This window comes from Collimonas sp. OK607, assembly GCF_900111995.1.
GTDB lineage: Bacteria > Pseudomonadota > Gammaproteobacteria > Burkholderiales > Burkholderiaceae_D > Collimonas.
The window spans coordinates 1-48496 of the sequence record NZ_FOKF01000035.1; the positions used below are offsets into that span (position 1 = coordinate 1).

Consider the following 48496-nt stretch of genomic DNA (forward strand, 5'->3'; position numbering starts at 1 on the left):
CCAATTTGGATTGGGACTATCTCAGAGTCAAACGCGTGATCCACTGCGTTTTTCCATTCTGCTATTGATCGGAGCACTCGCCATGTATGCGCTCTGGATCATCGGATTAACCGCGCAACATCAGGGGTTCAAGATCCAATACGGTAGCCGGCACAAAGCCGAACAGACCTTGTCCATCCTCTCACTCGCACTGTGGTGGATGCGCGAAGCACCCCGACAGATCCCAATCTCGCAAATTAACCAGGCAATTCATACCCTGCGCTCTATGGCTATTCATGTTGTTATTTGAGGGGAAGGGTCAGGGTCAGAGTAATTTACGACGATGAGACTGTCGTAAAAAAACTCTGACCCCATTTAACTACAGTATTGGTAATTTGACGACTGTAACGCGGTCTATGAAAAAATCGCCATCGACACACTTCCGATGCGGCACGCCGGCAACCTTGAATCCGGGGCCGCCCTCAGCCACCCAAATTTTAGCAACAGTATCGAAATCCTCCAGCTCCAGCCCGAGCAAGGGCGCCGACAGCACAAATTGCGCGCCTTCTTTTTGTCTTGCCAGAACTTCTTCAATCGTCTTTGCCATGATTTCAATCTGATATAGGGGAATTATTCGCTATCCGCGATCAGGCATCCCGCAGCAATTCCCGCGGCAACTCGTAGGTTTCCTTAATCGCCTGCAGCACGATATTCGAACGGATATCCTGCACGCCCGGTATTTTATATAATTTTTCCAACACAAAAGCAGAATAGTGCTTCAAGTTACGCGCCTTCACCCGCAACAGGTAATTTGCATCCCCCGTGATGATATAAGAACCAACCACCTCCGGATAATTCTGCAACGCCTGCATGAAATTCTCATGCCAACTCTCGACATCCCGCCGCATAGTCACCTGCACGAACACATCCAGCTCCAGCCCCAGCTTTTCCGGATTCAGCAAAGCGCTGTAGCGGCTGATAATGCCTTCCTCCTCCAGAATCCGCACACGGCGCAAACACGACGAAGGCGACAAAAACACCTGCTCCGCCAGATCCTGATTACTAATCCGGCCATTCTGCTGCAACAGCGTCAAAATGTTTAAATCGATAGTATCAAGCTGCATTGAAATTATCTTTCAATATTAAGTGTATATCCAACATATTATTCTAAATAATAAAAAAATCACCCACTAATTTCGTATAAAAATTCCAGCAAGGCCGCCTAAAATAATTCATCGAATCAGCACGGGAGAACGCCATCTACACCACCAAACCCATCTGGGACATCAGCCCCATCCTCTCCGCCAAGACCCCGGTATGGCCAGGCGACACCACCTATAGCGCCCAAACCACCTGGGAAATCAGCGACGGCTGCCCCGTGCATGTCAGCCGCATCACGCTCTCCACCCACACCGGAGCGCACTGCGACGCGCCCAGCCACTACGATCCGCAAGGCCTGCCTATCGACCATGTAGCTCTCGACGCCTATATCGGCCCCTGCCGCGTAATCCATTGCATTGGCGCCGCGCCAGTCACACCACAACACATCGAACATGCATTGGCAGACGTTCCGCCACGCGTCCTGTTACGCACCTATGCCAGCGCACCGCAAGAACAATGGGATCCGGCATTTGCCGCGGTAGCGCCCGAAACCATCGAGCTGCTGGCGCAACACGGCGTGCGCCTGGTAGGCATCGATACGCCTTCGCTCGATCCGCAAGAATCCAAAACCATGCTGGCGCACCACACCGTAAAACAGCACGGCATCGCCATACTGGAAGGCGTCGTGCTCGATGCAATCAGCGCCGGCGACTACGAATTGATTGCGCTGCCCTTGCGCCTGGCCGGCATGGATGCCAGTCCGGTGCGCGCCATCTTGCGCCCTCTTTGAGCTTCACGCGCTCAGCTATGACAACAACGATGACCACAACCATGACAAACAACATCAAGACCCGGGCAGAATGCCAAACCCTGGATGCCAACGACCCGCTGGCACCGCTACGGACCTTGTTCGATTTGCCGCCAGGCGTGATTTACCTGGATGGGAATTCGCTCGGCGCGCGCCCGCACGCTTCGCTCCAGCGTGCACAACAAGTGATCCAGGAAGAATGGGGCAACGGTCTTATCCGCAGCTGGAACAAAGCCGGCTGGTTCGATCTGCCAGGCCGGCTAGGCAACAAGCTGGCAAGCTTGATCGGCGCCGCTGAAAACGAAGTAATGGTGACCGACTCCACCTCCATCAATCTGTTCAAGGTACTGGCCGGCGCATTGCAAATGCAGGCCGCCAAACCCGATGCGGCAACGCGTAAAGTAATCGTCACCGAACGCGACAATTTCCCGACCGACATCTACATGGCGCAAGGCCTGACCGAATGGCTGGATCGCGGCTACCGCATCCACCTGATCGACACGCCGCAAGAACTCGCCACCGCCGTCAATGCAGAAACCGCGATCCTGATGCTGACCCATGTCAACTACCGCAGCGGCCATCTGCATGACATGAAGGCAGTCACCAAAGCTGCGCAGGAACACGGTGCGCTGGTGGTCTGGGATCTGGCACATTCCGCCGGCGCCGTGCCGATAGATTTACATGCGGCCAATGCCGACTTCGCAGTGGGTTGCACTTACAAGTACATGAACGGCGGCCCCGGCGCACCAGCCTTCGCCTGGATCGCGCCACGCCATCATGCGCAATTCCGGCAACCGCTAAGCGGCTGGTGGGGCCATCGCGCACCGTTCACCATGCAGCCGGCATTCGCACCCGGCGAAGGCATACGCCGCGCACTGTGCGGCACCCAGCCGATCGTATCGCTGGCGATGGTGGAATGCGGCCTGGATATCTTCGCACAAACAGACATGCAAGCCCTGCGCCGCAAATCGCTGGCGCTGACCGATCTGTTCATCGCACTGGTCGAAAGCCGCTGCGCCGGTCTCGACCTGACGCTGGTGACGCCGCGCCCGCATGCAGAACGCGGCAGTCATGTCAGCTTCGCCCATCAACACGGCTACGCCATCATGCGCGAACTGATCGCGCGCGGCGTCATCGGCGATTACCGTGAACCGCAGGTGATGCGCTTCGGCTTCACGCCGCTATACACCCGGTTCATCGACGTCTGGGATGCGGTCGATACTCTGCACCAGATCCTGGCCGACAAAGACTACGAAATCAACGCACAGCAAGAAGCGGTTACCTAATATTCAGGAGTCACAAAATGGAATGCCCTTTCAACCCCAAAGAGTCGTGGCATGGCGCGCAGATGAAATTCGGCGAGGCCGCCGGCGAAACCATGAGTTATGGCGACTACCTGGCCCTGGACCAGGTCTTGACGGCGCAACGGCCGCTCTCACCGAACCATAATGAAATGCTGTTCATCATCCAGCACCAGACCAGCGAACTGTGGATGAAACTGATGCTGCATGAATTGCATGCGGTGCACGCGCAGCTGCGCAGCAACGATTTATCGCCGGCGTTCAAGATGATGGCCCGCGTGGCGCGCATCATGGATCAGCTGGTGCACGCATGGGATGTGCTGGCGACCATGACACCGCCGGAGTACACCGCAATCCGCCCTTATCTCGGCCAGTCGTCCGGCTTCCAGTCGTTTCAGTATCGGGAAATCGAATTCCTGCTGGGGAACAAGAATGCCGCGCTGCTGCAGGTGCATCAGCATTCGCCAGAGTCGTATGCACGACTGCAGGATTCGCTGCAACAACCGTCGATTTACGATGAAGCCGTGATGTTGATGGCACGTGCCGGCTTGCCGGTCGACCAGGCGCGCCTGAACCGGGACTGGCAGCAACCCACCGTCGCTGACCATTCGGTGGAAACGGCATGGCTGGCGGTTTATACAGCGCCGGACACCCATTGGGAGCTATACGAACTGGCCGAGAAACTGGTCGATCTCGAAACGGCGTTCCGCTACTGGCGCTTCCGCCACCTGACCACGGTGGAGCGCATCATCGGATTCAAAAAGGGTACCGGCGGCACCGAGGGCGCCAGCTATCTGAAGATGATGCTGGACGTAGTGTTATTCCCCGAACTGTTTTCACTGCGGACTTCCCTCTGAGGCAAGCCGCACTCAAGCAGTTTTTCAAGCAGTCTGATTGCGCTTTGCGATCCGTGTTCGTACATCTTGTACATCGACCGGATCGCAACGCAGTTCCAGCAACTGGTTGACGGCAATCTCATCGGCCAGTGAAGTTGCTGTCACCTTGGCGCCGAAAAAATCTGCATCCAGGCTGAGTGCATTACAAATGCGCTTGCGGCCTTGCTCATCGGCTGGCAGCTGCAGCACCACCGTCAGATAATTTGTTGCGACGCCTTCGACTGCGTTCTGTTTAAAGATCATCGCCGGCACTGCCTGAGATGGCGCAGACGCAATTTCTACAGGAATGCTTGCATGCTGTTCCTCTGCAATTTCATCCACAGACACCAGCACAGTGCTATGCGGACCCGGCCACTTCTTGACGCCGCCAATCACGGCTGGCGTACCGCCGCTGACCTCATATTCGGTTTCGGAAATCTTCTCGTAATGAAAAGGCTCCCAAGCCGGGTCGCCGTGCTTACGCATCGCCACCGTCTCCAGCACCTGGCTGGCGGGAGCGCCGTTGCCTAGCATGCCGACATCGCTTAGTCCCGTATCGGCTGTTGTGTCATCCATCTTGCTTACCTCATTGATTTTCCGCTTACTTAAAACGGATTGCTAACCTTCACCACCGGCGCAACAGCCAGCACCTCAGGCAATGTTCTCGATTCAAGTTCTGCCACCACCTGGTTGATCAGCGCTTGCAGTGCCTTTGCCTGCTCCAGTCCACCCTGGTCCAGCGTCAGGTCGACATCGCCAAACAAGCTGACCCGGTCCAGCCGATTTTCAACGTTCAGCTTGCCGATAGAGAGAGTTGCGCTTTCATCGGCGAACGGAATAAATTTAGCCTTGTTAACCATGCGACCATCCTTTATGTATCAAATTTGTGACGAAATTGAGCAGTATTTTCAACGCATCATTGAATAACCTGGTCATCAGATCCGTCTCTATCTTTTTAACCTGGGCGGCCGGTTCCTCGGTTCTTTCAGCAAGGTTCCTGCCGCCGCGCTGTCCCGCTCCCGCTTTAGGTAATGGCATCGCTACGTCCTTGATGCGTTTCGGCACACCTGGCAGCAGATCGATGTGCAAGGTATTTTCCAGCTGCGTTACCGACAAAGCCTGATAGCTGGAAGTATCCTCGTTCTTGATGAAATAAGCGGCGGCCTGCTGTCTCTTGGGACTATAGACCACTTTATAGATATAAGTCGGCACCAGCACATTGCCGATCTTTTGCAGATCCTGGCCGAGGAAGGCCGGTCCGGTAATCACATACAGCTCACCTTCTTTCACCGCCAGCCGCCGTACCGCGCTTTCGATCTCGGCCCAGATATGGCGGTTGTTTTGCGGATTCTGCGGAATCATGTTGGCAAGACTAAAACTTTCATACTGCGAAGTACGGTTCGCCATGTCGCCGTTCGGGCTCATGTGACCGCGATCGAAACCGGAACGCGCGTAGTCTTTCAACTCGGCGCGGCCATTGATCAGCAACGCGGGTTCGGGATGAAAGGAATTTTCGCGCGACAGCGTGCGGGCAGCGTCGATGTTATTACGCGTCAGATGTTCGGCCGACCATAAAGGAGTACGCGTGATACCTGAGTGCATGACGGCAAAAGCCTGGTAGCACAACTCCTGCGTCTGGCGCGCCAGCTTGTCGTTAAGGATTTCAGGAGCGCGGCCGGCGGCGTAATGCGAGGGACAATCAGTGGCAAAAACCGGAGAATTGAGGAATACAAGGAATGACAGGGACAGCAGGATGTGACGGAACTTGTGCGGCATTGTTCACCAAAACTGTATAAATACACAGTATAAGGTTTATCCTAAATCACTCCAAGTACTATCCTAGAATTTTTGCCTGCGATTTCAATGCGGCGTGCGAAATTCGTTGGCAATCCATGCGCGTGCGCTGCTCTCGCTGAGCTTGAAAGTTGCCGCTACCCGCGCCTGAGCCAGTTGTTCGCCATCTTCATCGTGGGCGGTCAGCAAGGCGTAGGGAAAATCATCGTCGGGAATAATATCGAGCGTGACAGTGATCACTGCATCGGAGTCGGCATCGCTCGCCACGATGCTCTTGTGCAGCATCGCATGCAGTTGCTGCTCGTGCCTGCGCACGAATTCCGATGCGGTCTTGACCAGCGTGATGAAAGCCGAGGGATCCAGCGGTTTCGGATTTTTCTTGTCGCGCCCCATGGTCCAGGGCCCGATCAGCGCCGGTTCCGGTTCACCATCCTTGATCATCGCTACCGCCCAACCATCATCGTCGTCGTTCTTGATGATGCGTGCGGTCCAGCCGTCGTCGCGCCACAAGCGTGGTTCGTGGATTTTCTGAGCGTTGCCGGCATCGGCGGCGTCGTCAACGTATTCATCGGGGGCTGCTGCGGAATGATCTGTCATTACTGAATGCTTCACTGCAAATAGGGGTACAAAAAGGAAACCGTGAAAAACCCGGCAAGTGCGAATTGTATAGCAGAAAAGAATAACGCCAGGCGCAGTGGCTCACGAGCGCTGGAATTGCTTACGGTAGGCGGCGGGCGAAACCGAAAATGCTGCGGCGAAATGCTGCCGTAGTGAGACGGTGGATCCGAAGCCCACCGTTTCGGCAATACGGTCGACCGCCTGGTCGCTAGTCTCCAGCAATCGCTGGGCCGCAGCCAGTCGATGATTGAGCAACCATTGCGATACCGTGGCGCCGGTTTTCATCTTGAAGCGGCGGGTAAAATTGCGCCGGCTCATGGCCGCCCTGTCCGCCAGCACATCCAGGCTCAGGGGTTGTTCAAGGTTGGCTATGGCCCAGTCCAGGGTGACAGTAAGTTGGTCGCTGCCGCTGGCTTTGGGTAACGGCTGTTCGATATATTGCGCCTGGCCGCCATGCCGATGCGGCGCCACCACCATGCGGCGGGCTACGCGGTTCGCCACTTCAGCGCCATGATCGCGACGCAGTAAATGCAGGCAACAGTCAATCGCGGCGGCGGTGCCGGCCGAGGTCAGGATATCGCCGTCATCTGCGTACAAGACTTTTTGATCCAGTTTCACGCGCGGGTATTTTCTGGCAAAGTCATCGGCCCACACCCAATGGGTAGAGGCGATGCGGCCATCCAGCAAACCAGCCTCGGCCAATACAAAAGCGCCGAGACACAAGCCGACAATCCTGGCGCCACGCGCATGCGCCGTGCGCAAAGCTTGCAGCAAAGCCTCCGGCGGCCGCTCATCGGGATCGCGCCAGGCCGGCACGATTACGGTGTCGGCCTGGGTCAGCACCGACAAATCATGCTGCACATCGATGTTGAAGCCCGACATGGTGGGAATCAAGCCCGTCTTCTCCCCACAAATCAGCAAACGGTAGCGCGGCACGCCCAGCCGGGCCAGATCGTCGCTAAATACCATGCAGGGCACGGACAGATGGAACGGGCTGATGCCTTCGAAGGCGATCACCCCTATGGTGTGCGCGTTCTCTGGATTGACGGCAGCGACGGTGATTGTGGCAGTGGCTGTAGAAAACATGGCCCGATCCTATCACAAGTTGTCTATCGGGACGCTTTCGCCCTCTATGCCAAAGCCCGATACTTTGCCATGTCAAATCACTAACAAGGAGTTCCAGAATGAACCACCCGACCATCCGTACCATCGCCGGCGCTACCGCCCCGGGCAAAATAGACGCCAACAGTACAGCCTTGCTGGTAATCGATTTTCAAAACGAATACTTCAGCGGCAAAATGCCGATCCCCGACGGCATGCGCGCACTCGACAACGCCAGGCAGCTGGTTGCATTCGCCGACCAGGCAAAGCTGCCGGTTTTCCATATTCAACATGTCACGCCGGCTGGCACGCCGATTTTCGCCGAGGATGGCGATACCGTTAAATTCCACAGCGCGCTGCAACCGGAAGCGCATCACACGGTAGTACAAAAATCGTCCGTCAGCGTCTTCCCCACCACCGATATCGACGCCCGGTTGAAAGCAGCCAATATCAAGACACTGATCATTACCGGCTTGATGACCCACGCCTGCGTAGCCGGCGCCGCGCGAGACGCCGTGCCATGCGGCTATGAAGTCATCGTTGCGGACGACGCCTGCGCCACCCGCGACCTTGACATGGCTGACGGCAGCATCGTGCCACACGCCCAGTTGCATCATGCATCCCTGGCCACTATCGCCGACACCTTCGGCGATGTGATGACGACGACACAGATCCTGGAATTGCCGCTGGCCTAAGCATCTGGTCTGGAAAATCAATCTGAGACTCCCGGATTTCACCGCGTTTTTTTCACTATTGAAAGGTATCAAATGAAAGCTCAATTAAAGACTTTACTGCTCCTCACCGCAACCTTGTGTTCCACCCAGCTGTTAGCGAGCAACGCCGCCTCTGCAACGCCTGCGGCCAAATTGATTTCCCTGCCTGCGGCAGATCTGAAGTGGACTGAAATCCCCGACACCGGCGGCATCAAATTCGCCAATGCGCGCGGTAACCTGGCAGGTAAAGGGCCGTACGAGGCTTTTGTGATCTTCCCTGCCGGTAAAGACAACCCGTTCCACACCCACTCGCAAAACCTGCCAACCGTGGTGTTGAAAGGAACGTTCTATGCAGTCATCGACGGCAAACGCACTGAATATCCAGCAGGCTCTTTCTACGACCTGCCAGCAAAACTGCCTCACTACAGCGGTTGCGTCAAAGGTGAAGACTGCCTGCTGTTCCAATACCAGGCCGATCATTTCGATCTGGTTTCGCTAGATCAAAAGAAATAAACTATGATTTTTTGTTAAAACATCCTGCCTGTTTTGGGTGTGGGCGATGTTTATGGGTGGTTAAAGCGGAGCGTTGTAGTTGCTTCTGATTAGCTCCAGCTCTCCGTCGAATGCCTGCGCATGTACTCCGTAGTCCATTAAATAGGGTCAGAGTCGAATTGGGCGATAAAGCCTGTGCAATTCGACTCTGACCCTATTTAATTCTGATCCTGTTTAATTACTGTCTTGGTTGGTGCCTTTCTGACTTTACGCGAAATAATATGCGGGGAAATAAGTGGCATACTGTGCAAATCGAAGGGCTGGATGCGCTTAGCCGCAAGACATCGGAAATCACTGGAAGGTGGAATGAAAATGAAAAACTGGATTCGTCTCAATAAAGGATTCTTGCTATTTTTGTTTCTTTTCGGGATTTTCCGTACGGCAGTCGCCGACTGGAATCCGATCCCCTCGGGCTCCATGCGCCCCAACCTGCTGGAAGGCGACGTGGTATTCGTGAATCGCCTGGCATTCAATCTCAAAGTGCCTCTCACTAATATCGTCATCAGCCACCTCGGCGAACCGAAACGCGGCGATATCGTCACTTTCTTTTCACCTCTGGACGACACCCGGCTCATCAAACGCGTGATTGCATTACCTGGCGATACTGTCGAAATGCGCGATGAAAAAATGATTATCAACGGCCACGAAGCCAGCTATGCCATGCTCGGCACCGCCCCCGAACCGTTGGAACAAGGCGGCGCCCTGGTCGCCTTGCGCCTGAACGAAAAAATGGGAGCGGAACAACACCGTATCCAGCTGTTGCCGCAAGTCGGCGCCAACCGCAATTTCGGCCCGATCACGGTACCGCAGGATCACTATCTGATGCTGGGCGATAATCGCGACAACAGCGGCGATTACCGTCATTTCGGCTTCGTGCCGCGCGAGCTGCTGATCGGGCGCGCCGAACGCGTGCTGGTATCGGCCGATATCAAAGGCAATTGGATGCCAAGAACCGAACGCTTCGGCATGGAATTGCATTAGGAGCTGTTGACTTAACCTTTGATGCGCTTCGGCGCTGTGCGGCTGCCGATGTTATGCAGCCGCTTTTCAATCAACTCCGACATGCCCTGAGCAGCAATGGAAAGAGAACGCTCTTTCTTTTTCACGATCAGGATCGGCCGCACGATTTCATCCGCATCGACCGGCGCGTCGACCGGGATGCTCACCAGATTCATATGGCGGAACTGGAACAAGGTCAACTCCGGCACAATGCTGACACCCAAACCGGATTCAATCAAACCCGCTACGGTAGCCAGGTGCTCCACCTCCAAACCTGAATTCATCACCGGGATACCGCGCAGCAGCAGCTCGACGTGCTGACGCACGCTGGTGCTGCGCGCCAGGTGAATCAGTTCGCAACCGCTCAGGTCAGACAGACGGATACGACGCTTGCCAGCCAGCGCGTGATCCTGCCGGCACACCAGGTAAAAAGGATCGCTGCACAAGGTTTTGGTATCGAACTCGGTCAAACCCGAACCCGGTGCGGTCAGGGCGATATCGACCTTACCTTGACGCAGCATGGCGAGGCACTGGTCCGACAGAGCGTCGAACAATTGCACGGTAATTCCCGGATAAGCCCGCTTGTATTCGGCAATCACCGCCGGCAAGCCGTTCGCCGCCAGCGACGGCAAGGCCGCGATCGCCACCCTGCCTTTGCGGCGTGCAACGTAGTCGCTCATATCGGCAAAGGCAGCCTCGATATCGCTCACCAGCGAACGCGCCACTTCGGCAAACAATTCTCCCTCTGCGGTCAGAGTAACGTTACGCGTATCGCGCTCGAACAGTTTAGCGCCCACCGCCACTTCCAGTTTTTGAATCATGACGCTGAAAGCGGATTGCGACATGAAGCAACGTTCTGCTGCGTGAGTGAAGTGTTTGCATTCCCGCAGTGCGAGGAACGCATGCAGCGAGCGTGTAGAGATGTTGAGTTTCATCGATTAATCTCTTTTTACGATCAATCTATCGGAAAAAACCATTTTACAGCACAAACCTCAACTACCAGAATGCAGTTAAAAGAAGATTAAAAACAAGTATTCCAAAAAAATATCCAAAGGATAGGAGACAGACAATATGCTGGCATTACTCGGCTTCATCACCATCGCCACCCTGCTCGCGGCGATCCTGACAAAAAAAATGTCGCCATTGGTGGCCCTGATAGCGATTCCCATCATTGCCGCCCTGATAGGCGGATTTGGACTTGAAACATCGAAATTCATCGTATCAGGCATCACCAGCATTGCTCCGGTGGCCGGCATGTTTGTATTTGCGATCCTGTTTTTCGGGATTGTCACCGATGCCGGCATGCTGGACCCGATCATCTCCGGCATCCTGCGCATCGTCGGCAGCCGCCCTACCCGCATCGTTCCGGGTACGGCGTTGCTGGTCTTGCTAATCCACCTGGACGGTTCCGGCGCGGTTACCTTTCTGGTGACAATTCCCGCCATGCTGCCGCTATACCAGCGCCTCGGCATAGACAAACGCATCCTGGCCTGCGTCGCATCGCTCGCGGCAGGTGTGAATTTCCTGCCCTGGACCGGCCCCATGATCCGTGCCTCTGCCGCCTTGCATATTCCGGTCAGCGAAATTTTCACGCCCCTGATCCCGGTGCAGATCGTCGGCCTGGTGTTCGTTTTCTCGGTGGCTTACTACCTCGGTTTGAAAGAAGAGCGGCGCCTCGGCCTGACCAAGGGCGCCCCAACGGGATTCGTCCATACCCATGAATTGACGGACGCGGAAAAGAGTATCCGTCGTCCGAAAAATTTCTGGATCAATATCGTTCTGACCGTGTTTGTACTAGGGGTGATGATCAGTGGAAAAGTCGATCCGGTGGTGATGTTCATGATCGGCGTAGTGCTGGCTTTGATGATCAATTACCGCAACGCGGACATGCAGCGCAGCCGCATCGATGCGCATGCCAAGGCGGCCTTGCTGATGGCCAGCATCTTGTTCGCTGCCGGCGTATTCACCGGCATCATGACCAAATCCGGGATGCTGAGCGCGATGGCCAAGATGGCGGTCGGTCTGGTTCCGCCCTCGATGGCTTCGCATATTCCGGTGGCGCTCGGTCTGCTGTCGATGCCGCTCTCCATGCTGTTCGATCCCGACTCTTTCTACTTCGGCGTGCTGCCGGTGATCGCGGAAGTTGGTCACATGCTAGGGGTACAGCCGTTGCATGTAGCGCAGGCCGCGTTGCTGGGTCAGATGACTACCGGCTTCCCTGTCAGCCCACTGACGCCGGCAACCTTCCTGGTCGCCGGCCTGGCCGGTATTGATTTGGCTGATCACCAGAAATACACATTCAAATATCTGTTCGCGGCATCCGTCATCATGACGATTACCTGTGTCGTGATCGGCGTCTTTCCGCTGTAAGACGAAGACGAGAATCTGAGGAAATTATCATGAAACACATCAGAATCGGCGCCGGCGCCGGCTACTCCGGCGATCGCATCGAACCCGCCATCGAACTGGCGGAAAAAGGCGAGATCGACTATCTGGTCTTTGAATGCCTGGCTGAGCGCACCATCGCGATCGCCCAGCAAACCAGAATGAAAGATCCCTCTCTGGGCTTCGATCCGTTGCTGGCAGAACGGATGCACGCTGTGCTTGGCATCTGCAGCGAGAAAAAGATCAAGATCATAACCAATATGGGCGCGGCCAACCCGTTGGCTGCCGCTGCCATGGTCAGGCAGATTGCGTTATCGATGAATCTTCAGCTGAAAGTGGCAGCGATCGGCGGCGACGATGTGCTGGACACCCTGAAAGCAGGCGCCTACATCAGCGACCAGGATATACAGGTCAGCAACCTGGGTGACAAGCTGCTTTCGGCCAACGCCTACATCGGCGCCGCACCGCTGGTCGAGGCGCTGGAGCTAGGCGCCGACGTCATCATTACCGGTCGGGTCGCCGATCCGGCCTTGTTCCTGGCGCCGTTGATTCACGAATTCAACTGGGCCATGGATGACTGGCACAGGCTTGGACAAGGCACGCTGGTCGGTCATTTGCTTGAGTGCGCCGGCCAGATCAGCGGCGGTTACTTTGCCGATCCCGGTTATAAGGATGTGCAAGGATTGGCGCGACTGGGATTCCCGATCGGTGAGGTAACGGAAGACGGTACAGTCGTTATCACCAAAGTGGCGGGCTCCGGCGGCCAGGTGACAACCGCCACCTGCAAAGAACAGCTGCTATATGAAATACACGATCCCGCCAGCTATCTGACACCGGACGTGGTGGCCGATTTCTCTGCTGTGACGATGCGCGAAACCGGCCCTGACCGGGTGCGGGTGCAAGGCGCTACCGGCCGCGCCAGGCCGGATACCTTGAAAGTCTCGATAGGCTATATCGACAGCTACATCGGCGAAGGACAAATTTCCTATGCAGGGCCGGGAGCTCTGGTACGCGGCAAACTGGCGCAAGCCATCGTCGCAGAAAGATTGAAACTCAGCGCGGTAGCGTTCAATGAGTGCCGTTACGATCTGCTGGGCGTCGACGCCATCCACGGCGCCGTATTGTCGGCTCCCGCATTGCCGGCTCCCGCTAAGTCGGCTCAACCGTCCGAGCCTTACGAAGTTCGAGTGCGGGTAAGCGCCCGCTGCGACAATATGCGTGACGCGATCCGCATCGGCAACGAAGTTGAAACACTGTACACCTGCGGCCCTGCAGCCGGTGGCGGCGTCACCAAAACGGCCAAAGAAGTGGTGGCCGTGCAATCCTGCATGCTGCCGCGCCAGCACGTAACAACATCAGTTCATTTCGAGTGAGAGTGAGAGTGATAATGAAACTACGCGACCTTGCCCATTCCCGCGCCGGCGACAAAGGCGACATCTCGAATATCTCGGTGATTGCCTATCAGGAAAAAGATTATGCGCTGCTGGAAAAAAACCTGACCCCTGAGCTAGTCAAGGCGCATTTTGCCGGCATCGTGCACGGTGACGTGGTGCGCTATGCGCTGCCGAATCTGGGCGCCTTGAATTTCGTCATGCAGCGCGCCCTGGGCGGTGGCGTCACGCGATCCCTGGCTCTTGACGCCCACGGAAAATGCCTGAGTTCAGCGATATTGAATTTGGAAATTCCTGACGAAATAAATAACTAGTCAACCCAATTTCAGCATTCGCCATAGCCTGACTATCGTTGTCATTGCTGTCACTTTACCGAATTCGAACGCAAGAACCAGAGTGTCCGGAGTCCGGATATGCCCTATGTTTCAATTGTGCGGCATCCGCTGCTCGCAAACTGACGGACACTCGCCATGAATTTTATCGAACTGCTCCTGCTCGCCGCAATCTGGGGCGCATCCTTTCTATTCCTGCGCATTGCTGCGCCTGAGTTCGGCCCAATCGCGCTGATCGCACTACGTGTCGGCATTGCCGCGCTGGTGCTGTTACCGGTACTACGCACCGCCGCCGCTCGCAGCGAGTTCCGCAGCAAGGCATGGCCTTTATTTGTGGTTGGCATCAGCAATTCTGCAATTCCGTTCGGCCTGTTTGCCTACTCGACGCTATACGTCAATGCCGGCCTCGACTCGATTTTGAATGCAACGACGCCGATCTGGACTGCATTGATCGCCGCGGCATGGTTCCAGTCAGCTCTGGGCCGCCAGCAAATATGCGGTCTATTGTCAGGTCTTGCCGGTGTCGTGGTGCTGGTGTGGGATACCTTGGGCGCCGGGGTCTCCGGCGTACCGCTGGCGATCGCCGCCGCGCTCCTGGCCGCAGGATTTTACGGATTCGCGGTCAATTATTCGAAGCGACATCTGGCCGGCGTCAAGCCACTGGTGGTCGCCTTTGGCAGCCAGTTCTTCGCTTCTATCGTACTGCTGCCACCGGCGCTGCTGTACTGGCCGCAGCACGCTATCGCGCCGTCCATCTGGGCTTGCGTTGCGGCGCTAGGCGTCATCTGCACCGGCTTTGCCTACATCCTCTATTTTCGATTGATCGAACGAGTTGGCGCCGCTTATGCCGCATCCGTGACTTTCCTGATTCCGGTTTTCGGGTTGGCCTGGGGCGCTGTCTTCCTGAATGAAAAAATTACGCCCGCCATGTTGGCCGGATGCGCCATCACCCTGCTGGGGACTGCGCTTGCCAGTGGAAAATTCAACGGCTTTTGGCTGGGGAAACGAAAATCGACGTAAATCAAGGCGTATCGAGATCGATTTAAAAAATAGTAATTAGCGATAAATGATCAATAAGCAGACATTTATTATTGTTTTACGATAATTTTATAGTAAAATGCGACCATCCTATCGAAAAGGAGGCGTCGTGCAGCAAAACATCATCACTTTAGCCCGTCGCTTCCTGGCTGCGCTGTTTTCCTGGCTTGCGATTGTCATTCTGGGGCTCTATCTCTTTAGCAAACTGATGCCCCACCTTGGCATCAGTGCGTCGCTCGACATGGCATTCCGTAGCAACTTGGCCGATCAGGCTGTGGCGCGTCTTGGCAATACCTTTCGCATTTCCATCCATCTCAATGACAAACAATAGGGTCATCCCAAAGGACACCTCATGAAGCAAGATCATATTGCGCAAACCAGCCAGCGTATGGCCAGCATCACCATGCTGCTGTTGGCGGGCATATTGGCCTTCAATATCGGCAGTTGGCTGTTCCCTGATGCGCTATGCGAAATCTCGAGCTTCGCCAACGCCGGGACTAAACTCGGCATCCATCCATCCAGTCTGCCGTTATGGCAATTACTGGGCGCCATGGTGCTAACCAACATTCCATTGCTGGCGCTTGGATACGGTTTATTCCAGTTGCGCGCGCTGTTTCAGCGCTACGCCCAAGGCGAATATTTTTCGCCTGCAGCTGCTATCCATCTGGGCCGGGTCGGTCACGGCATAGCGTGGTGGGTATTGCTGGATTTTCTGTGCGGACCGTTATCGTCGGCATGGCTGACAATAACGCGGCCGGTTGGCCATCGCCTGCTCAACATCGACCTTGACTACAATATGATAGTCGCCCTCTTCATGGCGGCCTGCATTACCGTGATCGCCCGCATCCTGCAACGTGCCAGCGAGGTCGATGCAGAAAATCGGCAGTTTGTATGAGGGTGAAATGAGCATCGTCATTACGCTGGATATCATGCTGGCAAAACGCAAGGCGAAATCGAAAGATCTGGCCGCGGCTATAGGCATTACCGAGCAGAATCTGTCACTGTTAAAACAAGGCAAGGTAAAAGGAGTACGCCTGGAAACCCTGGAGGCGATTTGCCGATATCTGGACTGTCAGCCGGGTGACCTGTTGACCTATCAGCCGGATAGTGGATCTGCCGAAATAGAATCGGATCCGACACCCTGAACGGCGCTGATAAAAATGTCTGACAAGACCGGTTGGCCTGCTGCCGTACATCCGCGTGCGATGAGCATGGGCATAATGCTCTCCTTGTTGCTCCATGTCGGCCTAATGCAATTGTTTTGGCGTCATCAAGCGGTCGATATCAGACCAGCCAGCAGCTCGCAGGCAGAGATAACTCTGTTGCTGTTGCCGGCAGCAATGCCGGCAGCACGAATAATTACGCCACCCGCCATCCAGCGCAACTCTCATCCCGTTAAATCCCCTGCTCGTGCAAATACAATAGCGCGAACCTTACCCTCAACGCTGCCGGAACACGGCACGAACGACGCCGCAATCACTGCCCAGGCAGCGGACCAGCAGCCTCGCGTGGATCTTGACGCAGCATTAAAAACAGCCAGGCAACTAGCAATCGATCCAAAGGAGAGGCGTGCCGGGCCTGCCGTCGCGCAGTTGCAAACACATCCGCTCGAAGCCCGGCCGGATAGCCGCCTGGCGCGGGATATTCAACGTAGCGCGCGCGCTGATTGCAAGGAAATCGGCCAGCCCTACGGTTTATTCGCGCCTTTGGTTCTGGCCGCCGATGCGATGCTGTCAAAAAAAGATGGCGGATGCAAATGGTAGCGGCTTGCCGCTTCATAATGGCCCGATAGCAACCGCCATGGCAGGCACGGATTGTCTTGTGATCAGTTACCGGCGATGTTACATTTTCTCCTTCGTAATTTCTAGCAGCATGGGGCCACGAGTCTTATGTCATGCTTTCATCAGGGAGAAAAAAATATGCGCGCCATCGGTAATTTTCTGTGGTTTGTTCTGGGCGGGGTGTTCATGGGCTTGGGCTGGTGGCTGGTTGGCGTGTTGGCCTTCATCACGATTGTCGGCATCCCGTGGGGCAAAGCCTGTTTTGTGATCGGACAATTTACCTTCTTCCCCTTCGGCAAAGAAGCGGTGAGCCGAAAAGAACTGACGAAGAAAGACGATATCGGCACCGGTGGCCTTGGCCTGGTCGGCAATATCCTCTGGTTCGTGTTCGCCGGCGTCTGGCTGGCTATCGGCCATGTACTCTCGGCTATCGCCTGCTTCATCACTATCATCGGCATTCCGTTTGGCATCCAGCACCTGAAGCTGGCAGGTATTGCACTGGCGCCGATCGGGAAAACCATTGTGACGAAAGAAGTTGCAGCTGCGGCACGCAAACAAGGCGCAGAAGAACATGTTTCAAAAATGCGGAACAACGCCTGATGATCTGAATTTATTTCTTTCCGGCGCGGCCGGATTTCTGCTGCGCCAGATTCTCGACCGCACCGCGCACCTCGAAACGCACCTGGTCGACCACGGCCATTTTATGATCCAGCAATTCCAGCACATGGCGGCCGGGCCATGGCATCCAGTCTAAAGCCAGTTGCGGATCTGCAGCAGCGGCCTGGTAACTAGTTTTCCTGCCTGCCTTCACCGCAGCCGGCGCCAGCAACTTGCCATCCAGCCGCCACCAGCCAATGGATAAACCATCTGCTGCAAAACGTATGCGTTGCCGCTGCGGCGGAATATCCGGATCGAGTGCGACCAGCATGCCTGGTGTCGGATAACGTATGGCGACGGCGATATCGTCGGATTTGGCGGTCGTGATCAGGCTTTGCTCGGTTCCGGCCAGAAAATATTCCTGGCGCGGTGCTTCGATCTTGTCGGTATAGCGAATTTCCTGTCGCACCACACCAGCCGGCTTTTGTGGAATCTGCTGACGCAGCTGATCACGGCTGTGCAGATATTGCATCACCTCTTGCCAGATCGGCGCGGCGCCAGTTACGCCGGACACATCCCACATCGGCAAGCCGGATGCATTGCCGACCCAGACGCCGACCGTATATCGATCCGAATAACCGACCGCCCAATTGTCGCGCATGTCTTTCGAGGTGCCGGTTTTCACTGCCGTCCAGATTCGCGTCGAAAGCGCATTTTCAAGGCCGAAGGTGCGGCTGCGGGCGCTGCGGTCGGACAGGATATCGCCGATGATGAAAGCGGCGCCGGGTTCCATCACCTTGTTCATTTTTACGGCAGGCTCTGCCAATGTAGTACGCACACCGCTATAGCTTCCCTGATTGGCCAGCGTGCGATAAGCGTTGCTCAGCGCCAGCAGGCTGACATCGGCGCTGCCCAGCGCCAGGCTGTAGCCGTAATAATCGCCGGATTCGCGTAACTGAAAACCAAGTTTTTGCAGACGTTCGAAAAAAGTCGTGGGAGTGACCGTTACCAGGGTCCGCACGGCTGGAATGTTCAAGGATGAAGCCAGGGCCGTGCGTAAGCTGACCAGACCTTTGAATTGCTTGTCGTAGTTTTGCGGAATATACAAGCCGCTGGCGGTAGGCAGATTGATCGCCGCATCGTTCAATATCGAGGCTGCGGTCATCCATTTTTTTTCGATGGCCAGTTCGTATAGAAACGGCTTCAAGGTCGAACCTGCCTGACGTAAAGCAACCACGCCATCGACATCGGCAGCGTTGGAAAACGAACCGCTGGAACCGACCCAGGCCAGCACGTCGCCGCTGGCATTGTCGAGCACGACAACGGCGCCGTCTTCAATATTGCGCTCGACCAGAGAGGCCAGCTGCCGCCGCAGAGCATCGTTGGCAAAATGCTGAACGCCTGCATCCAGTGTTGATCGCACAGTTTGTCCCGGCCCGCGCAACAGTTTGCGGGCCAGATGTGGCGCCAATTGCGGCGCGTTGGTAGTAACGATGACTTCTGAATTCGAGCCGGTGCGGACCAGGGCCAGTAAAGTAAAATCTTCCAGCCCCTTGCATTCCTGCGCCGCATGCTGTTCTTGCAAAATGCGGCAGGCGCGTTCGGCGACACGCGCCGGCTTCGCGTTCGGGCCACGAATCAACGCCACCGCTATCGCCGCTTCGCGCTGGCTCAAGCCACTCGGATGCTTGCCGAACAATACCCGCGACAAAGCATGTATGCCGACCAGTTCACCACGAAAACTGACCAGGTTCAGATAAGCTTCCAGGATCTGGTCCTTGCGCCAGTTGCGCTCCAGCTGCTGCGCCACCATAACCTGGGACATCTTCTGCGGGATTGAACGAGGCGCGTTACGGCGTCGCAAATCGTCATCCAGCAAACCCGCCAGCTGCATGGTGATGGTCGATGCGCCGCGAGTTCTGGTGTTCCATAAATTGCCCCATGCTGCGGCGGCCACGGCGTTCCAGTCAACTCCGCTGTGCTGATAGAAGCGCCGGTCCTCCGATGCTACCAGCGCGTTGCGCAACGCTGGCGACACATCCTCCAGCGCTATCCATGACAGCCGGCGCTCATTCGGATTCAGGCGGATCTGCTGCAGCAACTGGCCCTTGCGATCGTACAAGCTGGCTTCGGATGAGCGGAACTCGTGCTGCACATCGACGAAACTTTGCAGGGCGTGCACCGGTCCGGCGCTTAAGGCCAGCATCAGCACAGCGCCCAAAGACCAGCGCGTGACGCCAGCCGAAATGCGGGTCGAACTCACTTCACCGTCCATTTCTGGTTAGGGCTTTCACCAAACATTTCCGGCGCATACATCGCTTCTACCCGGGTCGGCGGCAAACTGAATTCGCCGGGATTGTTGATGCGGAAGGTATACGTCATGGTGAATTTCCCCTTCGGCACGTATTCGTAATAACTGCGGAACGCTTCAAAGCTGCGCTCTTCATACGCCACCCAGGCATTGTCGGCAGGCCGTTCGCTGCTGGTGGCGATCGCCGAATCACGTCCCAGGCCGGAACCCAGCAAGGTGGCGCCAGCCGGAATCGGATCGGTGACCACGACCCAGGTCATGTCGGACTGCGCATCGACTTCCAGGTCGATCCGCACGACGTCACCACGGGTATATTGTCCTTTTTCTTTTTGTTCGACCGGCACGATTTTCTTACTGATCCGATAGCCGCTGGAGAACGGTTTCTTGAGTACCACCGCTGCCAGGCTTTGCACTGTCACCCACGGCGCGCCGCTGCCGGTATGGTTCAGTTTCAACTCTGTCGGCGCCGCCACAGCTGATGACGGCCACGGCAATTGCAGCTTGCCGACGTCAGCGGTGGCAGCACTGGCAGGCCAGTTGTAGCTTTGGCTACCACTCACAGTTGCGCCCTGCTCCAGGCTGGCTTTGGTAACACCGCCCACCTTTTCAGATTCAAATTTGCGAGCGAATTTTTGCAGTGCAAGCGAGCCCCACAGATTAGCCGTAGTGGTGGACCAGTGACCGCGCTGCTGCCGCTGGATAGCGCCATTGATCAGCTTCGGCATGTCTTCTTTCCAGGCTGGATTTTCCAACATGGTCAGCACCAGCCGGTTGGCGTTGACATCGGCGCTGGCCATCAGCCACCACCAGTAATCGCTGCTCTCGGTCGAGAAACCCATGCGTGTGCTTTGGTAATTCAAGCGCGCCCGGATGATCTGGTCGGCTTCGGCCTGGCGTTTGGCGCGGTCCGGAATGCTGGATACGCGTTGCAGGATATTGATCCAGTCCAGTACTGCCGACGTCGGCCACAGGTTGGGCGACAACTGGATCGAATCAAGCATCGACGGCCGTACCCGGTCATAACGCGACAACGCTTCCAGCGCCGCCAGTTTGCGCACATCCAGATCTTTCTGCGGCGACCAGAAATCGCGAGTGATATTGCCTTCCACAAACGCCGCCAGGCCATCCAGCATCTTGTCGCGGCTTTGCTGCGGAATCGCAAAACCGGATTCCTGTGTCACCGCCAGCAGATAGGCGGTCAAAGTGTCGCTGCCGCGGCGCGCGTTGCCTTCGTTCGGGGGATAATAATAAGCCAGGCCGTCGCTATCCAGATAAGTCGGCAAGTCGTTCAATACCTTTTGCCACATGGCGTCGTCGCGCAAACCGATCGCCTTCGATGTCTTTTGCTCCAGGCAGGAGAAAGGGTAGCTGACGAAGTAGCGGCGCAAACCATCGCTACCCGAAGCCAGCGACGGTGCCAGCGAAATCGCCAAGCCTCCACGGCCCGGCAGGCCGTCGGCGGGTGGCGCCACCGCCATGCTGAACGGTTTATCGAGCTGGAACAAGGTAGCTTGCTGCACCGTCACAGGCACCGCCGGCACCACTCGCTGAGTGAATTTGATGCTGTCTTTGACCTTGGGGCCGCCTTGTTCCTGGGCGTTGATTTCCCACACCAGCTGGCCGACATCCGCCGGCACCGTCACCACCCAGGTCAATTCACGCGTCTCACCGGCGGGAATGTTCTCGTCCTTGGCCGGCAATGGCGTGGCGGCCGGCAAGCCGCCAGCCTGCGCCGTGGCATGGACTTGCATCGCACGGGTGGTGGTGTTGCGCACCGTTACCAGCGCACTGAAATTGTCGCCTTCGCGTACCAGCGGCGGCAAGCCGGAAATCAGTTGCAGATCCTGAGTCGAGCGGATGCTGACGGCGCCGGTGCCGAACAGGCTGTCGCCGCTTTGCGCCACCGCGACTATCTTGAAACTGGTCAAGGCATCGTTCAAGGGCACGTCAACCTGAGCCCTGCCGTTTGCATCCAGCACGATGGCCGGCTTCCACAGCAACAGGGTATCGAACAATTCACGGGTCGGCGATTTACCGCCGCCACCGCCAGCCGGAATGGCTTTGCGGCCGTAATGGCGCTTGCCGACTACCTGCATCTGCGCGGTCGAGGTTTCCACGCCATAGCTGCGCCGTTGCAGCATCGCTTCCAGCAAATTCCAACTCTTGTTGGGCTCCAGTTCAAGCAAGGCTTCATCGACCGCCGCCAAGGCGATTTCAGCGCCGGCCGCCGGTTTACCGTTAGGCAGATTGACCTGGATATTCACTTTGGCAGTGGTGCGTATCGCATAACTAGGCTGATCCGCCTTGACCGTCACCGCTAGCTGGTTGGCAGCAGTGCCGACGGTGATTTCAGCGATACCGTATTTATAGGCCGGCTTGGCCAGATCGACGGTGGCGCTTGGCGCCTGGTATTCCTTGAACTCGCTCCACCAGTTCAAAGGTTCTTTCCAACCCCAGGTAAAGAAGGAGTACCACGGCACATCGCGCATGCGGCCACGCACCGCCAGCACCGAGACGTACACATTGGGACCATAGCTAGCCTTGACCGGCAAGCTAAAGGTTGGATCCTGGCCATTCAGTTGCACCACCTGGGTTTCGATGACGCCTTCACGCTCCACCGCGATCAGCGCGGTAGCGTAGCGGAACGGCATGCGCACCTGGAACTTCGCGCTTTCACCAGGCTGGTAAGTCTTTTTCTCGGGCAGGATATCGATGCGGTCCTGGTTCTCGCCATCGAACCATAGTTCGCCCTGCTTGGTCACCCATACCGAACTAGTGGCAAGCGCCGGATAGCCGTTGCCATCCTGGCCCTTCGCGGTCAATTCAACATTACCCGGCTCCAGCAATTCGACAGTACAGATCATCAATCCGCGGGCATCGGTTTTCCCGGAACACATCGGCCCCAGGTTGCTGCCGGTGGCGGTATTTTCGTAGGCGTAGAAACCGCCGACCATACGCTTGCGGTGCGAGTTGGTTTGCTTGCTCGATCCGGCAATTTCAATCGGCACGCCGGCTTGCGGCTGGCCCGCCGGATTCAGCGCAACCGCGGTCAAAGTCAATTTCTTTTTGACAGAAACCCACTCCCCCGCTTTCAAACCGACCACCACCGCCGAAGGCCATATCGGCGTGACGCTCGATACGGTCTGGATCTCGCCGTTCGGATCGGCATACGTCATTTCAGTTAGCAATTCCTTTGGCGCAGTGATGGCAGGCAGATCCTTAACCACCGTTTTTCCGGCCCCGTTTTTATCCAGCGTCACCGGTAATTTATCGGCCACGATCTTCTGGTTGTCGGCGCTGTTGTCATCGTCATTGCGCTTCACAAAAGAATAACCGTCGTAACCGGCAAAACTGACGTCCTTGCCGCGCAACAGGCTGGTGATGTGCACAGCCTGGCCGGAAGCACCGCCGCCGTTCAGATAATTCAGTTGCACATCCAACGGCACTTCCTTGGGCGCGATCAAAGTCTTCGGCGGTGTAATCCGTCCCTGCAACAGCGGCAAACGGAATTCTTCGACGCGGAAACTGCCGGTGCTGTAGCTGCGCCGGCCCTGGTCATAGCCGCCATCGCCGTTATCCGCGCTGTCAGCATCCGCGTCATCAGCATCCGTGTTGTTACCGCCACTGACGCCGCTCTTGACCTTGCCGCCGTCCAGTACTACCTCATAGCTGCCGAGCTTGGCTTCTTTCGGAATCTGGAACACGGTTTCGGCATTTTTCCGGCCACGCCAGGTCAATGCAAACTGATATTCCTGACCGCTGCCCTGGTGCGTGATGCGCGCCCGTGTTGGTAGTTTATCGTTTGGCAGCAGGCCGAAACCTTGCATGGTTTCGGTGCGGATCACATGTTTCATCGACACCGTTTCGCCGGCGCGGAACAGCGTGCGATCGAATATCGTGTGGGCGCGCACCGTGACCGATTTGTCGTAGTCCATCGGCAAATTGAAACGCCAGGACTCGATGCCGTCATTCCATGAGGTCAGCGCAAATGCCATGTCGGCGCGGCCTTTCTCATCGTTCTTGCGGGCGCTGACGAAGAAACCGTCGATTTGCCCCGGCTGGTTGCCGGCGCCGTTGCGGCAGCCATCGACCGGGAACTCCGGCACCATGGCGATGCCTTGCTTATCGGTCTTACCGCGCCACAGCTCGGTGCCGCGGCAATCGGAAATCCGCACATCGGCATCGCTCACCGGTTTGGCGTTATCCAGGGTGGTGACCCATACCGCACCGTTTTGCCGGCCGATCTTGACATGTACCGATAAATTGGTCACCAGCGCGCTGGTCCGTACATACATTGGCGCGGCTTTGCCTAGCAAGGCCGCACCCAGCTTTTGCGATTCCAGTTCGACCACATAGAAACCGGGATCCTTGAGAGGAATGCCGATCACTTCAAACGGCCGCACGCCGTCTTTACTATCCGGCGACGGCGGCAAGGTCAAGATTTTCGCGCCTGCCTGCTTTGCCAGCAAACCGATGCTACGGGTTTCGACCCGCTTCTTGTCGATGGTGATGCTGGTTTCATGATAACGCCTGAGTTTCGTCAGCCAGGCGATGATGTTCTGGTCGTCGCTGACTTTCAGATTACTGACCGTGCCGGGATTGACCTTGCCGTCGGCGCTGCGCACCAGCATGCTGGTTTCAACGCTACGCAAGGTGACCGGCAGCGTGGCGTCGGCATTCAGTTCAATGATGCCGAACGGAGCTGACGGGAATTTTGCCAGCGGCGGATAATCCGCCATCCGTATTTTCAGTGGAAACGCGGCGGCATTCGACAGTGGCCGGCCGGTCTCATCCTGGAAACCCTTCGGCAGTTCGACGCTAAGCTCCGCTTTCTCGGCAAACGGCGGCTTGAATGTCAGTTGCGAGACCGTGTCATCGTTATCGTTTTTTTCAAAAAACGGTTTCAGCTTGCCATTGTCGGCGTGCAGCGTCACGCCTTCAGCCAGCTTACGTGGCACCGGCGTAGTGAACAGTATACGCAGCGGCAGGATCGGTGCGCAAGCGGCGTTGGCGTTTTCGCGCTCGCAGCTGACGCTGGCGGTGAATACCGGCCGTACCGTGAACTTGAACACCTGCGGCTGGCTGCTGGCGATGCCTGACGGCGTGCTTACGCCCTTGTCCCATACCAGGCGAACCGCGGCATCGTTAGGCAAGCGTTGCTGGCATTGCACGGTGCTGACTCTTTCGGGATTGATCTTGTCGGCAAAATGGTCGAGCAGCTGCTTGCGTTCTGCCGCGGCGATGAATTTGACCGGAATCCGTTCATGCACGCCTTCAGCTTCGCAATACACGTGCTTCAATATGCTATCGCTGGTGGCGGCGCCGTTTTGTATCAGGATGAACACTTGCTCTTCATCGATCTTGTCCCCGTACGGCATAGCATTGATGACAGCAGGTCCGCCGGTATTGAACTGGAATGTGTTCTTGCCGCTGACTGCCGCGCCGGATAGCAATTTGAATCCCGGTTTCAGGGCAAAGCTGCAACGCGTCCCCGGCGGTACATCGCGCACGAAATCATAGATCCAGTTACGCTCGTCGGCCCAACGCCCGCTGCCGGCTTCAGAACAACTGATATCGAACGGCATGGGCGCCTTCGGATCGCCGAACTTGACAGCGGCTTCGGAGAAATTAACCCGCACCTGGCGCACCTGGGCGATCTCACCTTGCGGCGCAAAACTGCTGATATTGGCCGCATGGGCTGCCGGCGCCATCTGGCTACCCAACAATGCCATGAGTAACGCCAGGGTATTGCGCGCGCCGTTGGCGCCGATGAACTTGTGGCCGAAAAAAAGCAGCCCCGGAAATCTCACGGCGCTGCAGTTGGCTTTTTTCCGCTCTGTCGCTGATTGCATGGCTATCCTCAAGCTAGGAATATATGAAATATGTCCTTGCGAGGATACAGCAGTTTTGTGTCTTTATGGCAATTTTACAATATGGATAATGCTTACGATCTGGCGGCGCAGGGTGTGCAAAGCACGTATGACCGCAATACTTACTCTCTGGTTGGCACAGGTATTCGGGGGCTCGTTAACATAGTCGGCTGTAATATTTCGTCCAGCTGCAATTTGGTCAGCAAGCCTTTATCCAGTACCAGTTGATACACACTTTTACCGGTAAGCAAGGCCTCTTGCGCGACTTCCGTGGCGTTGCCATAGCCGATGTATGGGTTCAATGCAGTGACAATGCCGATCGAGTTTTCAACGATGGCGCGCAAACGATCGCGGTTCGCAGTGATGCCGTTGACGCAATGTTCTGCCAGAGTCAGGCAACCATTACGCAAATGGGTAATGCTTTTGAACAGGCTATGCGCGATGATCGGCTCGAACGCGTTGAGTTGCAACTGCCCGGCCTCGGCGGCAAAACTGACTGTAATGTCGTTACCGATCACTTCGAATGCAATCTGGTTCACAACTTCCGGAATCACCGGATTCACCTTACCCGGCATGATGCTGGAGCCAGCCTGCATCGACGGCAGATTGATTTCCCCCAGGCCGGCACGCGGTCCGCTTGAAAGCAGGCGCAGGTCGTTGCAAGTCTTGGATAGTTTGACCGCGACGCGTTTCAATACACCGGAAAGCTGAACGAAGGAACCGACGTCCTGGGTTGCTTCCACCAGATTTGGCGCTGTAAGCAACGGGATGCCGGTGATTTCCGAAAGATGTCCGCACACCAGGCGTGCATAGTCCGGATGGGCATTGATGCCCGTACCGATCGCAGTTGCACCAAGATTGATTTCGCGAATCAAGCCAGCTGCTTCCCGCAGCCGTTCCTGATCCTCTGCCAGCATCACCGCATAGGTGCTGAATTCCTGACCCAAGGTCATCGGGACTGCATCCTGTAACTGGGTGCGCCCCATTTTCAGGTCGTCCTTGAATTCCTCTGCCTTTGCCTGAAAGGCCTGACGCAGCACTTCCATCGCGTCTACCAACTGGAATATGCCCATATAGGTCGCAACTTTTAATGCCGTAGGATAGACATCGTTGGTACTTTGACTCAGGTTGACATGCTCGTTCGGGTGCAGATACTGGTACTCCCCGCGCTGATGGCCGAGGTATTCCAAAGCGATATTAGCGATTACCTCATTGGCGTTCATGTTGGTAGAGGTACCCGCGCCGCCTTGAATCACGTCAACCACAAAGTGCTCGTGCAATTTCCCGCTGCGAATATCGGTACAAGCTTTTACGATTGCAAGAGCAGTGCTCTCATCGAGTAACGCGAGCTCTTGATTGGTGATCGCAGCAGCTTGCTTGACGCAAGCCAAGGCATTGATCAGATCCGGGTAAATCGAAATAGGCGTTCCGGTGATGGCAAAATTATGCAATGCCCGCAGCGTGTGGATACCGTAGTAGGCTTGCTCAGGGACCGCGCGCTCGCCGAGCAGATCATGCTCGATTCTATGTGTACCAGATAGCATGGATAATCTTTCTATTAACGTGAAAGCAACGCTGACAATGGCCCGGCTTGATTGTAGAAAATGTGCATCGGCAGCGGCCACCTGTCAGTTGCTTGTACTCTTCATTCGTAACTTGGTAACTTAGTAACGATCGAAATAACTTTGAACGCGGCGAAAATCGCCCGTCCTGCCCAATGCCAGCATCAGCAGCATGCGCGCCTTCTGCGGGTTGAGTGAATCTGCAGCGACCAGCCCGAGCAATTCGTCATCAGAAGACGAAGTGACGGTGCCCTGCCCCACCCGGCTTGATCGTACGAACATGACACCGTTCCGCCTGGCTAGCTCTGCACCCGAACGGGCTGCCGGCGACAGGCTCCCATTGCCGGTCGCTGCCAGCACGATACCCTTCGCGCCGGCGTCGATCGCCGCCTGATAGAGATGAATTCCCGCCCCCTGATGGTCGTAGAGAATGTCAACCTGAGGCAACTCGCCGATATCAGCCAGGGAGAATTCCGTGGCTAGCGTATGCAGTCGCGTTGGCGCGTTGAGGAAGTGCACTACACCACCGGCGATTTCCCCCAGGTTACCTTGTTCGCATGAACGGAAGGCATCGGTCATGGTGGTGTTGGTTTTTGTGACGTAACGCGCCGCACCGATCCGGTCGTTAAGCATGACCAGTACACCTTTTCCACTTGCCTCAGGACAGATTGCGAGCCGAAACGCGTTGTACAGGTTAAGCGGGCCATCTGCGCTCAACGCCGTAGCCGGTCGCATTGCGCCAACCAACACAACGGGCTTGGCAGTCTTGAGCGTCAGATTGAGAAAATATGCTGTCTCCTCGAGCGTGTCGGTTCCATGCGTAATCACCAAACCGTCGGCCTCGGAATCCAGCAACACAACCTCGGCGCGCCTTGCAATGGTCATCAGCATGGTATTGTCGATCTCGTGGCTATCGACATTGCAAATCTGTTCGCAACGGATGTCGCCCAGCTCCTGCACCTGAGGCACTGCGGCCAGAACCGTATCGATCGTGGCTGTCACCTTGTAATCGTGCAGTTGCGTCGGGTTGTCCGCCGATGAAGCAATCGTGCCGCCCACACCCATCAGTACGATCCTGGGCAGCCTCCGATGGGGTGACAATGTCTTGTCGTTGTCTGATACGTTGGCAGATAAATCAGACCTCCGGTCACGAATCAATGCTGCAAAATCCTCGACAGGAACTCCCCTACCCGAGGTGAACGGACAGCGGGGTTGCCGAAGAACTCATCCTTTCTGCAGTCCTCGACAATTTTCCCATGGTCCATGAAAATTATCCGATTACTGACTTTCCTGGCGAAGCCCATCTCGTGCGTCACGCACATCATGGTCATGCCCTCGTTGGCAAGTTGTACCATGACGTCAAGCACTTCACCGACCATTTCCGGGTCGAGCGCCGAAGTCGGTTCGTCGAACAACATCACGATCGGGTCCATGCTCAGTGCGCGTGCGATCGCCACACGCTGCTGCTGCCCGCCCGAAAGCTGTCCGGGGAATTTGTCCTTGTGCGCCATAAGGCCAACCCGGTCCAGCATCTTCAAGCCGCGGGTTCTGGCATCGTCCTTGCTGCGCTTGAGTACGTTCACCTGTGCCAGCGTGAGATTCTCGGTGACCGACAGATGCGGAAACAACTCAAAGTGCTGAAACACCATGCCCACACTCGAGCGCAGCCTGGGCAGATTGGTCTTGCTGGCGGCGACGCTGACGCCGTCGACGTGGATGTCGCCCTTCTGGAAAGGCTCTAGCGCGTTCACAGTCTTGATCAGCGTGCTCTTTCCTGACCCGGACGGGCCACAAACCACCACCACCTCGCCCTTCTTGATAGTGCTTGTGCAGTCGGTTAATACCTGAAAATTGCCGTACCACTTAGAGACATTTTTAATATCGATCATTACGCGTCCGGATCAAAATATGAAGAGAGTGAACTGGCCTGAGACGGCGTCGACATCATTTGTCGAAGTAGCCGGCCTTAATCGTCGAACCGATCAGATTGACGATCAGCCGCCCCGCGGTCACGCAGGTCAATTTGCTGGCATTGTCCTTGGATGGCTGGATTTCCACGATATCCATCCCGACCACGCGCCCTTTTTTCACCAAACCGTGGATCAGCTTGCGTGCCTGCACGAAATTCATGCCGCCCGGCGCCGGACCGTCGACTGCCGGCATGATCGTCGGATCCATGCCATCGGCGTCGATCGACAAATAGTAGTTGCCGCCATCGGGAATCCGCGCCAGCACCGCATCCATGCCAACGTCGTGCAATTCGTATGCAGTGATGATATCGGCGCCGTAGCGGCGGGCCACCTCGAGATCTTCGGGCCGTGCACTGCCCTGCGCCCGCAAGCCGATCTGCACGATGCGGACCACGTGTTTCATTTCCGACGCGCGGCGGATCGGGCTGGACAAACCTTCCTTGACGCCATTGACATCGTCGCGCCAGTCAAGATGGGCGTCGACATGTACCAATGTGATCGGCCCGGTTTCGCTGAACGCGCGTAACACTGGAGTGGTAACGCCGTGATCGCCGCCGAGCACGATCGGCAGGCCGCCGCCTTTCAGAATCTGGCGCACTGCCAGTTCGACGCGCCGATAATGATCGCCCGGCTTTGCCAGGTCCGGGATGACGTCGCCGCAATCGACAAATCGAATGTCTGTGCGCCCTTGAAGCAGTGGGCCGTCGATATCGAAATCGTAATGATCAGGCGCACGCACGATGCGGTCGGTGACGTCGCGAATCGCTTGCGGTGCATTGGTCTGGTCGTTAGTGAAAGACCTGGCGCCATAGGCCGAACCGAACGGCATGCCGAGCACCGCGATATCTGCCTGCAGGTTTTCCAGGTCGGTCACCAGCTCGGAATAGAGTAGCGTTGCATGCCCGGTACGTGGGGCGACAGTCAATTTTTCCATCAAATTCTCCAGTTGTTCAAGTTGCGATTATCAAATTGCGACAATCAAGTTGCGATAATCAAGTTGCAAAAAAAGCGATCAGCGGTGGTTCCAGCGGCGCACGCGCCTCTCCATGGCGTGCCCGAAGGCATCCAATACCACGCTGACTCCCCAATAGATAAGTGCGGTCATGCCGAGTACCTCAAGATAGGCGAAGGTGTCGGCGGTCATCAGATTGCTCTGGTAGGTCAGTTCCGGCAGGCTCATGACTGAGAACACTGCCGTATCCTTGAACATCATGATCGTCAGGCTGACGGTCGGCGGAATCAGGAAACCGAAAATCTGCGGCACGACCACATGGCGCTGGATGTGCCAGCCAGACATCCCCAGCGACAGCGCCGCACGCACCTGCCCCTTCGATACGCTACGAAATGCGGCGCGCAGAATTTCACAGAAGTAGCCCCCCGTATAAAATACTGTGGCGCCGATCGCTATCGAAAATGCCGACGACTGCAGGCCCAGTTTGGGCAAGCCGAAGAACGACAGGTACACCAGGATCAGGAACGGGATGTTGCGCACCAGTTCAACATAGCCAAGCGCCACCGCACGCAATAGCTTGTGCCTTGAATCGGCCATGTAAGCGGCCGTCGTACCAGCTGCGATGCCCAGCGGAATACCGATGGCGCTAACGGTTGCGGTAATCTTTAAACCTTGCAGCAATGCTGGCGTCGCGTGTTCGACGACGTTGAAATCAATGAACATTGGGAAGCAGCCTGGAAAAGTGACGTTCGATGCGTCGTGAAACAGACGAGACGCACCACAGCATGACAAAATAGACCAGCGCGGTAGCGGCAAACACTTGTAGCGGCAGATCGCTCTGCAACGAGGCATTACGCGCCACCGTCGCCAACTCGGTGACCGCAATGATTGACAGCAACGACGAAGCCTTGAGCAATACCGTGTATTCGTTAGTGAGCGGCGGTATGGCCCGGTGGAATAGCTGCGGCAGCAGGACATGACGCCAGACTTGCCAGGGCCGCATGCCCAGCGCACGGGCAGATGCGGCTTGACCACGCGGGATAGTTGATAGTGCGCCGCGCATGATCTCGCTCACATAGGCAGTAGTGTTCAGCGCCAGCGCCAGGATGCCGGCGCCAATCGGAGAGATGTTTATGCCTAGCAAACCCGGTATGACGTAATAGGCAATCAACAACTGGATCAGCAATGGCGTACCGCGCATCGCGCTGACATAGACGATCACCACGGTGCGCGCGACGGTTCCGCCGACCACCCGTACGATCATCAACAGCACCCCCAGTACGATCCCGATCACGAACGCGCAGCTGCTGGTGTAAAGGGTCACACCGGCGCCCTGCACCACGCCATCGAAGAACGGCTTGAGAGCGCCGTGCCAATTGATCCACTCGATCATCATGATTACCCCGCTCAGAGTGCGCCTTTAGGGAGGTAACCCGAAACCGGCAGATTCAGCGCTTCGCCGAACCATTTCTTCTGCAGCTCGGCCAACTTGCCATTGGCGCGCATTTCCTCCAGCGTCTGGTTGATGAAGGCACGGATCGCAGGATCCTGCGGGTTGGCGACCCACGCTAGCATTTTCGGTTCGCCGACTTCGCCGATAGACTTGAATGCGCCCGGCTGGTGCCGCATCTGCACCGCTAGCACGTTCGATGGGATCACACCGATGTCCAGCGTCCCATTGCTCAACGCCACGCTGACGTCGGGATAGGCCTGGAATAACTTGAGCTCGGCAAAGCCCTTGCCCGACCTCGTCTTCAGCTGACGCTCGAATTCCTGAATCATCGGTTGCGCCAGCGAGCCCATCTGCGTGCCAACTGTCTTGCCAACGGCATCGTCGGGCTTGGTAATCGTCTTGTTGGTTGAGTTGACAACGAACAGCGAACGCACAATGCCGACCGGGCTGCTGAACGCGAAGCGCTTGGCGCGCTCTTCCGTGATGCCTACACTGGTCGCGACAAAGTCGAATTTGTGCGACATCAGCCCCGGCAGCAGGCCCTGGAACGGCAGGTTCAACTGCACCAGCTTTACGCCCAGCTTGCGTGCCATGTACTCAAGGATATCGTGGCCGTAGCCGACGACGACGCCGTTCTCCACGAATTCGTAGGGCTCGTATGCCGCCTCGGTGCCAACTGTCAGTTGGCCGCGGGCTTTAATATCCGCCAGGGTGCCGCCTTCAGCCAGCGCCAGCGTGGGTATGCTTACGGCAAAAGCTGTGACTACGGCGGCCTTGATGATGCTGCGTCGATTCAGTTTGATATTCATATCGTCTCCAGGGTTATCTGTTTTTTTCGAATCTGTGAATTAATTCTAGTAGACGGCAAAGTAGATGAAAAATGATTCTTTTAGTGGTATGGTCTCAAAAAACGATACCTTTTAAGTTATGAGCCAACTAGACTTCGATGAACGTGACCTGCGCTCGCTGCGCATCTTCTGTACAGTTGCCGAAGCGGGTGGATTTGCTGCTGCGGAGCAACGACTTAACATGTCGAAAGCGTCGATCAGCCGTCATATCCGGATGGTGGAGGAGCGATTGGGGGTCAGGCTTTGCGAGCGTGGACCGGCGGGCTTTAAACTGAGCGCAGCCGGCATCGTCGCGCTGGATCTGGCATCAGTTGCTCTTAAGTCGCTGGGGCGGATACGGCCGGAGATCGATTCGGTGCGAGGGGTACTGTCCGGCACGTTGTCGATCGGCATGTCCGAGCAACTGCTGACACACCCGGACTGCCGTATTCCGGAAGCGCTGGCAGAGCTCAAACGGCGTGCGCCTGACGTCCAGCCGGAAGTCGTCGCGATGACTTTCGCAAACCTCAGCCAGGCTCTGCGCGAGCGCCGGCTTGAGGTCGCAATCAGGGGCATGTACAAGAGGGACCCGCTGTTCAACTACCGTGCCCTGTTCGTCGAAATTCATCGCGTCTATACCTTGGCAGACGCTGCGCAAAAGAAGGGCTTACATACGAAGAGCCTGCTGCCGGTGGTCTACCGCCCCCATCCCTTCGTCGAACAAACCCTGGCCGTACACGGTTATGAACGCGGCCCGGATGCAGGTGGCCTGGAAGCGATCGGGCTTTTGGTCGCCACCGGCAACTACGCCGGCCTGCTGCCGGAGCATTACGCAAACATGGTTGGACATCGCTATGTACTGGAAGCGCTTGCCGATGGTCCCGTGTTTCACAACACGATCTGCGCCATCACCGAAGCATCGCGCCCGCTGACCCGTCGCCTGGAGTTGTTCCTCGATATCCTGGACGAACTGCATGACTGCCATCCTGGTCAATGAGCAAGGTCTTGAAGCATTTTTGAATCACATTTGCAGGAGCAACACCCGCAGATCTGAACAACCAAAAGAAAAAGCGCTTAATAAGCAAATGGTTAATTTTATTATTAAGCGCTTTTTTCTTGCTATCCCAGATAACTATCTGAGCAGCGGACTCTTTGGCGGTGGGTGCAGTCTTGTGCGAACCTATCTCTGCACCTTATTCCCTGTAACAGGGAAAAATACAGCGAATTGACTGAATTTGTTCTGTTTTTAGCTGAGGGCGCCGTGGACAAACCCGCGCTAGCGCTTACGTTCCGGGCTATTTGAAGCAATTGGCAGAATGACAGAACAGGGAACGTCTAGGGAATGAGCAGGGATTTTGTAATTCGCGTTCGCAGTTCGAATCCTGTTTTAGGGATTCCAACTGCGGATTACCCTGTTTTTTCACCGGTTAAATTTGGACGGTGAGGACGGTGCTGCATTTATCCCTATCAGCCGGCAAAACTTACCATCGTTACGTTGATACCGAACTTCTGACGAATGCGTAAAAGAAGAAATCGGACCTCTCAAACTGGCGAAACGCTCGCTGCAGCCTTCCCAGGACATCGGATGGCGAGATAATGAATCGCTTGATGCCCATTACCTCGTTGTTATCAATGGCAATTTGATCGATTGTTGGCAATAAATTGGGCAAACAATCTAAACGTGAAGCCCACGGTAATTGCGTAGCCGACAACGCTATATGGGTACGGCCGGTGACAAACCGACTCGCCTCAGACTAACGCAGCAAGCCGCGCCCGATAAAATCGCCGCGCTCACGAGAATGACAACGTACGGTGACGATGTCGCAGTAAGAGCGAATGCCACTATCGACGCTCCCGCTGTCTGCCCCATAAGGCGCCCCGTTCCTAGCATGCCGCTTGCTGCTCCGCTGCGCAATGACGGTGCAACGCTGATCATTGTGCGGTTATTGGGGGACTGGAACATCCCAAAACCAAAACCGCAGACCGCCAGCCGCATGGCAACAAGACCGTCAGCACTATCCGCTGTCACGGTCAACAACGAGAGTAGTCCAAGCGTTAAAATTGCCAAGCCTATGCCCCCCAATAAACCGGCAGAAATACGATCGGACATTTTCCCCGCCACCAGTGCGGTCAACGCGACTGCCGCCGGCCATGCAGTCAGCAATAGCCCCGCATGCGCGGCACTTTGTCCCAAATGCTCCTGCAAGTAAAAAGGTAGCATCACATAAGCGGCTGTCTGCGCCGCGAACGAACATATGGAAGTACCTATCGATAGCGAAAACAGCGGGATTTTAAGTAAATCGATGGGGAGCATAGGCGCGTTGGCTGACTGAAAGCGCAGCAACAAGACGACGACGAAAACCGTGATAGCTGCACTGCCGAGAATTGGTAAAATTCCCTGGAGATGTCCGATTGCGTCGACGGTATATAGCAACGAACCTACTGAAACCATACACAATATCGCACTTAGCGTGTCGTAGCGGCGGTCCGCCAACGGGTTGGTCGGCAATGCCCGATAGCCGATGGCTAACACCACAATGCCAACCGGAACATTGATCAGAAAAAGCCAGTGCCACGAGGCGACACTAAGTATCAATCCGGCTACGGTAGGGCCGAGCGCTGTCGCGGAACCGGCAACCAGCGCGTTGTAGCCAACTGCACGGCCAAGCATGTTCGCCGGATAGATAAACCGGATCAACGCAATATTGACACTCAACATTCCCGCCGCTCCGAAGCCCTGGAGAACGCGCGCAATGCTCAGTTGCGCGATGGTGTTGCTCGAGCCGCAAGCCAACGAGGCAAGGGTGAACATAATCAAGCCAATCAGGTAGATGCGGCGATAACCGACAATTTCGCCCAGCGACGCTAGAGGTAACAGGCAAATGGCCATTGCGATCTGGTATGAATTGATGATCCAGATGGACTCTGCCGCCGACGCATGCATATCGCGCGCGATCGAAGGCAGGGCAAGATTGGCAATCGTGCCATCCATGACCGCCATCGCCAAGCCGCAGATGACCGTGGCAATGGCAAGTCTTCGCTGATCGAATGGAAGACCATCATTTTTCTTTGCGTCTGACATTTACCCGTGCTCGATTATTTTAGTTGTCGTCCTTTAGTCTCTCGGGCGAAAAATATGACCACGGCAGCGAAAACAAAAGCGGCAATTGTGGCACTCATTCTCAACTCTGCCCCACCGTGCGTTGCCAGCAATCCGCCCATACGTCCGCCATTATAGGCAAGTCCGATCAGGAAGGCACGGGACACCACGAAAAACCAACGCGGCATCACGTGGCATCTGCAACAAAGCATTCGCATCATGGCGACGTGAAACTGTACCCCATCTCGGATTCGATTGACTCTTTTCAATCGAGGTATATCAAACCGGCGGCAGCCAGCGGTTCACGCATCTTGTACATATCCAGACCGAGCTCGCCGCTTGCCAGTCTGGCGCGCTTGTCTCGCTCATTGTTTTCACGGGCTTCAGCCGCATCGGCCACTTGCTGCGCCACTGCTGCAGGCACCACCACCACGCCGTCGGCATCGGCGATAACAACGTCGCCCGGGTTGACCGCTACACCTGCGCAGACGACCGGAATATTCACCGAACCCAGCGTCGCCTTCACCGTCCCCTTGGCGCTGACGGCACGCGAAAACACTGGGAAGTCCATCTCGGCCAGATCCCTCACATCGCGCACCCCACCATCGATGATCAGCCCCAGCGCGCCACGCGCACGGAACGATGTCGCCAGCAGATCGCCGAAAAATCCGTCTTCGTTATCGGTCGTGCAGCCCGCCACTACTACGTCGCCGAGATGGATTTGCTCAGCCGCGACATGCAGCATCCAGTTGTCGCCGGGCTGCAGCAGCACGGTCACGGCGGTGCCGCACATGGTGGCGCCGGTGTAGATCGGACGCATATAGGTTTTCATCAGCCCCACGCGGCCCATCGCCTCATGGATGGTGGCGACGCCGAAGCGCGACAGCTTGTCAACCGCTGCCTTATCGGCGCGGACGATGCTGCGTTTGACGATGCCGAGATTGTTCATTGGAACGGTCATGATTAAAGTCCTTTCGTTTTGAGCGCTGTATCAAGCAGCGGGAACACGCGCCGGGCATTGCCTTCGTAGACCTTATAGCGCGTATCGGCATCAAGGTAAGGAGTATTCTCGATGTAGCGCCTGGTGTCATCGTAGTAATGGCCGGTCTCGGGATCGATGCCGCGCACGGCGCCGATCATTTCGCTGCCGAAAAGGATGTTGTCGACCGGGATCACCTTGCTCAGCAGATCAATGCCGGGTTGATGGTAGACACAGGTGTCGAAGAAGATATTGTTCAGCAGATGGTCCTTCAGCAGCGGCTTCTTCAATTCCTGAGCCAGTCCGCGGAAGCGTCCCCAGTGATACGGCACCGCGCCGCCGCCGTGCGGAATCAGAAAACGCAACGTCGGGAAATCTTTGAACAGATCCGAGGTCAGGCATTGCATGAAAGCGGTAGTGTCCGCATTCAGGTAATGCGCGCCTGTCGTATGGAAACAGGCGTTGCAGCTGGTGCTGACATGGATCATCGCCGGGATGTCGTATTCAACCATTTTTTCGTAGACCGGATACCAGTGGCGATCCGACAGCGGCGGCGATGTCCAGTGACCACCGGACGGATCCGGATTGAGATTGATACCGACAAATCCGTATTCCTTTACACACTTCTCCAGTTCCGCAATACTGGTGCGCGGATCGACGCCGGGCGATTGCGGCAACATGGCGGCGCCGGCGTAGTGATCAGGAAACAGTTCTTTGATACGAAAGCAGAGCTCATTGCAAATGGCTGACCAGGCCGCAGATACGTTGAAGTCGCCGATATGATGTGCCATGAAGCTGGCGCGAGGCGAGAAAATTACCATATCGATCCCGCGTTGCTTCATCAGTGCGACCTGATTAGTTTCGATGGTCTCACGTAGTTCGTCGTCGCTGATTTTCAGTTCCGCGACAGATGGCATAGCTGTAGGATCCGCTATACCGGCGATCTGTCGTTTTCGCCACTCTTCCAGGGATTTGGGGGCCGTGGTGTAGTGGCCGTGACAATCGATGATCATGAAAACTCTCCTGTTTATAAACTTGCTGACCGCTTCTGCGAAACGATCGGATACTAGAATCGATGGTTGATACCGACGGTAAATGCAGTCTGATTGGATACACCTGCCATATTGAGTGTTGAAACGACCGTTTTCCGGTATTTCGTATAGTCGACTTCGGTGTAAAGTTTTGTGCGCCTGGACAGGTAGTAATCCAGGCCGACGATGGCCATGTCCTTGCGTACGGCCTTGTCTGTCGACACGCTGGTCCGATAGAAGCCACCAGTCAACTTGACTCTGTCGCTGATGGAGTAGCTGCCTCCGCCGAAGGTGTTGCGTGTTACCGTATCAGGCGCCGCCGATTGCATATCCAGCGTGTCGGACATGAAACCACCGGAGATTTTCAGGTCTCCGAACTTATAGGAAGCGCCCGTCAGATAGTATTTTTCATTGCGATAGGTGGAGCCGACCAGAACGCTGCGGCGGTTATAGGACGCACCGATAATCAGATCGCCTACGTAATATTGCAATCCGACGCCGTGAGCCGAAGCGTTGTTGAAACTGCCCGCCGTCTCTCCAAAAGAGTTTTCAAGCTCCAGTTTGACGGGGCCGATCATGCCAACGTATTTGACGTCGTTACTAAAGCGCGTACCACTGGAAGCCTGAGTCAGCGGAATCAGCGGCGTGTAGTTGAAACCGAACGGATCGTATTCAAGAATGAAGTCATGCGAAATCGTGTATTGACGTCCCAGATCGATGGAGCCGTAGGCGCCCTTCAGACCCACAAAGGATTGCCGGCTGAACAGCGCGCCCGTGGTGTTGTCCAGAGCACCTGTGGCGAGGTTAAAGCCGTTCTCGAGCAGGAAATGCGCTTCCATCCCTCCACCTAGATTCTCGGTACCGGCAATGTCCAGCTTGTTGGAGCTATTCCAGCCATTCGAACCCATAAAGACCTTGCTGCCACCGGCTGCGTTGGCATTGGTCTGGTAACGGACGCCGCCGTCAACGGTGCCGAAGATCGTGACGTTGGATTGAGCCAGCGCAGTGTTCATCAATGTCGTCAATGGAGCAAAAAAAGCGAAAGCGGCGGCGGTGTAGGCAATTTTTTTCATGATATCTCCCTCCCGAATGGATATGACATTCGGTGTAATGTGTGTTGATGCATAGGTTGTGTGCAGCGATTTTCAGCCACGCCCGGCCTCGATGCATGCTTGATCGGGCCGAAAACAATTCCGGCGCGGGATGCTTACGTGCCCATAGTCGTAGTCTTGCGAATGGCAATGTCGGGCTCGATATAACCCGCATCCAGTTCGGCCTGCATCCTGGTGCGGTCCAGCGCGTTCTCCCACCCTGCCACTACCACCGTCGCCACCGCATTGCCTGTAATGTTGACGACGACAAATGCAGAAGAAAGCAAACGGTGCACGCCAAGAATCAGGGCGATCGACGACACTGGAATGGCGTTGGTCGCAGCCAGCGTGGCGGCCAGCACGGCAATGGCCGATCCGGCGACACCCGCCCCGCCCTTCGATGTGACCAACAACACCAACAGCAGCCCGACTTGTTGTTCCCAACCGAGCGCGGTATTGGTCGCTTGCGCCAGAAACACCGCGACGGCGGCGAAGTACAGACAGGTGCCGTCATGGTTGAAGGAATAGCCGCCCGGCAACACCAAACCGACCACCGACTTTTCACAACCCAGTTGTTCCAGTTTTTTCAGTAATTGCGGAAAAACGCTTTCGGACGAGCTGGTGCCGAACACCAGCAGCAATTCGGTGCGAATGTAACGCATCAGCTTAAACAGATTGAAACCACTGACATATGTGACCGGCAACAGGATCAAAACGAAGAACAGTCCACAGGTTAGATAAAACTCCCCCACCAGTTTTCCCAGCGAGACCAATGATCCGACGCCAAATTTGCTGACGGTGAAGGCGATGGCGCCGAACGCGGCGATCGGAGAAATTTTCATCGCCAGCCCGATGATCCAGAACATTCCCGCCGAAAAACTATCGATGACGTTCATCATCGGCTTGGCGCGTTCACCGGCTGCAGCCATGCCGAAACCGAACAGGACCGAAAAGAACAATATCTGCAACACATCGCCATTGGCAAAACCGGAAACCATGGTTTTCGGAATCAGGTTGAGCAGGAAAGCGCTGGTCGAGACAAACTGATGCGCCTGCGTGATATACGTGCTGGCCGCGCCGGTATCAAGTGCATTGACATCAATATTCATGCCGACGCCAGGCTGCAGGACGTTAATCGTGACCAGGCCGATCACCAGCGCCAGCGACGTGATCACCTCGAAATAGATCAGCGCCTTGATCGCGACCCGTCCGACCTTTTTCATATCGCCGGCATTAGCGATGCCGCTGCAGACCGAACAGAAAATGATCGGGCCGACCACCATCTGAATGAGGCGGATGAACGCGTCGCCGAGTGGTTGCATCGTTTTGCCGATATCCGGATAGTAATGTCCGACTGCGACGCCAATGACTATGCCGAAAAACACCTGAAAAGAGATGTCTTCGTAAAATCGCCGCTTTCGTTTAAGTCGCTGGACGGGTATGTCTTTCATGTCCACGTTTTGTTCTCCTGTAAAGAAAAATTGGTTATATCCGTGTCGCTCTCGGGTGGCAACTTCGGGTTGACGCCAACGATTTGGCGGTGCCACTACTCGGCCATGATTCGGCCTACACGCAATATGCGTGATCTACGTAATGTGCGTCATTTTCACTCACTGCTCAGTGGGCATCGTCGCCAAGAAATTCAATGCAATCGGCAAAGATGGTGTCCAGTTCGAGTTTACGCGGCAGCAGCTTTTGTTTCTCGCAAAATGCCAGGATCATTTCCATCGGACGGCGCAACGCGTCAATGCCGTCGGGTAATCGCTTCTGCAATTCGGCAGGTGAATCGACAGCAGCTTTACCCTGCATGAATAATTTATACACCGACTTGACACTGTCCGGATTTGCCTCGGCAACAGCGCGATGCATGACGGCGACATGATTGATGGGAATGAAACCATGCTTTGCATACCAGATCCGGTCAGCTTCGACAGGATCCGGAATCAGCGATGCGATGCCGTCGTCGCCGGGTAGATCGTTACCAAAAATGGCTGCATCGATTTCACCAGACTTCAACATCGTCAGCATGTCCTTGCCGACCGGTGCGCGCCTAACGAAGGAGGGATCCTTATATTCGAGGAGATGGCCGCCTTCAAAGGTGATCCAATCTATCTTTTCGGTGGGAATGTCATAGGTTTCTTCCAAGATGGCACGCACCCACATCCCGGTGGTTTGTGTATAGGCGCGCACGCCGACCCGGGCGCCGATCAGATCGTTCACCGACATGGGCCCGCGCTGCGCGTTGTACACGATGCAGCCTTGTTGCAAGCGCGCCGCGAGAACGGTCGGCAACATGATCAGGGGCTTGCCATAGGCTTTTGCCTGCAGGTAAGTCGCGATTGCCAGTTCGCTGACATCGTAAGTCTGGCTGCGCGCCATCGGCGCAAATGCGCGATGGATGGGTTCAATATCGAGGCAGTCCAGGCGAACATCGAGGGCGCTGATGTCGCCACTGATCAGCTTGCTGGTATGAGGATATTTTTTTAACGCCGTGCTCAGATGCAATACGCCGTTGTCGATCTTCATGATGCTGCCCCCATTTTGTTGAGTGCAGGATAAATCGAACGCGCGGTGTCGCCGAAGATCCATGCCTGGTCTTCGGCGGATAACATCGACAGACCTGCTTTGGCCTCGGCCAGCAGCGACTCGAGTGATCCCGCGGCCGATGGAAAATTGGACCCCCATGCAATGCGTTTGGCGCCGAACGCTTCTACTACACGCGGAAAGAATGCCTGCGGAGTCGAAACACCGCGCGCAGCTTCGCTGATGGTCCGGTTGGTCAATTTCAGGTAGACGCCGGGGTGGGCGGCAAGATCAAACAACGATGCGGCCGATGCATACGGCGGGCCGCCGGCCAGATCCGGGCGTGCCAGATGATCCAGCAACACGCGGGCCGCAGGGAAAAGTCCCAGCATACGCGTCAGCGCTGGAATACCTGCCGCAGTCATCTGGAGACAGATGGAGATGTTGTTCGCCTGTGCGTACTCCCAGACCGGATACGAGCGCTCGTCATCCAGCCAGGAAGCCTGGCCAGGCATGGTGGTTCCGGTCAAAAACAAACGCAGGCCGCGCATGCCTTCGGCGATCCAGTACTTGAATTTGTCGACGGCGTCCTCTACCAGCACATCGATGGAAAATACGCCACAGAAACGATCAGGGTGAGCCTTTACCGCGTCGACCACATAACGGTTGTCGTTGCCGTATGCGGTAGAGGCTTGCACGACCATTGCGTGCGCGATTCCCGCAACATCCATGGCGGCGAGCAAGGTTTCATAGTCGGCTGGACGATGGGCGGACCAGTCAGACTGGCGACCTCCGACCGGTGCCAATGGATAGCGCACATGATCCGGCGATATAGCGTGAGTATGCGTATCGACGATGTCGTACATTGTTAAGCTCCAATCTTTTTTTCATAGAGAAAGTATGTAAAGTATATTGAGTCCATCCGTATTTAACTAATTTTAAGTATGCAACTTGGCATAAATTTATATTAAGCTGTATATCAAAAACATGGTCTTCCATAGAAAGCGAGAATTAGATGTCCTATGAGAGCGTTCGTTTGCGGCGCCTGATTTTCTTCGATGCGGTCTGCCGCGAAGGTGGCATCGGCCAGGCTGCCGAAGCTATCGGGTTGACGCAGCCAGCAGTCAGTCTTGCCATCAAAAAACTAGAGGAAAGTTTCGGTGCGGTGTTATTCGAGCGCGGCTACGGCGGTAGTGATCTGACGCTGGAAGGCACGCTGTTGCATCGCCGCGTGCGAAGAATGCTGGATCAGATCGAGTCTGCGGTAAGCGAATTGTTGGGCCACTCGAAATCGCGGGTCCACGATGCCGGTGCAGTCTGCCGGCATCTGACCGACGCGCAGATACGATGTCACATTGCCATTGCGCAGCTGGGCTCGGCAGCCGATGCAGCAAGAAAACTCGGCATTTCGCAGCCGGCGGTGCATCGCGCCGCGCGTGAGCTCGAAGAAACGGTAGGCGTCACGCTCTACCGGCGCCGCGTGCATAGCGTTTCTGCCAATCCCATGGGTACCGAATTCGCCCGCAGGCTCAGCCTTGCGTTGAATGAAATCAATCAGGCTGAGGTGGACCTGGCTTCGGCGCGTGGCCAGGCCAGCGGTCAGGTATCGGTGGGAGTGTTGCCATTGCTCCCACAGCGCTTGCTGGCGCGCACGATTGGCCGGCTACAGGAAAAATTTCCGAATGTTGCACTGACGATCCGCGAGGGAGCGCATTCGCGCCTGATGAACGACTTAAGGTTCGGCGATCTCGACATCATCGTCGGTGCACTGCGCGAACCGCGACTTGAAGGTAACGTGGTGGAATTCGAATTATTTACCGATCCCTATGTCGTCGTGGTACGGCGAGGACATGATCTAGCCGGGCGCAAGAACATTACCCGCAAGGACCTGACGGCCTACGGCTGGGTCGTTCCACAAAAGGACATGCCGCGGCGCGCCGTGGTCGAGATGATGATGGAGACGCTGCCGCAACGGCCGCGCTTGGTAGTCGAGACCAGTTCGCTGGCAATGATGATGGCGATGCTAGAGGAAAACGATTGCATTTCGTTGCTGTCGCGCTCCCACATTTTGTATGGCAACTACAGGAACGATGTGGTGGCGCTCAATATCGCGCCGCCCAAGGCCGAGCGAACCGTCGGATTCACGACACGCGCCGATTGGCTGGCGACGCAGGTGCAGCAAGCGTTCATCGAATATCTGCGCGAGCAATGCCGCATGGACCACTAATAATTAATATTCTCGCTGGCTGATCCGGCGACGGCACAAGTGGCGAGATCAAGTTGCCGTGCATTGAGCATGGTCGCCAGGTTGCCTGACAGGCTTTCGACAAGATGCAAACGGATGTCGGGGTAGCGGGCACGTAAGCCGCTCATGAAGGTCAGCGCCAGAACCGATGCCGTCGATGGTGCAAAGCCGACACTGACATGCCCGGACATGCGTGCGTGCTGCGCAGCACGCGCAGCCTCGTCGACATGTCGTAGCGCTAGTTGCGCTTGGTGCCAAAATGCCAAACCGGCGTCGGTGGGAACAACGCCGGTCGTCGTGCGTTGCAACAGCCTGGTAGAGAGTTCGCCCTCGAGTCGACTGATTTGCTGACTGAGCGCAGAAGTGACCACACCCAAATCCACCGCAGCTCGCCCCATACTTCCCAGCTCAACGACCCGTATGAAATAGCGGAGTTGTCTTAATTCCATGGCGTGTTCACTGGTGTGATCAAAGGCGGATATTAGCATGAGGATTTCCTTGAAGCTGCCTTTTGCCAATGCCGGGAACTTGGTCTGTCAAAAAGTAACGCCAATGTATTTGCTGTATAAATCCGCGAACGGAAGTGATGTCAGGTGAAGCCGCAACTCAGAATCACGTATAAGAAAGGGCAATACCCTCGACATTAATAATCGCGTCATAAAAAGCGAATGACCGCAATCGCTGGCGGATTTAGCCGGTCGACCCGCGAGTAGCGACAGGCAGCTTGGGGTCGTTTGCTGCCTGTCGCTACGCCTTGTGGCGAATAGCTTCGACAACAATCCGCAGCGCCCTCGATTCGTGGCGGCGGGTGGGATAGTACGCATGGAGGCCAGGAAACTTTCCACACCAGTCGCTCATGACGCTGATTAATCGGCCGTCACGTACATGCTCGCCCACCAGATCCTCCGTTACGAATGCTAAGCCATTGCCGCTCAAGGCGGCCTGCACCATGGGCAAGGCGCTGGTGAACACGGTCTGACCGCTTACCCGGGCTTCAACGTTACGCCCATCATGCTGCAGTTCCCAAGCGTAGATGCCGCCACTACTTGCGAGCCGCAGAGTGATGCAATTGTGTTTCATGAGATCTTGCAGGTTGACTGGTTGCGAATGCCATGAGAAGTAGCCAGGCGAGCCAACGATCATGGTAGGAATGTCGGGCGTGAGCCGGACTGCAATCATGTCCTCCTCCACCTGATCTCCGTAGCGTACTCCAATGTCATAACGGTCTGCCGCGATATCTATCAGTTTGTAATCCGATTGAATCTCGATATGCAGGTCGGGATAGTGGGGCAGCACCGGCGCCAGTCTTGGCCACAGCAGGGTATCAATAATATGGTCGATGGCAGTTATACGCACAGTGCCCGCCGGCTTGCCATTCAAATCGCTGACAGCAGCGATTTCGGCATGGACCTCATCAAGCCGCGGCGCGACATTTTTCAGCAGGCGCTCGCCTGCTTCTGTCGGTGAGACACTCCGGGTCGTACGATTTAGCAGCCGCACGCCCAGCCTGGCCTCCAGATCCCGAACGATGTGACTGAGGGTGGATTGGGACATGCCAAGCTTGATTGCGGCACGGGTGAAACTGCGTTGGCGAGCGACCTCAAAAAATATAAGAATATCAATAATGTTGTCTCTGGCCATTTGGATGTTTCCTAAAACCGGCTGTTGATGGTGTCGCGACGTGGCGCCCGACTACCCATGATATCAAGGGAAATGTGCAGTTTTCGATATAAATATACAGAACATTCATGGCTGTCACACATATACCTGTTCCAGTTTTCGATGCGCCGACGCATTAACCGCAACGTACGATGTCGCTGAACGTATGAAGCCCGACCCATACCTAACGAAAATTGGAGAAACAGACATGACCATAGAAGATGTAGCGCGCCGCGATTTCTTAAAGACTGCTGGCACCGGCATAGCCGTGCTGGGTAGCATTTCCGTCGCCGGTAGTTCAGCGTTCGCTGCCGATAACAAGCCAGTGCCGGATATGTCCAACAACGCCGACAATTTCTACAGGAGCGAGAAAGTTGTCACGCAAAAGGTCACGTTTGACAACCAATACAAAATGAAGATCGTTGGGAATCTATTCACGCCCAAGGACCTCAACCGCAATTCCAGGCATCCCGCGATCATCATCGGCCATCCGATGGGCGCGGTGAAGGAGCAAAGTTCGAACCTGTATGCGCAGAAACTGGCAGAGCAGGGCTTCATCACATTGGCCATCGATCAGTCGTTCTGGGGCGAAAGCGAAGGCCAGTCGCGCAATGCCGTGGCGCCGGACATCTACGCCGAGGCGTTCAGCGCGGCGGTGGACTACCTAGGCACCCAGTCGTTCGTGGACAGGGAACGGATCGGCGTTCTCGGCATTTGTGGCAGCGGCAGTTTCGTCATCAGTGCGGCCAAGATCGATCCGCGCATGAAGGCGATTGCGACTGTCAGCATGTACGACATGGGCGCAGCCAACCGCAATGCGCTGAACCACTCGCAGACGCTTGAACAACGCCAGCAGATCATTGCCGAGGCGGCGCAACAGCGCTACGTGGAATTTACTGGTGGCGCAATCAAATACACCGGCGGAACGGTGCACAAGCTGGACGGAAATACGCATCCAATCCAGCGCGAGTTCTACGACTTCTATCGCACGTCGCGCGGCGAGTTCACACCGGCAGGTTCATCGCGCGAACTGACGACGCACCCGACGCTGACCAGCAACGTCAAGTTCATGAACTTTTATCCGTTCAACGACATCGAGACGATTTCGCCACGTCCATTGCTGTTCATCACGGGCGACCAGGCGCACTCCAAGGAGTTCAGCGAAGAGGCCCACCGGCTTTCGGCCCAGCCCAAGGAACTAGTGATCGTTCCAGGTGCCGGGCACGTCGATCTGTATGATCGGGTGAAACTCATCCCCTGGGATAAGCTGCACTCGTTCTTCCACAACAATCTGGCATAGGCGCATCCCATGACAGCACCAATAGGTAGCGCCGCCCAGAATGGCGTCCACGGGCACATTGATGCCGGGGCGCAACAAGCCATGTGGGGCGGTGTCTTCGCGATGACGCTGTGCGTTTTCGCGCTGATCGCCTCGGAGTTCATGCCGGTCAGTCTGTTGACGCCGATGGCCAAGGATCTCCTGGTCAGCGAAGGCCTGGCAGGACAGGGAATTACCATATCCGGCGCGTTTGCGGTACTGACCAGCCTGTCGATTTCGGCAATGGCTGGCAGAATGAACCGCAAGACCCTTTTGTTGGGGCTGACCGCACTTATGGCCATCTCCGGGGCGGTTGTCGCGATGGCGCCGAACTATCTTCTGTACCTCGTCGGCCGCGCGCTGATTGGAGTGGTGGTTGGCGGGTTTTGGTCTTTATCGGCGGCCACCGCGATACGCTTGGTGCCATCCGATCGGGTGCCACGTGCCCTGGCCATCTTCAATGGCGGCAATGCGCTGGCAACCGTGGTCGCTGCTCCCCTGGGCAGTTACTTAGGTTCAGTCATCGGATGGCGTGGTGCGTTCTTCGGCTTGGTGCCGGTGGCGTTGATTGCCTTTATCTGGCAGTGGATCAGTCTGCCTTCGATGCCAACTCAGGCTAGGTCGGCGGGCTCCGGTAATGTCTTTAGACTGCTTCAGGATCGGAAAGTCGCTTTGGGTATGCTGGCTGTAAGCACGTTCTTCATGGGACAGTTCGCATTGTTCACCTATTTGCGCCCGTTCCTTGAAACGGTGACGCACGTGAACGTATCCACACTTTCGCTCATTCTGCTGGCGATTGGCGTTGGAGGATTTATCGGAACCACTGTCATCAGCAGGTTCCTGAAGTTGAACTTCTACCGGACGCTGGTCGCCATTCCAATCCTGATGGCACTGATCGCAGTGGCGCTCACCATCTTTGGCAGCAAGGTCGCCGCCGTCGCAGCACTGCTGGGCATCTGGGGAGTCGTCGCGACCGCTGCGCCGGTCGGCTGGTGGTCCTGGCTGGCAAGAACGCTGCCCCGAGATGCAGAGGCTGGAGGTGGGCTGATGGTTGCCGTTGTGCAGCTCGCCATCGCATTGGGCTCCACTATCGGTGGCCTGCTGTTCGACAAGACCGGATACCAGAGCACGTTCGTCGCGAGCGCGGCCGTGCTGTTGTTCGCAGCCGTCTTGACCTTCCTGACCTCGCGCTCGCAAGCGATTCGGGCCACCTGAGCATGTGTAAACGAAGGATTAACCTGTGACCACGAGCAACCCCAAGGTCCGCAACGTCGTTCAGCATCCATTCACCAGAAAGATTGAATCCCGCATATCTCAGTGTCTGCATAAACTGGGTCTGTTGCTAGGCTTACTCTTCCTTGGCGGTTGCGAAGCCCGGCAGCAGTCGGCTTCTGGGCCATTCGCTTCTGCTGTCGCAGTTGCGGGTGCAACATCTGTCAAACCGGAGGAATCACGCATGTGGATGATCGTCGGAGAACGTCGCTTCACCGTCACCGTGACCGACAACGCTACTGGGTATGCATTTGCTGAGATGCTGCCGCTGACGCTGGATATGGCCGAACTCAACGGAAACGAGAAACATGTAGATCTACCGAAGGCGCTGCCGGCTAACGCGACCAGGCCGGGAATGATCCGCAATGGCGACCTCATGCTGTACGGTTCGAAGACCTTGGTTGTCTTCTATAAGACATTTACTTCGCCCTATTCCTACTCAAACGTCGGCCGCGTGGCCGACCCTGCTGGATTGGCGCAGGCGCTGGGCCAGCACGGTGCTCGGATCGAGTTTCTTAAATGCAAATGAACGCCCGCAAGGCTTGCTCAATGACCGTTTGGGTCGGATCCGGTCTTCCAAAGCTTAGAAACCGGCCATCCAAAAAAGTAACACCAAAGTATTTCTTGTTTAAATCAGCAAACGGCAGCTATGTGAAGTATAGCCGCCGCGCAGAGTTACGCCTGTGAGAGGCAAATACCGCCGACATCAATAACTGCGTCATGGAAGGCCAACGACCGCAACCGCTGCATTGCAGACGCTCATGGACTTCGACTGGAACACTGGGGAATTGGCTAACGTGGTCAGCGCTGATAGGCCTGGCCGGATCAACACGGCGGTCAATTCGCAGCAACGCCTGCGACTGGTGACCTACTGTAAGCGTCTGCTTAGCGCCGTCTGTACTACCTGATCCGATGCCTGCATGATTGAATTGGGTGCACAAATTGAATGTGCCCACAATTTCAATTAT

At 56.1% G+C, this 48496-nt stretch carries 47 protein-coding genes and 3 pseudogenes; 23 read left to right on the top strand and 27 right to left on the bottom strand.

Annotation, left to right across the window (positions count from 1 at the left end; all coding sequences use genetic code 11):
* A pseudogene (locus tag BM029_RS19780) lies at positions 1 to 289 on the top strand (hypothetical protein); the annotation flags it as partial.
* Positions 290 to 358: 69 nt separating this feature from the next.
* Here the strand turns inward: BM029_RS19780 and BM029_RS19785 are convergent.
* Together BM029_RS19785 and BM029_RS19790 are read right to left on the bottom strand one after the other, a co-directional pair.
* Positions 359 to 586, bottom strand: coding sequence for a hypothetical protein (locus BM029_RS19785; RefSeq protein ID WP_092438969.1), 228 nt, complete (start codon positions 584 to 586; stop codon positions 359 to 361).
* A 40-nt stretch (positions 587 to 626) separates the two neighbouring features.
* Complete coding sequence (locus tag BM029_RS19790) at positions 627 to 1103, bottom strand: Lrp/AsnC family transcriptional regulator (RefSeq protein WP_092354117.1); 477 nt, start codon at positions 1101 to 1103, stop codon at positions 627 to 629.
* A 134-nt stretch (positions 1104 to 1237) separates the two neighbouring features.
* Between BM029_RS19790 and kynB the strand changes: the two genes are divergently transcribed.
* Genes kynB through kynA form a run of 3 tightly spaced genes read left to right on the top strand, consistent with a single transcriptional unit; the run spans position 1238 to position 4046 of the window.
* Positions 1238 to 1870: an arylformamidase gene (kynB, locus tag BM029_RS19795; RefSeq protein WP_092438972.1), complete on the top strand. Its 633-nt coding sequence runs from the start codon at positions 1238 to 1240 to the stop codon at positions 1868 to 1870.
* Between the two features lie 41 nt (positions 1871 to 1911).
* Positions 1912 to 3174, top strand: coding sequence for a kynureninase (kynU, locus tag BM029_RS19800; protein ID WP_092439045.1), 1263 nt, complete (start codon positions 1912 to 1914; stop codon positions 3172 to 3174).
* Between the two features lie 17 nt (positions 3175 to 3191).
* Positions 3192 to 4046, top strand: a complete 855-nt coding sequence (gene kynA / locus BM029_RS19805; protein WP_092438974.1) for a tryptophan 2,3-dioxygenase — start codon at positions 3192 to 3194, stop codon at positions 4044 to 4046.
* A 24-nt stretch (positions 4047 to 4070) separates the two neighbouring features.
* On the opposite strand, the gene BM029_RS19810 is transcribed toward kynA, so the two are convergent.
* The 5 genes from BM029_RS19810 to BM029_RS19830 all read right to left on the bottom strand — a co-directional run bounded on the left by BM029_RS19810 (position 4071) and on the right by BM029_RS19830 (position 7562).
* Positions 4071 to 4640: a hypothetical protein gene (locus tag BM029_RS19810; RefSeq protein ID WP_092438976.1), complete on the bottom strand. Its 570-nt coding sequence runs from the start codon at positions 4638 to 4640 to the stop codon at positions 4071 to 4073.
* Positions 4641 to 4669: 29 nt separating this feature from the next.
* Positions 4670 to 4924: a hypothetical protein gene (locus BM029_RS19815; protein WP_092438978.1), complete on the bottom strand. Its 255-nt coding sequence runs from the start codon at positions 4922 to 4924 to the stop codon at positions 4670 to 4672.
* Positions 4917 to 5840 (bottom strand): DNA/RNA non-specific endonuclease, encoded by a 924-nt coding sequence (locus BM029_RS19820; RefSeq protein WP_092438980.1) that lies wholly within the window; start codon positions 5838 to 5840, stop codon positions 4917 to 4919. The genes BM029_RS19815 and BM029_RS19820 overlap by 8 nt, the downstream gene beginning before the upstream one ends.
* 84 nt (positions 5841 to 5924) lie before the next feature.
* A complete protein-coding gene (locus BM029_RS19825) occupies positions 5925 to 6455 on the bottom strand; it encodes a hypothetical protein (RefSeq protein ID WP_092438982.1) in 531 nt (176 codons plus the stop codon).
* 102 nt (positions 6456 to 6557) lie between these two features.
* A complete protein-coding gene (locus BM029_RS19830; protein ID WP_092438984.1) occupies positions 6558 to 7562 on the bottom strand; it encodes a GlxA family transcriptional regulator in 1005 nt (334 codons plus the stop codon).
* Positions 7563 to 7660: 98 nt separating this feature from the next.
* Between BM029_RS19830 and BM029_RS19835 the strand changes: the two genes are divergently transcribed.
* The 3 genes from BM029_RS19835 (at position 7661) to lepB (ending at position 9823) form a co-directional block, all read left to right on the top strand.
* Positions 7661 to 8272, top strand: a complete 612-nt coding sequence (locus tag BM029_RS19835) for a cysteine hydrolase family protein (protein ID WP_092438986.1) — start codon at positions 7661 to 7663, stop codon at positions 8270 to 8272.
* 72 nt (positions 8273 to 8344) lie between these two features.
* Complete coding sequence (locus BM029_RS19840) at positions 8345 to 8803, top strand: cupin domain-containing protein (protein ID WP_092438988.1); 459 nt, start codon at positions 8345 to 8347, stop codon at positions 8801 to 8803.
* Between the two features lie 351 nt (positions 8804 to 9154).
* Positions 9155 to 9823, top strand: a complete 669-nt coding sequence (lepB, locus tag BM029_RS19845; RefSeq protein WP_092439047.1) for a signal peptidase I — start codon at positions 9155 to 9157, stop codon at positions 9821 to 9823.
* Between the two features lie 11 nt (positions 9824 to 9834).
* Here the strand turns inward: lepB and BM029_RS19850 are convergent, their stop codons facing one another.
* The gene (locus BM029_RS19850) at positions 9835 to 10776 is read right to left on the bottom strand and encodes a LysR family transcriptional regulator (RefSeq protein WP_092438990.1); all 942 of its coding nucleotides are present in this window, start codon (positions 10774 to 10776) and stop codon (positions 9835 to 9837) included.
* 136 nt (positions 10777 to 10912) lie between these two features.
* Here BM029_RS19850 and BM029_RS19855 point away from each other — a divergent pair, with 136 nt between their 5' ends.
* The 9 genes from BM029_RS19855 to BM029_RS19895 all read left to right on the top strand — a co-directional run bounded on the left by BM029_RS19855 (position 10913) and on the right by BM029_RS19895 (position 17368).
* Entirely contained in the window at positions 10913 to 12211 is a 1299-nt protein-coding gene (locus BM029_RS19855) for a CitMHS family transporter (RefSeq protein WP_092438993.1), read from the top strand.
* 29 nt (positions 12212 to 12240) lie between these two features.
* Positions 12241 to 13599, top strand: coding sequence for an acyclic terpene utilization AtuA family protein (locus BM029_RS19860; RefSeq protein ID WP_092438995.1), 1359 nt, complete (start codon positions 12241 to 12243; stop codon positions 13597 to 13599).
* A 14-nt stretch (positions 13600 to 13613) separates the two neighbouring features.
* On the top strand, positions 13614 to 13931 hold the full coding sequence (locus tag BM029_RS19865) for an AtuA-related protein (RefSeq protein ID WP_092438996.1): 318 nt from the start codon (positions 13614 to 13616) through the stop codon (positions 13929 to 13931).
* 156 nt (positions 13932 to 14087) lie between these two features.
* Positions 14088 to 14969 carry a DMT family transporter gene (locus BM029_RS19870; protein ID WP_092438998.1) on the top strand — a complete coding sequence of 294 codons (882 nt, stop codon included), beginning with the start codon at positions 14088 to 14090 and terminating at the stop codon, positions 14967 to 14969.
* Positions 14970 to 15096: 127 nt separating this feature from the next.
* Positions 15097 to 15318, top strand: coding sequence for a hypothetical protein (locus tag BM029_RS19875; protein WP_092438999.1), 222 nt, complete (start codon positions 15097 to 15099; stop codon positions 15316 to 15318).
* A 21-nt stretch (positions 15319 to 15339) separates the two neighbouring features.
* Entirely contained in the window at positions 15340 to 15882 is a 543-nt protein-coding gene (locus tag BM029_RS19880; RefSeq protein ID WP_092439001.1) for a DUF2975 domain-containing protein, read from the top strand.
* 7 nt (positions 15883 to 15889) lie between these two features.
* A complete protein-coding gene (locus BM029_RS19885; RefSeq protein WP_092439003.1) occupies positions 15890 to 16132 on the top strand; it encodes a helix-turn-helix domain-containing protein in 243 nt (80 codons plus the stop codon).
* 15 nt (positions 16133 to 16147) lie between these two features.
* On the top strand, positions 16148 to 16750 hold the full coding sequence (locus tag BM029_RS19890) for a hypothetical protein (RefSeq protein ID WP_092439004.1): 603 nt from the start codon (positions 16148 to 16150) through the stop codon (positions 16748 to 16750).
* Between the two features lie 156 nt (positions 16751 to 16906).
* Positions 16907 to 17368 (top strand): YccF domain-containing protein, encoded by a 462-nt coding sequence (locus BM029_RS19895; RefSeq protein ID WP_092439006.1) that lies wholly within the window; start codon positions 16907 to 16909, stop codon positions 17366 to 17368.
* A gap of 10 nt (positions 17369 to 17378) precedes the next feature.
* Here BM029_RS19895 and pbpC read toward each other — a convergent pair whose 3' ends face one another.
* From pbpC to BM029_RS19940, 9 genes are all read right to left on the bottom strand, one after another.
* Entirely contained in the window at positions 17379 to 19640 is a 2262-nt protein-coding gene (pbpC, locus tag BM029_RS19900) for a penicillin-binding protein 1C (RefSeq protein ID WP_371329145.1), read from the bottom strand.
* Entirely contained in the window at positions 19625 to 25528 is a 5904-nt protein-coding gene (locus BM029_RS19905; RefSeq protein WP_092439008.1) for an alpha-2-macroglobulin family protein, read from the bottom strand. The genes pbpC and BM029_RS19905 overlap by 16 nt, the downstream gene beginning before the upstream one ends.
* 140 nt (positions 25529 to 25668) lie before the next feature.
* Positions 25669 to 27090 (bottom strand): aspartate ammonia-lyase, encoded by a 1422-nt coding sequence (gene aspA, locus BM029_RS19910; RefSeq protein ID WP_092439010.1) that lies wholly within the window; start codon positions 27088 to 27090, stop codon positions 25669 to 25671.
* A gap of 120 nt (positions 27091 to 27210) precedes the next feature.
* Complete coding sequence (locus tag BM029_RS19915) at positions 27211 to 28209, bottom strand: type II asparaginase (RefSeq protein ID WP_244545137.1); 999 nt, start codon at positions 28207 to 28209, stop codon at positions 27211 to 27213.
* Positions 28210 to 28262: 53 nt separating this feature from the next.
* The gene (locus BM029_RS19920; protein ID WP_092439014.1) at positions 28263 to 28997 is read right to left on the bottom strand and encodes an amino acid ABC transporter ATP-binding protein; all 735 of its coding nucleotides are present in this window, start codon (positions 28995 to 28997) and stop codon (positions 28263 to 28265) included.
* 55 nt (positions 28998 to 29052) lie between these two features.
* Entirely contained in the window at positions 29053 to 30012 is a 960-nt protein-coding gene (locus BM029_RS19925) for an agmatinase (protein ID WP_092439016.1), read from the bottom strand.
* A 78-nt stretch (positions 30013 to 30090) separates the two neighbouring features.
* Positions 30091 to 30753 (bottom strand): amino acid ABC transporter permease, encoded by a 663-nt coding sequence (locus tag BM029_RS19930; RefSeq protein ID WP_092439018.1) that lies wholly within the window; start codon positions 30751 to 30753, stop codon positions 30091 to 30093.
* The gene (locus BM029_RS19935; protein WP_092439051.1) at positions 30743 to 31423 is read right to left on the bottom strand and encodes an amino acid ABC transporter permease; all 681 of its coding nucleotides are present in this window, start codon (positions 31421 to 31423) and stop codon (positions 30743 to 30745) included. The genes BM029_RS19930 and BM029_RS19935 overlap by 11 nt, the downstream gene beginning before the upstream one ends.
* Positions 31424 to 31437: 14 nt before the next feature.
* Positions 31438 to 32292: a transporter substrate-binding domain-containing protein gene (locus tag BM029_RS19940; RefSeq protein WP_092439020.1), complete on the bottom strand. Its 855-nt coding sequence runs from the start codon at positions 32290 to 32292 to the stop codon at positions 31438 to 31440.
* Between the two features lie 118 nt (positions 32293 to 32410).
* Between BM029_RS19940 and BM029_RS19945 the strand changes: the two genes are divergently transcribed.
* Both BM029_RS19945 and BM029_RS25730 read left to right on the top strand, forming a co-directional pair.
* On the top strand, positions 32411 to 33307 hold the full coding sequence (locus BM029_RS19945) for a LysR family transcriptional regulator (RefSeq protein ID WP_092439022.1): 897 nt from the start codon (positions 32411 to 32413) through the stop codon (positions 33305 to 33307).
* Positions 33285 to 33539 carry a hypothetical protein gene (locus BM029_RS25730; RefSeq protein ID WP_139217303.1) on the top strand — a complete coding sequence of 85 codons (255 nt, stop codon included), beginning with the start codon at positions 33285 to 33287 and terminating at the stop codon, positions 33537 to 33539. Before BM029_RS19945 ends, BM029_RS25730 begins: the two co-directional genes overlap by 23 nt.
* Positions 33540 to 34024: 485 nt before the next feature.
* Here the strand turns inward: BM029_RS25730 and BM029_RS19950 are convergent, their stop codons facing one another.
* The 8 genes and pseudogenes from BM029_RS19950 to BM029_RS19985 form a co-directional block, all read right to left on the bottom strand.
* Positions 34025 to 35392: an MFS transporter gene (locus BM029_RS19950; protein ID WP_092439024.1), complete on the bottom strand. Its 1368-nt coding sequence runs from the start codon at positions 35390 to 35392 to the stop codon at positions 34025 to 34027.
* A gap of 14 nt (positions 35393 to 35406) precedes the next feature.
* Positions 35407 to 35574 (bottom strand): annotated as a pseudogene (locus tag BM029_RS26655) (MFS transporter); the annotation flags it as partial.
* A gap of 101 nt (positions 35575 to 35675) precedes the next feature.
* Complete coding sequence (ligK, locus tag BM029_RS19960) at positions 35676 to 36359, bottom strand: 4-carboxy-4-hydroxy-2-oxoadipate aldolase/oxaloacetate decarboxylase (RefSeq protein WP_092439053.1); 684 nt, start codon at positions 36357 to 36359, stop codon at positions 35676 to 35678.
* Positions 36360 to 36373: 14 nt separating this feature from the next.
* Positions 36374 to 37402, bottom strand: coding sequence for an amidohydrolase family protein (locus tag BM029_RS19965; RefSeq protein WP_092439028.1), 1029 nt, complete (start codon positions 37400 to 37402; stop codon positions 36374 to 36376).
* Between the two features lie 53 nt (positions 37403 to 37455).
* Positions 37456 to 38493, bottom strand: a complete 1038-nt coding sequence (locus tag BM029_RS19970) for a porin (RefSeq protein WP_092439030.1) — start codon at positions 38491 to 38493, stop codon at positions 37456 to 37458.
* A 134-nt stretch (positions 38494 to 38627) separates the two neighbouring features.
* Positions 38628 to 39968 (bottom strand): C4-dicarboxylate transporter DctA, encoded by a 1341-nt coding sequence (dctA, locus tag BM029_RS19975; protein WP_092439032.1) that lies wholly within the window; start codon positions 39966 to 39968, stop codon positions 38628 to 38630.
* Positions 39969 to 40128: 160 nt separating this feature from the next.
* Positions 40129 to 41037, bottom strand: a complete 909-nt coding sequence (locus BM029_RS19980; protein ID WP_092439034.1) for a substrate-binding domain-containing protein — start codon at positions 41035 to 41037, stop codon at positions 40129 to 40131.
* Positions 41034 to 41900 carry an amidohydrolase family protein gene (locus tag BM029_RS19985; RefSeq protein ID WP_092439036.1) on the bottom strand — a complete coding sequence of 289 codons (867 nt, stop codon included), beginning with the start codon at positions 41898 to 41900 and terminating at the stop codon, positions 41034 to 41036. Before BM029_RS19985 ends, BM029_RS19980 begins: the two co-directional genes overlap by 4 nt.
* A gap of 149 nt (positions 41901 to 42049) precedes the next feature.
* Here BM029_RS19985 and BM029_RS19990 point away from each other — a divergent pair, with 149 nt between their 5' ends.
* Positions 42050 to 43261 carry a LysR family transcriptional regulator gene (locus BM029_RS19990; RefSeq protein WP_092439038.1) on the top strand — a complete coding sequence of 404 codons (1212 nt, stop codon included), beginning with the start codon at positions 42050 to 42052 and terminating at the stop codon, positions 43259 to 43261.
* A 41-nt stretch (positions 43262 to 43302) separates the two neighbouring features.
* On the opposite strand, the pseudogene BM029_RS19995 reads toward BM029_RS19990, so the two are convergent.
* Positions 43303 to 43728: pseudogene (locus tag BM029_RS19995) on the bottom strand (LysR family transcriptional regulator); the annotation flags it as partial.
* Positions 43729 to 44026: 298 nt separating this feature from the next.
* Positions 44027 to 44920 (bottom strand): LysR family transcriptional regulator, encoded by an 894-nt coding sequence (locus BM029_RS20000; RefSeq protein WP_092439040.1) that lies wholly within the window; start codon positions 44918 to 44920, stop codon positions 44027 to 44029.
* Positions 44921 to 45146: 226 nt separating this feature from the next.
* Between BM029_RS20000 and BM029_RS20005 the strand changes: the two genes are divergently transcribed.
* The 4 genes from BM029_RS20005 to BM029_RS25965 all read left to right on the top strand — a co-directional run bounded on the left by BM029_RS20005 (position 45147) and on the right by BM029_RS25965 (position 48436).
* Positions 45147 to 46238 carry an alpha/beta hydrolase gene (locus tag BM029_RS20005; RefSeq protein ID WP_092439042.1) on the top strand — a complete coding sequence of 364 codons (1092 nt, stop codon included), beginning with the start codon at positions 45147 to 45149 and terminating at the stop codon, positions 46236 to 46238.
* Positions 46239 to 46340: 102 nt separating this feature from the next.
* Positions 46341 to 47471 (top strand): MFS transporter, encoded by a 1131-nt coding sequence (locus BM029_RS20010; protein ID WP_092439055.1) that lies wholly within the window; start codon positions 46341 to 46343, stop codon positions 47469 to 47471.
* Between the two features lie 241 nt (positions 47472 to 47712).
* Positions 47713 to 48057, top strand: a complete 345-nt coding sequence (locus BM029_RS20015; protein WP_170851152.1) for a cyclophilin-like fold protein — start codon at positions 47713 to 47715, stop codon at positions 48055 to 48057.
* Positions 48058 to 48289: 232 nt separating this feature from the next.
* A complete protein-coding gene (locus BM029_RS25965; RefSeq protein ID WP_170851153.1) occupies positions 48290 to 48436 on the top strand; it encodes a hypothetical protein in 147 nt (48 codons plus the stop codon).
* Positions 48437 to 48496: the final 60 nt, after the last annotated feature.

What these genes read in the sequence shown, in the direction of transcription:
- BM029_RS19865 (WP_092438996.1), top strand. Translation starts at nt 13,614, where the DNA reads ATGAAACTACGCGACCTTGCCCATTCCCGCGCCGGCGACAAAGGCGAC.
- BM029_RS25965 (WP_170851153.1), top strand. Translation starts at nt 48,290, where the DNA reads ATGGACTTCGACTGGAACACTGGGGAATTGGCTAACGTGGTCAGCGCT.
- BM029_RS19920 (WP_092439014.1), bottom strand. Translation starts at nt 28,997, where the DNA reads ATGATCGATATTAAAAATGTCTCTAAGTGGTACGGCAATTTTCAGGTA.
- BM029_RS19950 (WP_092439024.1), bottom strand. Translation starts at nt 35,392, where the DNA reads ATGTCAGACGCAAAGAAAAATGATGGTCTTCCATTCGATCAGCGAAGA.
- kynU (WP_092439045.1), top strand. Translation starts at nt 1,912, where the DNA reads ATGACAAACAACATCAAGACCCGGGCAGAATGCCAAACCCTGGATGCC.
- BM029_RS19965 (WP_092439028.1), bottom strand. Translation starts at nt 37,402, where the DNA reads ATGATCATCGATTGTCACGGCCACTACACCACGGCCCCCAAATCCCTG.
- ligK (WP_092439053.1), bottom strand. Translation starts at nt 36,359, where the DNA reads ATGAACAATCTCGGCATCGTCAAACGCAGCATCGTCCGCGCCGATAAG.
- BM029_RS20010 (WP_092439055.1), top strand. Translation starts at nt 46,341, where the DNA reads ATGACGCTGTGCGTTTTCGCGCTGATCGCCTCGGAGTTCATGCCGGTC.
- BM029_RS19830 (WP_092438984.1), bottom strand. Translation starts at nt 7,562, where the DNA reads ATGTTTTCTACAGCCACTGCCACAATCACCGTCGCTGCCGTCAATCCA.
- BM029_RS20005 (WP_092439042.1), top strand. Translation starts at nt 45,147, where the DNA reads ATGACCATAGAAGATGTAGCGCGCCGCGATTTCTTAAAGACTGCTGGC.
- BM029_RS19835 (WP_092438986.1), top strand. Translation starts at nt 7,661, where the DNA reads ATGAACCACCCGACCATCCGTACCATCGCCGGCGCTACCGCCCCGGGC.
- pbpC (WP_371329145.1), bottom strand. Translation starts at nt 19,640, where the DNA reads ATGGACGGTGAAGTGAGTTCGACCCGCATTTCGGCTGGCGTCACGCGC.
- BM029_RS19855 (WP_092438993.1), top strand. Translation starts at nt 10,913, where the DNA reads ATGCTGGCATTACTCGGCTTCATCACCATCGCCACCCTGCTCGCGGCG.
- BM029_RS25730 (WP_139217303.1), top strand. Translation starts at nt 33,285, where the DNA reads ATGACTGCCATCCTGGTCAATGAGCAAGGTCTTGAAGCATTTTTGAAT.
- BM029_RS19980 (WP_092439034.1), bottom strand. Translation starts at nt 41,037, where the DNA reads ATGAAGATCGACAACGGCGTATTGCATCTGAGCACGGCGTTAAAAAAA.
- lepB (WP_092439047.1), top strand. Translation starts at nt 9,155, where the DNA reads ATGAAAAACTGGATTCGTCTCAATAAAGGATTCTTGCTATTTTTGTTT.
- BM029_RS19990 (WP_092439038.1), top strand. Translation starts at nt 42,050, where the DNA reads ATGTCCTATGAGAGCGTTCGTTTGCGGCGCCTGATTTTCTTCGATGCG.
- BM029_RS19825 (WP_092438982.1), bottom strand. Translation starts at nt 6,455, where the DNA reads ATGACAGATCATTCCGCAGCAGCCCCCGATGAATACGTTGACGACGCC.
- BM029_RS19840 (WP_092438988.1), top strand. Translation starts at nt 8,345, where the DNA reads ATGAAAGCTCAATTAAAGACTTTACTGCTCCTCACCGCAACCTTGTGT.
- kynA (WP_092438974.1), top strand. Translation starts at nt 3,192, where the DNA reads ATGGAATGCCCTTTCAACCCCAAAGAGTCGTGGCATGGCGCGCAGATG.
- BM029_RS19905 (WP_092439008.1), bottom strand. Translation starts at nt 25,528, where the DNA reads ATGCAATCAGCGACAGAGCGGAAAAAAGCCAACTGCAGCGCCGTGAGA.
- BM029_RS19880 (WP_092439001.1), top strand. Translation starts at nt 15,340, where the DNA reads ATGAAGCAAGATCATATTGCGCAAACCAGCCAGCGTATGGCCAGCATC.
- BM029_RS20015 (WP_170851152.1), top strand. Translation starts at nt 47,713, where the DNA reads ATGTGGATGATCGTCGGAGAACGTCGCTTCACCGTCACCGTGACCGAC.
- BM029_RS19850 (WP_092438990.1), bottom strand. Translation starts at nt 10,776, where the DNA reads ATGAAACTCAACATCTCTACACGCTCGCTGCATGCGTTCCTCGCACTG.
- BM029_RS19985 (WP_092439036.1), bottom strand. Translation starts at nt 41,900, where the DNA reads ATGTACGACATCGTCGATACGCATACTCACGCTATATCGCCGGATCAT.
- aspA (WP_092439010.1), bottom strand. Translation starts at nt 27,090, where the DNA reads ATGCTATCTGGTACACATAGAATCGAGCATGATCTGCTCGGCGAGCGC.
- BM029_RS19820 (WP_092438980.1), bottom strand. Translation starts at nt 5,840, where the DNA reads ATGCCGCACAAGTTCCGTCACATCCTGCTGTCCCTGTCATTCCTTGTA.
- BM029_RS19885 (WP_092439003.1), top strand. Translation starts at nt 15,890, where the DNA reads ATGAGCATCGTCATTACGCTGGATATCATGCTGGCAAAACGCAAGGCG.
- BM029_RS19815 (WP_092438978.1), bottom strand. Translation starts at nt 4,924, where the DNA reads ATGGTTAACAAGGCTAAATTTATTCCGTTCGCCGATGAAAGCGCAACT.
- BM029_RS19810 (WP_092438976.1), bottom strand. Translation starts at nt 4,640, where the DNA reads ATGGATGACACAACAGCCGATACGGGACTAAGCGATGTCGGCATGCTA.
- BM029_RS19970 (WP_092439030.1), bottom strand. Translation starts at nt 38,493, where the DNA reads ATGAAAAAAATTGCCTACACCGCCGCCGCTTTCGCTTTTTTTGCTCCA.
- BM029_RS19945 (WP_092439022.1), top strand. Translation starts at nt 32,411, where the DNA reads ATGAGCCAACTAGACTTCGATGAACGTGACCTGCGCTCGCTGCGCATC.
- BM029_RS19930 (WP_092439018.1), bottom strand. Translation starts at nt 30,753, where the DNA reads ATGTTCATTGATTTCAACGTCGTCGAACACGCGACGCCAGCATTGCTG.
- BM029_RS20000 (WP_092439040.1), bottom strand. Translation starts at nt 44,920, where the DNA reads ATGGCCAGAGACAACATTATTGATATTCTTATATTTTTTGAGGTCGCT.
- BM029_RS19940 (WP_092439020.1), bottom strand. Translation starts at nt 32,292, where the DNA reads ATGAATATCAAACTGAATCGACGCAGCATCATCAAGGCCGCCGTAGTC.
- BM029_RS19935 (WP_092439051.1), bottom strand. Translation starts at nt 31,423, where the DNA reads ATGATCGAGTGGATCAATTGGCACGGCGCTCTCAAGCCGTTCTTCGAT.
- BM029_RS19925 (WP_092439016.1), bottom strand. Translation starts at nt 30,012, where the DNA reads ATGGAAAAATTGACTGTCGCCCCACGTACCGGGCATGCAACGCTACTC.
- BM029_RS19785 (WP_092438969.1), bottom strand. Translation starts at nt 586, where the DNA reads ATGGCAAAGACGATTGAAGAAGTTCTGGCAAGACAAAAAGAAGGCGCG.
- BM029_RS19895 (WP_092439006.1), top strand. Translation starts at nt 16,907, where the DNA reads ATGCGCGCCATCGGTAATTTTCTGTGGTTTGTTCTGGGCGGGGTGTTC.
- BM029_RS19790 (WP_092354117.1), bottom strand. Translation starts at nt 1,103, where the DNA reads ATGCAGCTTGATACTATCGATTTAAACATTTTGACGCTGTTGCAGCAG.
- BM029_RS19860 (WP_092438995.1), top strand. Translation starts at nt 12,241, where the DNA reads ATGAAACACATCAGAATCGGCGCCGGCGCCGGCTACTCCGGCGATCGC.
- BM029_RS19870 (WP_092438998.1), top strand. Translation starts at nt 14,088, where the DNA reads ATGAATTTTATCGAACTGCTCCTGCTCGCCGCAATCTGGGGCGCATCC.
- BM029_RS19890 (WP_092439004.1), top strand. Translation starts at nt 16,148, where the DNA reads ATGTCTGACAAGACCGGTTGGCCTGCTGCCGTACATCCGCGTGCGATG.